Here is a 54829-nt window from a genome sequence, read left to right as displayed (position 1 = left end):
TTCGCAATTATAATTTGTATATCCCGGCGCTGCCTTTGAAGAGAAACTTTTATCTCCCCATCATCTTTACTATACTTAATCGCGTTCATTAATAAATTATCAAACACACGAACCATCTTTTCCGAATCAACCGCTGCATAGGCACGTTCCTCAGGAAACTTCTTAACAAACGTAAGTCCATGCTCTTCTGCTTGCGGTACTAACTCTTCTATTAATTGCTCCAATAACTCATTTATACAAACCTCTTGTTTTTCTAATATAACTTGCTCATTTGTTAACTTCGTATACTCAAATAAATCTTCTATTAAATTCTTTAACTGCTCCGACTTCGCAAAAGCAATTCTCGTATACTCATCATGTTGTTCTTTATTTTCATATTTAGAATCTCGAAGTAATCGCAAGTAACCCATTATAGAAGTCAGTGGTGTACGTAAATCGTGTGACACATTCGTAATAAGCTCATTCTTTTGCTTCTCTAATTTACGTTCCTTTTCTATATTATTCATAAGCTCTTCCGCCATATTATTAATATTCTCAGTTAAAGACGCAATCTCATCTTCACCTTTTTTCTCAATACGATACGCTAAATTTCCTTTTTCTATTTCCTTTACACCTTGCGCCATCGCTTCAATTTGCTTCATCTTTCTCTTTGTTATATAGAAGAAAGAGAAAATAAATACAAGTACACCTATGAAAAATGGAAACGGTCCTTCTTGCGTATCATATATTACTTCACCTTCCGGAATGCCACTAACAAACATGTATAAATTCTTATCTTCTATTGTAATAGGTGCAAAAGCTATAAATTCTTTTCTTGTACTTTCAAATTCTTTTCTACCATTCATATAATTAATCGCAAACGATGATGCATTACGAATTGTATTATGCAAATCAATTTGTTCTTCTTGCGCCTGCTTCGTCTTATATAAAACTTTTCCACTCTCGTCAGTAACCAACACTTTTAAAGCTCTAGAGTTTTGTTCTAAATTTTGATTCTCTATTTCAATCATACTTGATATAGCTTCTAATTTATTTTCATGAACTGAACTATTTGCCACACTTTGGGCTTGTTGATTAATTTGCTCCATACCAGACCGATAATCGATTGTCGCCTGCCGATTCGCATTCTCAAAAAAAGGTGCTGCTGCTTTTGCTGACAAAATCCCTAACAACGCACAAGCAGTAAACGCAGTAATAAGTTGAATGCGTACACTCCGCTTCACCCTCTTCACTAGCTTTTCAATTAATTCTCTAGTTTTCCTAATATAAGTAAATGGATTAAATATCTTTTTCAATCTTATATCCCACTCCCCATACAGTTTTTATATATCTAGGCTTCCTTGGATTCTCCTCAATCTTCTCACGCACTTTCCGAATATGAACCATTACCGTGTTATCCGACTGGAAAGATCTTTCATTCCAAACCTTTTCATAAATTTGTTCCGCACTAAAGACCATACCCGGGTTACGAGCTAGTAATTCTAAAATTGAAAATTCCCTCGGTGTCAATTTCACTTCTTCTCCATCCACAATAACTTTATGGGTTGAAATGTTTATTTTCATCTCTCCAATTTCTAACTCGTCCTCATTTTGAATAGCAAAACCATTCATCTTCATATAACGACGTAACTGAGATTTAATTCTTGCGATTAACTCTAACGGATTAAATGGTTTCGTTACGTAATCATCTGCACCTGTAGTTAATCCTAAAATCTTGTCCATATCTTGCGTTTTCGCCGAAAGCATAATAATCGGCATTTCTTTCGATTCTCTTACTTTCATACACATATGAATACCATCTACTTTCGGCATCATAATATCCAATACGACTAGATGCACTTCATTTTCTTCTAATAGGCGTAATCCTTCTTCACCATCTCCTGCTTGCAATACTTTATATCCTTCATTCTTTAAATAGATTGTAATTAAATTTCGAATTTCTTTTTCATCATCTACGACAAGTATTGTTTCGTGTGCCACAATATCTCCCCCATCACTTTTTTAATCCCTAACTTCTATTATAGGAAAACTTCTGAAGAAAAACGCTCGGAAATCCTTAAGATTTTCTGAAGACGCAAAAAAGGTCTAGACTCCCCTTAAGTCTAGACCTTTCAAAAAACCCCTTTTATTTACGAACGTAGATGAAATATAGTACGAATAACACTCCCATAACATACATAATTGGATGAATCTCTTTACGACGACCACTTACTACCATTGTAATTGGATAGAAGATAAACCCGATTGCAATCCCTGTCGCAATACTATACGTAAGTGGCATTGAAATGATTGTAAAGAATGCTGGTACTGCAATCTCGAACTTCTTCCAATCAATTTCGCCTAAAGATGAAACCATTAAGATTCCTACAATAATTAAAGCTGGTGCCGTTACAGCTGGTGTTACAACGCTTAATAATGGCGAGAAGAATAGTGCCAGTAAGAAGAACCCTGCTGTTACAACTGCTGTAAATCCAGAACGTCCACCCGCTGCTACCCCAGCAGAAGATTCAATGTAAGACGTTGTTGTTGATGTACCTAAGATTGCACCGATTACAGTTGCAATCGCATCTGCAAATAATGCTTTTCCTGCACGTGGTAATTTATTGTTCTTCATTAATCCAGCTTGATTCGCAACCGCTACAAGTGTACCTGCTGTATCAAAGAAATCGATGAAGAAGAACGTTATAATAACAATCACCATTTGAACAGTGAAAATATCTCCGAAGTGAGTTAACGCCACACCGAACGTTGGTTCTAGACTCGGTATTGCTCCCACTACCGCTTTCGGAGTATCAATTAATCCTGTCGCTACTCCTAAGATTGCTGTAAGAATCATACCGTAGAAAACTGCACCATTTATTTTCTTAATCATGAAGATGATTGTCGTAACAACCCCGAAGATTGCTAGTAACGTTGTGCCCTTTGTTAAATCCCCCAACCCAACAAGAACAGCATCATTTTTCACGATAATTCCGGCATTTTGGAATCCAAGGAAGGCAATGAACAATCCGATACCTGCCGCTACTGCAAACTTTAACTCTGTTGGAATTGCATTAATGATTTTTTCACGAATACCTGAAGCTGTAAGAATAATAAAGATAATACCTGACATTAATGTTCCAGCAATTGCTGTTTGCCACGGAATACCCATCGTTAACACTGCCGTATAAGCAAAGAACGCGTTAATTCCCATACCCGGCGCCAAAGCAATCGGATACTTCGCGAAGATCCCCATAATTAACGAACCAATCGCTGCTGCTAATGCTGTAGCAACGAATACTGCACCTGGATCCATTCCTGTACCTGCTGGTAACCCTTTAACATTTCCAAGTGACAGCGTAGCAGGATTGACAAATAATACATAAGCCATAGATAAAAATGTCGTTAAACCTGCTATGAACTCTGTTTTATAATTTGTACCGAGTTCATCAAACTGAAAATAGCGTTTCATCTTACGTTTCCCCCGTTATATGATTACTCGCCGTAATCTCCCTAGCCCTCTTTTATCTATTAAAAATAAAAAAGGCTTCCATTGCATATACATGGAAGCGTTCTATGAATAAAGACAAGTTTCCCCTCATCTTTATCTAAACGCCTCGTAGTCAAGCCATTTACGGTAGCTAGGTAGAAACTTTCGGGCCATATCCCCGATATTATACGACGGCATAATATTCACTTTTCGTTTGAATTACATACTCATATTAACTCGAGGAGGTGGTTTTGTCAATTTAAAAACGAACATTTTTATAAACTTTTATAATTTCGTTCGTATTAAGGGTGAAAATAAAAAAGATCCATCTATGCATGAGCAATAGATGGATCTTTTTTTATAATATTATTCCCACTCAATAGTTGCTGGTGGCTTGCTTGTTATATCATACACGATACGGTTAACGTGTTTTACTTCGTTTACGATACGTACAGAGATTTTCTCTAATACGTCCCAAGGGATACGTGCCCAGTCAGCTGTCATACCATCGATAGAAGTTACTGCGCGGATACCTACTGTGTAATCGTAAGTACGCTCGTCACCCATAACACCTACACTACGCATACCAGGAAGCGCAGTGAAGTATTGCCAAACTTCGCGGTCTAAGCCTGCTTTAATAATTTCTTCACGTAAAATCGCATCAGATTCACGAACGATTTCTAATTTCTCTTCTGTGATTTCACCTAATACACGAATACCAAGACCAGGGCCTGGGAATGGTTGACGCCATACGATTTCATCAGGAATTCCTAATTCTGATCCTAATACACGTACTTCATCTTTAAATAACGTGTTTAAAGGCTCGATTAATTTGAACTGCATGTCTTCTGGAAGACCACCAACGTTATGGTGAGATTTAATTGTTTGTGCAGTTGCTGTACCACTCTCAACGATATCTGTATAAAGTGTACCTTGTGCTAGGAAGTCCATACCTTGTAATTTAGAAGCTTCATCATCAAATACGTAAATGAATTCATTACCGATTATTTTACGTTTTTGCTCTGGATCTTCTACACCTTTTAACTTGTTCATGAAGCGTTCTTGTGCATCCACTTTAATAACGTTCATGTGGAAGCCTTCGCTGAATGTTTTCATAACGCCTTCTGCTTCACCTTTACGAAGTAAACCGTGGTCAACGAAAATACATGTTAATTGGTCGCCGATTGCTTTATGAATTAATACTGCTACAACAGAAGAGTCTACACCGCCGCTAAGTGCGCATAGTACTTTTTTGTCTCCAACAGTTTCACGGATTTTCTCTAATTCTACTTCGATAAAGTTCTCCATGTTCCATCCTTCAGAACAACCACATGCGCCGAATACGAAGTTTTTAATTAAATCGTTACCGTGCTCAGAGTGACGTACTTCTGGGTGGAATTGTACACCGTATAAGTTTTGCTCTTCATTGCTCATACCAGCAATCGGACAAGACTCACTTGTCGCATCTACTACGAATCCTTCAGGTAAACCAGTTACTAAGTCGCCATGGCTCATCCATACAACTTGCTCTTCTGGAAGGTTCGTATATAATTTTGATTCGTTCTCTACTTTAAGAACAGCTTTTCCGTACTCACGGTGGTTTGCACGTTCTACTTTCCCACCGAAGTGTTGCGTCATAAGCTGCATACCGTAACAAATACCGAAGATCGGTAATCCTAGTTCAAAGATTTTTTCATCACAATGTAATGCGCCTTCACCGTATACACTATTTGGTCCACCAGAGAAGATAATCCCTTTTGGATTCATTGCTTTAATTTCTTCTGCAGTAATTGTATGTGGATGAAGTTCACTGTATACACCGAACTCACGAATTCGACGTGCTATTAACTGATTGTACTGACTCCCAAAATCTAAAACGATAATTGTATCATGCTGCTTCTTCAAAATAATCACCCCAACGTTAGTTCTCGTATATAAATATTTTTACCAATTAGGCAAAAAGCATTACTAATATAATAAAAAAAGCCAGTCCTCCGCCTCTAGTCTCATAACAAAGAAAAGGCAGGGGTCTGGCTTTATAAAGAAAGATAGTCTTCCGCTCTTTATAAATATAAGACGCACTGCCTTCATAGTCAGGTTGTTTACGGTAACCCGGTAGAGACTCTCAAACCATATCATCGAGGATATATGAAGGATTGTTTTATATTATCTTCCTAGATTCTAACAATGAAGTATCGATATGGTCAAGAGAGAAAGCGACAAAATTCTACAGAAATTAATTTCCTTTTCTAAAAAACATAAAAAAACATCCATTTCTATATAGAAATGGATGTTTTTCGAGCAAACGGAATTACATCATTCCGCCCATACCGCCCATGCCCATGCCGCCCATGTCAGGCATTGCTGGTGCATTTGGTTCTGGCTTGTCAGCTACTACAGCTTCAGTCGTTAAGAACATAGCTGCAACAGATGCTGCGTTTTGAAGTGCAGAGCGAGTTACTTTAGCTGGATCTACGATACCAGTTTCAAGCATGTTAACCCACTCGCCAGTAGCTGCGTTGAAACCAACTCCTACTTTTTCGCCTTTTAGACGCTCTACAACTACAGATCCTTCTAGACCAGCGTTGATTGCGATTTGACGAACTGGCTCTTCTAGTGCGCGAAGTACGATGTTGATACCTGTTGCTTCGTCGCCTTCAGCTACGATAGAAGCTACTTTCGTGTATACGTTCATAAGTGAAGTACCACCACCTGCAACGATACCTTCTTCTACTGCTGCACGAGTTGAGTTAAGTGCATCTTCAATACGAAGTTTGCGCTCTTTTAACTCAGTTTCAGTTGCTGCACCTACTTTAATTACTGCTACGCCACCTGCAAGTTTTGCAAGACGCTCTTGTAATTTTTCACGATCGAATTCAGAAGTAGTTTCTTCTAATTGCGCGCGGATTTGGCCAATGCGAGCTTCGATTTGTTGTGAATTTCCGATACCTTCAACTACAGTTGTGTTTTCTTTCGTTACAACAACTTTACCAGCGCGTCCTAAAGATTCAATTGTAGCAGATTTTAAGTCACGACCTAATTCTTCAGTGATTACTTCGCCACCAGTTAAGATTGCGATATCTTCTAGCATTGCTTTACGACGGTCACCAAATCCAGGAGCTTTAACAGCTACTACATTGAATGTACCACGAAGTTTGTTCACTACTAATGTAGCTAAAGCTTCGCCTTCTACGTCTTCAGCGATGATAAGAAGTGGTTTACCTTGTTGTACCACTTGCTCTAATACTGGTAAGATTTCTTGGATGTTAGAAATCTTCTTATCAGTAATTAAGATGTATGGGTTATCAAGAACTGCTTCCATTTTGTCAGAATCAGTAATCATGTAAGGAGATGCATATCCACGATCAAATTGCATACCTTCTACTACGTCTAATTCTGTTGTAAATCCTTTAGATTCTTCTAAAGTAATAACGCCGTCGTTACCAACGCGCTCCATTGCTTCAGCGATTAATTGACCAACTTCTTCGTCAGCCGCAGAAATAGCAGCTACTTGTGCGATAGAAGATTTACCTTCGATTGGTTTAGAAATCTCTTTTAATTCTGCGATTGCAGCAGTAACAGCTTTTTCGATACCTTTACGAAGACCCATTGGGTTCGCACCAGCTGTTACGTTTTTAAGACCTTCACGAATCATAGCTTGTGCTAATACAGTTGCAGTTGTCGTTCCGTCACCAGCTACATCATTTGTTTTGCTAGCAACTTCTGCTACTAATTTTGCACCCATGTTTTCGAATGCATCTTCTAATTCGATTTCTTTTGCAATTGTTACACCGTCATTTGTAATAAGTGGTGAACCGAATTTTTTCTCAAGTACAACGTTACGACCTTTTGGTCCAAGCGTTACTTTTACTGCGTTTGCAAGAGTGTCGACACCGCGAAGCATCGAACGACGTGCTTCTTCACTAAATTTAATATCTTTTGCCATAATAATTGACCCCCTTGAATTTTTTAAGATTTATATAATTAACCGATAACTGCTAAAATGTCACTTTCACGTAAAATCAAGTAGTCAGTACCTTCATATTTCACTTCAGTACCTGCATATTTTGAGAAGATGATAAGATCACCTGCAGCTACCTCTAAAGCAACACGCTCACCATTTTCAAGCACTCGACCAGTACCTACTGCAATAACTTTACCCTCTTGTGGTTTTTCTTTTGCAGTGTCTGGTAATACAATACCACTTGCTGTTTTTTCTTCTGCTTGAACAAGCTCAATTACAACGCGATCACCTAATGGCTTTAGCATGAACAATAACCTCCTCATTTTGTTATGTAAATTTTATTTATTAGCACTCAAGTCACTCGAGTGCTAACACACTTATAATAATAAATAATCTCAATTTCTTTTGCAAGTAAAAAAATCATAATTTTTTCGCAAATTAAGCTATACACTTTTCTATATAGAGTCCCTCTTCTTCTACCTTTACCATATGAATCGTTGTTTCCACTACTCGTATGTTACAATATGAAAGGACACCCTAAGTTGTTTTCGCTATACACACAACTTTCTCCTGTCTTCTATTATAATTTCAAATAAGGATTTACGAAAAAAACATAATTTAAGTGAAGTTTATATCGTAGGTAGCATACTTACATGTTATCCTACCTTATCTCATACACTAGAGTTAGAAAGGATGGTTAAACCATTTGAAAAAACAATATTGGTGGGTTATCGTTACATACATTTTAATGCAGTTATCATCCATTGCTGGATTACCACTTCTGCTGAAAACTGGACTTTATGATAACAGGGGATTTACTAGAGAAGAGAAATTTCAACTCATAACTGGCCACTGGGCAATCATTAGCTTCTTTATTGCATTATGTATCGTACTTTGGTTACTTAGAACAGATATTCGTGACAGACGTTTAGATACAATGCGCTCTACTGTTCCAGCTACGATTGGTTGGATTTTTATCGGGTTCTTCCTAGCATTTTTCTCACAAAGTATTGCCGGTATGATAGAAATGCGTGTATTAGGAATTAAACCTGGATCAGAAAATACAGCAAGACTTATGGATATCGCAAGAACGACACCTTGGTTCCTTATCGTCATCTCTATAATAGGACCTATTTTGGAAGAAATCGTATTTAGAAAAATTTTATTTGGTACACTTTATAAGAAGTTTAACTTCTTTATCGCTGCTATCATTAGTTCTCTTGTATTCGCAGCAATTCATTTTGATTTCACTCACTTATTGGTATACACTTCTATGGGACTCGTATTCGCCTTTTTATATGTAAAAACGAAGCGTATTATCGTCCCTATCGCAGCTCATGTTGCAATGAATACATTAGTTGCAGTTGCTCAAGTTTTAATGAGCAATGAACAAATTCAAGAAATGATTAAAGAAGCTGAAAAAATGCAAGGCTTTATCGGAGGATTTTTAGTATGAGGAACTCACCATTGTTCATGGCTGCATTGTACTTCCTTCTAGGATGTATCTTTACACGCTTCGCCATTACGAACGTAACAGATACAATCTGGAATATGTGGACGATACTATTTGCAGTTATGGCAACAATTGATTTTAATTTGGCACTTCGCCTTATATTAGTTAAATTCACAAAGAAAAAACAATAATAAAACGCAGAGGTCGCTTCCTCTGCGTTTTATTGTGGATAATTCTTTAAAAAGTAAACGAGTGTTTGTAACTCTACCGCTAAATCAATATGGTGAATTCTTATATTATCTGACACATTTAAGCGCGCTGGTGTGAAATTTAAAATACCATGCACGTTCGTTTCTGCCAATCTATCTGCTACAGATTGTGCTACTGTAGCGGGTACTGTTAATATTGCCACTTGTATATCAGTTGATAAACGTTCTTCTAATTCATCTAAATGATATACAGGAATGCCCCCGATTTCTGTCCCGACTTTCTCTTCACTAACATCAAACGCCATTTCAATTTTTGTATTATTGTTTTTCGTGAAATTATAATGTAAGAAAGCGGTCCCTAAATTACCTACTCCAATAAGTGCTACACGTGTTATATCATCTTGGTCGAGTGTTTCACGGAAAAATGATAATAAATAATTTACGTTATATCCATAACCTTTTTTCCCTAACGCTCCAAAATACGAAAAATCTCTTCGAATCGTTGCGGAATCAACTTTTACCGCTTCGCTCAATTCGGCTGATGAAACACGTTGCTTACCAGAAAGAGATAAGTTTTGGATAAATCGATAGTATAGAGGCAATCGTTTGGCAGTGGCCTGTGGAATTTTTTGCTGCTCCATATAACCTCTCCTCTCTTCCTATCTTTATTCATATACTTGAATCAAATACAGAAGTTTAGCACTCATGAATTTCCCTGTATAATAAAGAGAAGAAGTATTCTCTCTTTATTTTAAACTATACACTATTTTTAGTATGATTGAGAAATATAAACATGGCAAAGTTAAGAAATTATTTGAGGTGAAAACATTGATTTTATTACAAGTAAACGCGCTTACGAAATTATACGGTGCAGAAACGATTCTTGCAAACATAAAATTAGAAGTTCAAACGAAAGATCGTATCGCATTAGTCGGACGAAATGGGGCCGGAAAATCTACATTATTAAAAATAATAGCTGGTGAGCTATCTCATGATGGTGGCGAAATTATAAAACCAAAAGATGTCTCAATCGGATATTTAGCTCAAAATACCGGGTTAGAAACGTCTTTAACAATTTGGGATGAAATGTTAACCGTCTTTACACACTTGCAGCAAATGGAGACAAAACTTCGAAGGCTAGAGCAAGAGATGGGAAAAGAAGAAAACTTTTCAAACGAGGCTACATATGAAAGATTATTAGCTGATTATGACCAATTGCAATTAGATTATAAAGATCAAGGTGGATATCAATATGAAGCAGATATTCGCTCGATTTTAAGTGGTCTTGGCTTCCCAGTTGAAACGCACCAGACGACGATTTCTACATTAAGTGGTGGACAAAAAACACGATTAGCTCTCGGTAAATTATTATTAACGAAACCAGACCTACTTATTTTGGACGAGCCTACAAACCATTTAGACATCGAAACATTAACATGGCTTGAACAATATTTACAAGGCTATCCTGGCGCAATACTAATCGTTTCCCATGACCGTTATTTCTTAGATAAACTCGTTACACAAGTATATGAAATTTCGAATAAAGAAAGCAGACGATTTGTTGGTAACTACAGTAAATATTTAGACTTAAAATCAGCATTATACGAGCAAGACATGAAACGTTATGAAAAACAACAAGATGAAATCGCTAAGCTTGAGGATTTCGTTCAAAAAAATATAGCTCGCGCATCTACGACAAAACGTGCGCAAAGCCGTCGTAAACAATTAGATAGAATGGAATTATTGACTAGACCATTAGGTGATTCTAAGTCAGCATCCTTCCACTTCGATATCGAAAAACAAAGTGGAAATGATGTTTTACAAGTAAAGGATGCAACTATCGGCTATGATGATGATCCGATTATTGAACATGTAACTATGCGCTTAACTCGTGGGGATAGCGTTGCTTTAGTTGGTCCAAACGGAATTGGGAAATCCACATTATTAAAATCACTTGTGAATAAGTTACCACTATTAAATGGTCATGTTTCTTTCGGATCCAATGTATCTGTTGGTTATTATGATCAAGAACAAGCAAATTTAACATCTTCTAAGCGAGTTTTAAATGAGTTATGGGATGAATATCCATTGCAGCCCGAAAAAGAAATTCGCACGATATTAGGTAACTTCTTATTCACAGGGGATGATGTACTAAAACCAGTATCTTCTCTTAGTGGTGGACAAAAAGCTCGATTAGCTCTTGCAAAACTTATGATGCAAAAATCGAATTTATTAATTCTCGATGAACCTACGAACCATCTTGATTTAAATAGTAAAGAAATTTTGGAGAATGCTTTAATTGATTATCCAGGCACCCTTCTATTTGTTTCACATGACCGCTACTTTATTAATCGTGTAACGACGACCGTTGTTGAGTTGTCAACAGAAGGTGCACAAGAGTATTTAGGCGATTACGATTACTATGTGGAGAAGAAAAATGAAATGATTGAACGCGCAGCATTTGAACAACAAGAGCAGCAAGAAAACCAAGCACCTGTTCAAAAAACTGTAGCTCAAGAAAAATTAAATTATCTCGAAGAAAAAGAGCGTAAACAATTAGAACGTCAACGCACTCGAAAAATTGAGGAACTAGAACAAAATATTGTAGAATTTGAAGAAGAAATTGCTACGTTAGAAGATCAACTTTGCTTACCAGAAATATACGCAGATTATGAAAAGGCTAGTGAAATTACAACGAAAAAGCAAACACTACAAGAGCAACTTGATGCTTGTATGGCAGAATGGGAAGAATTACATTTATAAGAGTATGAATAAGAAGGATGTCTCATAAGTCGGGATTTTTGACTATGCGACATCCTTTTTATCTTCTAGCTGGGGTATAAACGATTCGACAAGACGTACCGATTTACCGACAAAGTTTGACAACGTTGGCTCGCCCCTATAATAAGGGCACATTTCAAAATGTTTTTTAGAGATATCTTCTTGCGATTTATTTCCCAAAAAAAAGAATACATTCAAAGGTCAGACTTCGCCTACTTTATCCACAGGTTTATACACATATCCACCTTTATAAAATAAACTCCAAAATAACTTATCCACATTATCCACAATACCTAAAAAAGTTATCAACATTTTATATACACAATAAAACCCATATTATCAACAGATAATATGGGTTTTATCCACAAGCTGTGGTTAATTTTGTGCATAACTATGCTTCAATATCTAATCCTGGATTTGCATTTAAAGCTAATGTAGCACGTTTTCCTTGTTCATATGCAATTGTACCTGCGGCTGCAATCATCGCTGCATTATCGGTACATAAAGATAGTGGAGGAATAATTAGCTCAATATTTTCTTTTGTCGCAAATTCCGCTTCCAAACGTGCGCGAAGTCCTTTATTCGCAGCTACTCCACCAGCAAGAAGAAGTTGCTTTACGTTATATGCTTCTGCTGCACGAGATGCTTTCGTTACAAGCACATCTATTACACTTTCTTGGAAACTTGCCGCTAAATCTTCCGGTGCAATTTCTATCCCGCGTTGTTTTGCGTTATGCACAGTGTTGATAACTGCTGATTTCAATCCACTAAAGCTGAAATCATACGAATCAGGTTCTAGCCATGCACGAGGCAAATCGATTGTCGGTTTCCCTTCATGTGCAAGGCGATCAATATGAGGACCACCTGGATATGGCATGGATAACGTTCGAGCTACTTTATCATATGCCTCTCCAGCTGCATCATCTCTTGTTTCACCAATCACTTCGAATGAACCATGTTCTTTCATATAAACAAGCTCCGTATGTCCACCAGATACAACAAGTGATAGTAGTGGGAATTGAACTTCTTTCACTAAACGGTTCGCATAAATGTGCCCAGCGATATGATGAACACCCACTAAAGGAATATCATGTGCAAAAGCCACTGCTTTCGCTGCATTTACCCCTATTAAAAGCGCTCCTACTAAACCAGGTCCTTCTGTTACAGCAATTGCATCAATATCATCAAATGTGATATTTGCTTCTTTTAAAGCTTCTTCTAACACAACTGTAATTTCTTCTACATGATGACGAGATGCAATCTCTGGTACAACTCCGCCAAAACGTTTATGACTTTCAATTTGTGATGCAACGACATTCGCAATAATTTCCGTTCCATTTTTAACAACTGCTACTGCTGTTTCATCACAACTTGTTTCAATACCAAGTATAATCGTATTTTTTTCCATTATATATTCACCCACATTACGAGACCATCTTCCTGATTGTCTGCATAGTATCGTTTACGAATTCCACCATTTTGAAATCCGTATTTTCTGTATAACTGTTTTGCTACTTCATTTGATACACGTACTTCAAGTGTCATCGTTTTTACTCCTAAATCTTTCGCTTCGGAAATAACTTCTTTCAATAAAGCATCCCCTAGCTTTTGACCTCTGTATTCTGGCAAAATAGCTACATTTGTTATATGTGATTCATCAATAATTATCCACAATCCACAATACCCAATTACACGACCATCTTTTTCTAGCACAACATAATGTGCATGTTCATTCGTCGTTAACTCACGGTGAAAGGCATCTGCAGTCCAAGGAGTTGAAAAAGACGCTTCTTCAATAGCTACAATTTGAGCGATATCACCGAGTTCCATCTTTCTAAATACCATATCCATCTTCTGCAAGCTCCTACTTGTTTTGACTTTCTAACCACTTTGTTTCGGCTTCAGCTAAACGAAGATAACTAGGAACAAATGAATGTACGTCTTGTTCCTCTTTTTGTAATCCTAAGAACGCCAACTCACTTGGTCTTGGGTTATTTTTAGTAAAAGGAGCAAATACAGCTTGATTGCCTAAATGTTCTATTATTGTTTCTTTGTGCAATTTAACATCGTTACCAATAAATAAAACCGGCTTTCCTTTATCTTTTAACATTTGCAACCAGTCTACAATAAGGATGATTCGGTCTTCTTCTATAGAAGTTAAATGCTCTCCTTCATATGTATATAACCCAGTATAAATTTGTCCGCGTCTTCCATCAAATAAAGGACAGATTAATCCATCAAAATTAGCACCGTTTGCAGCCACTACTTCTAAACTTGATACACCTACAATTGGTATTTGAAGTGACCAAGCTAATGTTTTTGCAGCTGTCACACCTATACGAACACCTGTATATGATCCAGGTCCAGCAGCTACAACGATTTTAGTTAATTCTTTCGGTTTTACACCACATTCTTTTAACAATTTCTCTACAGCTGGCATAAGACGTACAGAATGGTTTTTTGTTAAGTTTGTAATGATTTCCCCAATTACGTTTCCTTCCTCAATAAGGGATACACCCATTACGTAATTTGAAGTATCAATTGCTAGTACTTTCATCTTGTAATAGCTCCTCACATAATCTAATATATCGATCTCCAATTGGCTCGAGTACAATTTTCCTTGTATCATCTCCAGCATGGAATAAACTAATTTGTAACTTCTCATTTGGTAAAAATGCTTCTATTAAATGAGCCCATTCTACTACGGTAATTCCTTCACCGTAGAAATACTCATCAAAACCTAAGTCCTCTTCACTTTCCGCTAAGCGATACACGTCCATATGATATAGCGGCAATCTCCCTTTATATTCTTTAATAATATTAAAGGTAGGACTATTTACAACTCTTTTCACTCCAAGACCTTTTGCTAGCCCTTTTGTAAAAGTTGTCTTACCAGCCCCTAGATCTCCTTCTAAAATAATTACATCTTGTGCACCGACAAGTCCACCTAGTTTTTCTGATAATCTTTGTGTTTCCTCAGAAGAGTTTGTTGTTATTTCATATTTACTCACAGACTTCACCTACTTTACTCACAATGTTCTCTGCTCTTTATTATACAGGTTTTGAATATATAAAAAAGTCCTTAGGAGTTTTCCTAAGGATAGTTTGACTGTCTTTATTAGTTTTTTGTTAAAACAAATAAAAAAATACGAAACAACATGTTTCGTTCTTTTCTTTATATAAAATGGCGGTCCCGACCGGGGTCGAACCGGCGATCTCCTGCGTGACAGGCAGGCATGTTAACCACTACACCACGGGACCATTTGGTTGCGGGGACAGGATTTGAACCTGCGACCTTCGGGTTATGAGCCCGACGAGCTACCGTACTGCTCCACCCCGCGATGATATAAATAGCCTGGCAACGTCCTACTCTCACAGGGACAAGGTCCCAACTACCATCGGCGCTAGAGAGCTTAACTTCCGTGTTCGGTATGGGAACGGGTGTGACCTCTCTGCCATCATTACCAGACTGTATTCATTTAAGACAAGAATCATCATAACTTATTTAACTTTTAAAGTCAACAAGTTTTTTATATTCTTTCAAAACTAGATAACATTGCTTCATATTATATGGTTAAGTCCTCGATCTATTAGTATTCGTCAGCTCCACATGTCACCATGCTTCCACCTCGAACCTATCAACCTGATCATCTTTCAGGGATCTTACTAGCTTACGCTATGGGAAATCTCATCTTGAGGGGGGCTTCATGCTTAGATGCTTTCAGCACTTATCCCTTCCGCACATAGCTACCCAGCTATGCCCTTGGCAGAACAACTGGTACACCAGCGGTGCGTCCATCCCGGTCCTCTCGTACTAAGGACAGCTCCTCTCAAATTTCCTACGCCCACGACGGATAGGGACCGAACTGTCTCACGACGTTCTGAACCCAGCTCGCGTACCGCTTTAATGGGCGAACAGCCCAACCCTTGGGACCGACTACAGCCCCAGGATGCGATGAGCCGACATCGAGGTGCCAAACCTCCCCGTCGATGTGGACTCTTGGGGGAGATAAGCCTGTTATCCCCGGGGTAGCTTTTATCCGTTGAGCGATGGCCCTTCCATGCGGAACCACCGGATCACTAAGCCCGACTTTCGTCCCTGCTCGACTTGTAGGTCTCGCAGTCAAGCTCCCTTATGCCTTTGCACTCTACGAATGATTTCCAACCATTCTGAGGGAACCTTTGGGCGCCTCCGTTACACTTTAGGAGGCGACCGCCCCAGTCAAACTGCCCACCTGACACTGTCTCCCGGGTCGATAAGACCCGTAGGTTAGAATTTCAATACATTCAGGGCGGTATCCCACCAGCGCCTCCACCGAAGCTAGCGCTCCGGTTTCAATGGCTCCCGCCTATCCTGTACAAAATGTACCAAAATTCAATATCAGGCTACAGTAAAGCTCCACGGGGTCTTTCCGTCCTGTCGCGGGTAACCTGCATCTTCACAGGTACTATAATTTCACCGAGTCTCTGGTTGAGACAGTGCCCAAATCGTTACACCTTTCGTGCGGGTCGGAACTTACCCGACAAGGAATTTCGCTACCTTAGGACCGTTATAGTTACGGCCGCCGTTTACTGGGGCTTCAGTTCAGAGCTTCGCTTACGCTAACCCCTCTCCTTAACCTTCCAGCACCGGGCAGGTGTCAGCCCCTATACTTCGCCTTACGGCTTCGCAGAGACCTGTGTTTTTGCTAAACAGTCGCTTGGGCCTATTCACTGCGGCTTTCCGTTAAGAAAGCACCCCTTCTCCCGAAGTTACGGGGTCATTTTGCCGAGTTCCTTAACCAGAGTTCTCTCGCACACCTTAGGATTCTCTCCTCGCCTACCTGTGTCGGTTTGCGGTACAGGCACCTTTTATCTCGCTAGAAGCTTTTCTTGGCAGCGGGGAATCAAAGACTTCGCTCCATAAGGAGCTTCCCCATCACAGCTCAGCCTTCACGATAAGCGGATTTGCCTACTTATCAGCCTAACTGCTTGGACGTGCACAACCAATCGCACGCTTCTTCTATCCTTCTGCGTCCCTCCATTGCTCAAACGATAAAGAGGTGGTACAGGAATATCAACCTGTTGTCCATCGCCTACGCCTGTCGGCCTCGGCTTAGGTCCTGACTAACCCTGAGCGGACGAGCCTTCCTCAGGAAACCTTAGGCATTCGGTGGACGGGATTCTCACCCGTCTTTCGCTACTCATACCGGCATTCTCACTTCTAAGCGCTCCACCAGTCCTTCCGGTCTGACTTCACTGCACTTAGAACGCTCCCCTACCACTGATACCATTGGTATCAATTCGCAGCTTCGGTGGTGTATTTAGCCCCGGTACATTTTCGGCGCAGAGTCACTCGACTAGTGAGCTATTACGCACTCTTTAAATGGTGGCTGCTTCTAAGCCAACATCCTAGTTGTCTAAGCAACTCCACATCCTTTTCCACTTAATACACACTTTGGGACCTTAGCTGGCGATCTGGGCTGTTTCCCTCTTGACTACGGATCTTATCACTCGCAGTCTGACTCCTAAGGATAAGTCATTGGCATTCGGAGTTTGACTGAATTCGGTAATCCGATGAGGACCCCTAGTTCAATCAGTGCTCTACCTCCAAGACTCTTACACTTAAGGCTAGCCCTAAAGCTATTTCGGGGAGAACCAGCTATCTCCAGGTTCGATTGGAATTTCTCCGCTACCCACACCTCATCCCCGCACTTTTCAACGTGCGTGGGTTCGGGCCTCCATTCAGTGTTACCTGAACTTCACCCTGGACATGGGTAGATCACCTGGTTTCGGGTCTACGACCACGTACTAAACGCCCTATTCAGACTCGCTTTCGCTGCGGCTCCGCCTCTTCAGCTTAACCTCGCACGGGATCGTAACTCGCCGGTTCATTCTACAAAAGGCACGCCATCACCCATTAACGGGCTCTGACTATTTGTAGGCACACGGTTTCAGGATCTCTTTCACTCCCCTTCCGGGGTGCTTTTCACCTTTCCCTCACGGTACTGGTTCACTATCGATCACTAGGGAGTATTTAGCCTTGGGAGATGGTCCTCCCAGATTCCGACGGAATTTCACGTGTTCCGCCGTACTCAGGATACATTCAAGAGAGAACGAAGTTTCGACTACGGGGTTGTTACCCTCTACGACGGACCTTTCCAGGTCGCTTCGTCTACCTCGTTCCTTTGTAACTCCGTATAGAATGTCCTACAACCCCAAGAGGCAAGCCTCTTGGTTTGGGCTATGTTCCGTTTCGCTCGCCGCTACTCAGGAAATCGCATTTGCTTTCTCTTCCTCCAGGTACTTAGATGTTTCAGTTCCCTGGGTCTGTCTTCCTTACCCTATGTATTCAGGTAAGGATACCATACCATTACGTATGGTGGGTTTCCCCATTCGGAAATCTTCGGATCAAAGCTTACTTACAGCTCCCCGAAGCATATCGGCGTTAGTCCCGTCCTTCATCGACTCCTAGTGTCAAGGCATCCACCGTGCGCCCTTTCTAACTTAACCAAACTAAAATTAAAAAAATATGAGCTACACTGTTATCTAGTTTTCAAAGAACATACATTTATATATGAGAGATAGTTCTCTCAAAACTGAACAAAACGAAACACGGAAACTTATATTGATGAACAGCGTTCATCAATTCTCCATAGAAAGGAGGTGATCCAGCCGCACCTTCCGATACGGCTACCTTGTTACGACTTCACCCCAATCATCTGTCCCACCTTAGGCGGCTGGCTCCATAAAGGTTACCCCACCGACTTCGGGTGTTACAAACTCTCGTGGTGTGACGGGCGGTGTGTACAAGGCCCGGGAACGTATTCACCGCGGCATGCTGATCCGCGATTACTAGCGATTCCAGCTTCATGTAGGCGAGTTGCAGCCTACAATCCGAACTGAGAACGGTTTTATGAGATTAGCTCCACCTCGCGGTCTTGCAGCTCTTTGTACCGTCCATTGTAGCACGTGTGTAGCCCAGGTCATAAGGGGCATGATGATTTGACGTCATCCCCACCTTCCTCCGGTTTGTCACCGGCAGTCACCTTAGAGTGCCCAACTTAATGATGGCAACTAAGATCAAGGGTTGCGCTCGTTGCGGGACTTAACCCAACATCTCACGACACGAGCTGACGACAACCATGCACCACCTGTCACTCTGCTCCCGAAGGAGAAGCCCTATCTCTAGGGTTTTCAGAGGATGTCAAGACCTGGTAAGGTTCTTCGCGTTGCTTCGAATTAAACCACATGCTCCACCGCTTGTGCGGGCCCCCGTCAATTCCTTTGAGTTTCAGCCTTGCGGCCGTACTCCCCAGGCGGAGTGCTTAATGCGTTAACTTCAGCACTAAAGGGCGGAAACCCTCTAACACTTAGCACTCATCGTTTACGGCGTGGACTACCAGGGTATCTAATCCTGTTTGCTCCCCACGCTTTCGCGCCTCAGTGTCAGTTACAGACCAGAAAGTCGCCTTCGCCACTGGTGTTCCTCCATATCTCTACGCATTTCACCGCTACACATGGAATTCCACTTTCCTCTTCTGCACTCAAGTCTCCCAGTTTCCAATGACCCTCCACGGTTGAGCCGTGGGCTTTCACATCAGACTTAAGAAACCACCTGCGCGCGCTTTACGCCCAATAATTCCGGATAACGCTTGCCACCTACGTATTACCGCGGCTGCTGGCACGTAGTTAGCCGTGGCTTTCTGGTTAGGTACCGTCAAGGTGCCAGCTTATTCAACTAGCACTTGTTCTTCCCTAACAACAGAGTTTTACGACCCGAAAGCCTTCATCACTCACGCGGCGTTGCTCCGTCAGACTTTCGTCCATTGCGGAAGATTCCCTACTGCTGCCTCCCGTAGGAGTCTGGGCCGTGTCTCAGTCCCAGTGTGGCCGATCACCCTCTCAGGTCGGCTACGCATCGTTGCCTTGGTGAGCCGTTACCTCACCAACTAGCTAATGCGACGCGGGTCCATCCATAAGTGACAGCCGAAGCCGCCTTTCAATTTCGAACCATGCAGTTCAAAATATTATCCGGTATTAGCCCCGGTTTCCCGGAGTTATCCCAGTCTTATGGGCAGGTTACCCACGTGTTACTCACCCGTCCGCCGCTAACTTCTTGAGAGCAAGCTCTCAATCCATTCGCTCGACTTGCATGTATTAGGCACGCCGCCAGCGTTCATCCTGAGCCAGGATCAAACTCTCCAATAAAGTTAGTTTGTCTAGCATCTAAAAATAAAAATTGACGTTTCACGTTGTTTGTTTCGTTCAGTTTTCAAAGAACTAAAAGCGGGTGAAGAGAATCGAACTCTCGACCAGAGCTTGGAAGGCTCTTGTTTTACCACTAAACTACACCCGCGTGGTCGGGAAGACAGGATTTGAACCTGCGACCCCCTGGTCCCAAACCAGGTGCTCTACCAAGCTGAGCCACTTCCCGTTATGGCGCGCCCGAGAGGAGTCGAACCCCTAACCTCTTGATCCGTAGTCAAACGCTCTATCCAATTGAGCTACGGGCGCTTATTCATGATGTTTTTTCGTCGTTGTATTTTGGCGACTCAATTATCTTATCATACTACATTTTCAAATGCAAGTACTTTTTAAAAAAGATTTTTTGATGCGGCCGAGAGGACTTGAACCTCCACGGGGTTTCCCCCACTAGGCCCTCAACCTAGCGCGTCTGCCGTTCCGCCACGACCGCGCGGAAAAAACAAAAGTGAGCCATGAAGGATTCGAACCTTCGACCCTCTGATTAAAAGTCAGATGCTCTACCAACTGAGCTAATGGCTCGTAAATGGCTGGGCTAGCTGGATTCGAACCAGCGCATGACGGAGTCAAAGTCCGTTGCCTTACCGCTTGGCTATAGCCCATCGAAATATTTATCTTCTTTTCAAAGACAAACGTTATTGTAACATAATGTCCAACAAAAAACAACTGCCAAATAGCAGAAGTTAAAATGGCGGTCCCGACCGGGGTCGAACCGGCGATCTCCTGCGTGACAGGCAGGCATGTTAACCACTACACCACGGGACCATTTGGTTGCGGGGACAGGATTTGAACCTGCGACCTTCGGGTTATGAGCCCGACGAGCTACCGTGCTGCTCCACCCCGCGATGATACTATTTATATAATTTATATGGTGGAGGATGACGGGATCGAACCGCCGACCCCCTGCTTGTAAGGCAGGTGCTCTCCCAGCTGAGCTAATCCTCCGAAGTGGTGACCCGTACGGGATTCGAACCCGTGTTACCGCCGTGAAAGGGCGGTGTCTTAACCACTTGACCAACGGGCCAGTATGTATGGCAGAGAAGAAGGGATTCGAACCCTCGCACCGCGTTAGCGATCTACTCCCTTAGCAGGGGAGCCCCTTGAGCCACTTGGGTACTTCTCTGTATGGCTCCGCAGGTAGGACTCGAACCTACGACCGATCGGTTAACAGCCGATAGCTCTACCACTGAGCTACTGCGGAATAATAAAGACAATTTGTATCTTATAAAATTTCTTATCGTAAGTCAAGATGTTTTTTCACAACATCTTGTACAAACGTGACATGTTTATAATATACTGGATTGCGTTTTCACTGTCAAGATATTTTCTTTATCAGGTTCAGTTTCCCTTTACACTTTCCGCAGACATATCTTTTTGTATTTATTTGACGTCTTCTTACATATTGAAGCGAACAGCCCATACATTCATACGTATAAACCTTTTTTTCCTTCTCTTCATTAATTATTCGTTTACAGAAGCGTGGCGCATCAACTTCTTTTAACAATTCACGAAAATCTCTATCCCGGTGCTTATAGCCCCTTCCTGTAATATGTAAGTGATAATGACAAAGCTCATGTTTAATGATTCCGACTAACTCTTCTTTCCCATACATTTCGTAATATCGATAATTCAGTTCAATATTGTGTGTATTCAATAGATAACGTCCACCAGTTGTTCGCAACCTACTGTTGAACATAGCTCTATGTAAAAATGGCATTCCGAAGTATTGTAGTGATACTTCTTCCACCAGACGCTGTATTTCTTGCTCATCCACTCTCATTCCTCCTAAACTAAAAAATATTTTTACACTTTTCTCCTCCCTTATACATATATTAAATAGTACATATACCCATCCTCATTCAAGAAGCGTGGTTTCTAAAAATATAGCATGAATAGAAATCCACTCACCAACCTCTCATCAATAGTACCTTAGATTTTTGAGAGTAGGATTAAACAAGGAGGGATTCCTATGCCTACGTGGCTAAAAAAACAAATGCAACGCGCATATTTTGAAAAAAACCGGTATCAAATTAAATTACTAAATGAATGCTGGTTTTATTATAGCAAAATACATCAAAGCTCATAATCCATTACACGTTTTATCCCATAAAAAAAGAGCAGTTTCATCTGCTCTCTTCTCTTACTATTCAATCGGCAACATGGATAGTGCAACGCGACCTTTTTTCGTATCAATATCATCTACCCATACCTTGACGATTTGTCCGACAGATACAATATCTAACGGATGCTTCACATACTGTTTGCTTAGTTTAGAAATATGTACTAAACCATCTTGTTTTACACCTACATCAACAAAAGCACCAAAATCAACAACGTTACGAACTGTTCCTTCCAGTTCCATACCACGTTTTAAATCTTCTAATTTCAAAATCCCTTTTTTCAGAAGCGGTTTAGGCAACTCATCCCTCATGTCTCGCTCTGGACTAATGAGCGCATCTATAATATCAACTAATGTCGGCTCCCCAACTCCCGTTTCTTGCGATAACTTAGAAATCTCCACTTCTTCTAAGCTCTTTTGTAATTGCAATTGTCCTACGTCATCTTTTGATAACCCTAGACTCTTCAATAACAATTCAACATTTTTATATTGTTCTGGATGAATACCCGTTCGATCTAACGGATTTGCCCCTTCTAATATACGTAAGAAACCTATGCATTGTTCATATGTCTTCGCACCTAAACGCGGTATTTTCTTTAAGTCTGTTCGTTTTGTAAATTTCCCTTCTTCTTCACGCTTTGCCACAATATTTTTCGCAACAGTTTTCGATAAACCCGAAACATATTGCAATAACGCAACTGAAGCTGTATTTACATTCACACCGACTTGGTTAACTGCCGTCTCTACTACAAATGTTAATGATTCATTCAATCTCTTTTGAGATACATCATGTTGGTATTGTCCAACCCCAACTGATTTAGGATCAATCTTCACAAGTTCAGCAAGTGGATCTTGCAGACGTCTCCCAATAGAAACAGCACTTCTTTCTTCAACCTGTAAATTCGGAAATTCCTCACGAGCTAAATCGGAGGCCGAATACACGCTCGCACCAGCTTCGTTCACAATAATATAGAAGACTTCTTGTTTCACATTTTGCAATACATCAACTATAAATTCTTCCGACTCTCTAGAAGCTGTACCATTCCCAATCGCAATCATTTCAACTTGATATTTATCTATAATGGAAAGAACTTTCGTTTTTGCATCTTCATATTTACGAACAGGTGGATGCGGATAAATAACATCAATATATAGAACCTTCCCCGTATCATCTACAACAGCTAATTTACAACCCGTTCTATATGCAGGATCTAAAGCTAACACAACCTTTCCTTTCATTGGAGGTTGTAATAACAAATTACGTAAGTTCTCAGAGAAAATATGTATCGCTTGTTCCTCAGCTGTTTCTGTTAATTCTTTTCGAATCTCTCTTTCAATGGAGGATTGAATTAATCGTTTATAACCATCCTCAATTGCTAACTTTACATAATGTGCACTTTTAGAATCGTTATCACGAATTACTCTCTTATATAAGAAAGTTACTATCTCATCTACTGGTGGAACAACAGAAACTCTCAATATATCTTCTTTCTCACCGCGATTCATCGCTAATACACGATGCGGTACTACTTTCTGCAACGGTTCTTCATAACTGTAATACATTTCATATATATTCTTTTCATCTTTCTCTTCATCTTTTACGGACGAAGACATAACACCTTTTCTAAAAGTAACATTACGAATCCAACTACGATAAGCTGCTTCATCTGAAACGATTTCTGCAATAATGTCTTGGGCACCTTGTAATGCTTCTTCTGCAGATTGCACTTCTTTCTCTGCGTTAATAAACTCCACTGCCTTCTGATTTGGATCTTCTTTCTTATATAACAATAACCATTCAGCTAACGGCTCTAGTCCTTTTTCTTTTGCAATCGTTGCTTTCGTTCTTCTTTTCTCTTTATATGGACGATATAAATCTTCTATTTCTTGCAACTTTACAGCTTTAACAATTTGCTGACGTAACTCTCCTGTCAGTTTCCCCTTCTCATCAATAAGACGAAGAACCTCTTCTTTCCTATCTTCAAGCTGCATCATATATTGCCATCTCTCTAAAATTGTACGAATTTGCACTTCATCTAAAGAGCCTGTCCATTCTTTTCGGTAACGAGCAATAAATGGAACTGTGTTACCTTCTTCTGTTAATTGAATAACATGACGAACTTGCTTTTCGGTAAAGCCTAATTCCTTCACTAACATTTTCATTAACGCTTGTCGATTATCTACCATCTCCATATACAACCGTAACCTCCTCTATAATAAAAAAAAGTTGCCCTGTAAAGAGAGCAACTTAAACTGCCGATTTAAAAATCTATTAGTCCTAAACTAATTTGTAGCGCTTCATCTACACGAATCATCATCACTTCATCTAAGTGAGTGATTTTGTCCGTTAAGCGCTGCTTATCGATTGTTCGAATCTGCTCAAGTAAAATAACAGAATCTCTCTCAAAACCGTACTTTTTCGCATCAATTTCCACATGAGTGGGTAATTTAGCTTTTTGAATCTGTGCAGTAATAGCCGCTACAATCACCGTTGGACTAAAACGATTTCCGATGTCATTTTGAATGACAAGAACCGGACGAACGCCTCCTTGCTCAGAACCAACAACTGGGGAAAGGTCTGCAAAATACACGTCGCCGCGTTTTACAATCAAAATATTACCCCCCGCTAACTAAGCGTTCTACTGTATGAGCTGCTTCATACTCTGCTAAGAAAGCTTCCGATGCAATACCAAGATTAATTTTTCCCATTTCAATGTACCCACGTCGCATTGATTCATGTTGGTAGCGTTTCTTCGTCTTATGTTGACGCAATAACAGTTGTGTTGCCTGGCAAATTAGTTCATGGCGATTCTTATTCTCTTGTTTTCCAATTCCGTCCAATTCCGTTACCATTTGCTTTGGCAACCGAACCACGATTTCAGTAGTTACACTTGATTCGGACACAAAAATACACCTCCACCGTCAACTACACACCCAAATATATATATGACACCTATTGTAATAATACCATTGTATGGAGCCTGTTGCAAAGACTTCCTTATTCCTTGCTTATGTTTTCCAATTCACAAACAAAACATTCATATTCTTTTATTTTTATCTTATTACAAACAAGAAACGAAAGAGTTCCCCTGCAAAATTCACGTTAAATTATGTTAAAAGTAATGATAAGTAAAAAGCTTCTCATCAAAATGAGCTTATTCTTAACCAATGAACAGTCCTCTCAAATGACAAGAAGCAAATCATACTACATTCTATATATTGTTCAAATAATTGATTACTTCTACAACCTTGCCGTGCCGTATAAATATTCTCGGCACACGGAAGCTTATCGTTGCAATAATTTCATAATTAATAGTCCCGGAATATTCAGCAACCTCAGTAGCACTAATATACTCATCACCTTGTTTTCCAATGAGTGTAACTTTCGTACCAAGCGGCACTTCACAAGGAAGGTGTATCATGAATTGATCCATTGTTACTCGACCTACAATCGGTACCCTTTTACCATTTATAAGCACTTCGAACCCTTGTAATCTTCTAAGCCATCCATCTGCATATCCAATCGCAACAGTTGCAATCCATTCTTCCGTTTTCGTTCGGTAAGTGACGTTATAACTAATCCCATCCCCTTTAATCACCTGTTTAATATGAGCAACTTTCGTATGCAGCGATAGCGCCGGTTCTAATTTAAACGGTAAAAAAGGGCGTATTTCTACAGACGGGGATAACCCATACATCGCAATGCCAATTCGTACTGCATTAAATGTAATCCCTTGAAAACGTAGCGTTGCAGCACTATTAGCTGTATGGACAAACTTAGGATCCACTCCGAACTCTTTCAACCAACTTAACTGCTGCAAAAATGTGTTATATTGCTTATCAAAGTAAGAAGTCTCCACCTCATCCGCTGTTGCAAAATGTGTATAAACTCCTTCTAATTCTAAAAACGGCGCACCTTCTAAACTCTTTAAAAACCCTTTTAATTCTTTTCGTTCGCGTATTCCAATTCTCCCCATACCACTATCGAAATTAATGTGGTATTTCATTGTAGATGAACCATCCCAAAGTTTGATCGCTTCATCTACCCATTCTTTTTGAAAAACAGTTAACGCTACATCATTTTCAGCAGCTACATTGACATCACGAGGCGGGGAAGGACCTAACACTAAAATCGGTACAGTAATACCAGCCCTTCGAAGCACTAGAGCTTCATCTAAAAAGGCAACCGCTAACCTTGTCGCCCCTGCTTCTAATGCCGTTTTAGCTACCGGTACATAATCGTGTCCATATGCATTCGCTTTGACTACAGCAAAAATCTCTACATCACTTGGAATGAAATCTTTAATGTGTGTAATATTGTTATAGATCGCATCTAAATCCACTTCCACCCAAGTGTCACGGTAAAATGGTGCTTCTTCCATAAATACACTTCCTTATACACGATATGCGAAGCTTATTCTTTTATATGCTTCTTTTATGAAATCCACCCTTCAAACTAAGAAAAGACGTGGTGCACATATATCACCACGTCTAAGAAGTTTACTTCACTTGCTTCTCTGTAACTGAACGAGCAACCATTAATAGCTCCTTCGGCTCTAAACCTTTAGACACGAGCATATATTCTACTCCGTTATGCGACCACGTTAAAGAATCTTTCGTCAATGCCCCAATTGTAAAGCCAAGATCAACCAATTCTCCGCTCACACTTATCGCTGACGAAGCCTCTGCAACTTTTGCCTTTTCTTGTATCAAAGTAAAGGATTTCTTACTTCCAGTGTATGTGAGTATCGCACGCTTGCCACTGTCTGTCTTCAACTCTTTTTCATCTTTCAAAACCATACCTTGCGGCGTATCACGCGGATACAAAATAGCAAATGGTTTGTCTTCTTTCGCTGTTGTTTGAACATCTACTTGCGCTCTAGACATATTTTGTTTCGTATCAAATGCACCTTTATCAAATTTCGCATCAAATTTCACTTTTGAGAAATCTACTTTCACAAGAACATTTTGATCATTATCCATTAACTTCACCGAAACTGGTGTTAAATCACTTTTCTTCAATGTAATCTCTTGTTTCGGCAACATGTTTTGATGTTGATAGTTTGTTTTTGTTTTAAAAATATAATACTTATCTGTTTTTTCAAAAGTAAGGTTTTTCTTATCCTGTAAAATATCTCTCACAAGGGATTCATACAAGTAAGCCTGGCTACTATTTTGCGGCCAATCACTTTGGAAACGGAAACTCTTATTAAGTGCTGGCGTTAATACAAATACCCCTTCTTCATTTCTTAAAATAATTTGGCTTTGATCTTTTTTCGCATTCTGCAAATTCACACGATAAAAAGAAGGTTCCTTATGCCATATTTCTACCTTGTACTCCTGAGGCTCATTTCCTGTTTTAATAGATAATTTCGCTTCAGCTTGATAACTTTTCATCCCTTTTACTTTCGCCTCTAAATCTCTCACAACATCATCTTGTTTCTTTTCCATACAACCCGCCAACACAAAAACGGTTAATAAACCGACAAGAACTAAAAACAGACGCCTTTTCATCACTTCAGCCCCTTTGCCCCTATAAATGAATGGAAGATGTACCTTCCTTATCGCTACATCAAATATATGAGACAAAGATATAAAATATGCAGACTAGCGTGACGAGCTTTCTAAAACAACTTGAGCAACAGCAAATTCCTTACTATGACTAATTGATAAATGAACAATATGCTCTGTACTTGTAACGAGAATCGGCTTACCTCTATCATCATTCCTTACTTCAATATCTAAAAAACTTACTTCTTTTCCAATACCAGTTCCTACCGCTTTTGAATACGCCTCTTTCGCTGCAAATCTTCCAGCTACAAACTCTGTAAGGCGACTTCCCTTCAGCTCCTTAGCAACATTACGTTCACTTTCAGTTAAAATACGCTCCATAAATTTAAGTTTTCCATCTAGCATTTTTTCAATTCGATTCAATTCAATAATATCGATTCCAATTCCTACAATCATTTCAAAATCCCCTTCTTCTATTTAGCTTTCTTTTTTCATATTGTAAGAATAACAGAGAATCTTTCTGATGCAAAAGGAGTGATACTCACAACATGCTAATACCTTCTGCCCGCATTTCCTTACAACCAATCGTCATCGCTTTACTTCTCATACAATTAGTCATGATTATGTCAAGCGACTTCCTTCTCTTTCCTATGGCATCCTACAATGAATATATCGCTAAAGGAGAATGGTGGCGTCTCATAACTTCCTTACTTGTACATGTAGACTTACAACATTTCCTTTCTAATAGTATTTGTTTATTTGTGCTTGGCTCTTCTATTGAAAAACAACTAGGACACTTTTCTTTCATTATTATTTTTTTCCTTTCTGGTATTCTTGGAAATATTTCTTCTTATCTCATTATGCCTCTTGAATATATTCATGCCGGGGCATCTGGTGGTATTTTCGGATTGCTAGGTGCACAATTATTTCTATTGTATAGTCGATATCGTTCTTCCAATCCAAGAGACATCGCTATTTTTTCAATCATGATATGTATATTACTACTATTCACTTTCTTCAATCCCTCTGCTAACCCTATAAGCCATTTAACAGGATTGATCATTGGCAGTATTTGCACCCCTTTATTAACAAAAAAATTCGATGGTGCAGAGCTTATTTAATATAAAAGCTCGCACCATCGACAATTTCTACATCTGTTTGTTTACTTAAATCTCTCATTAATTGAAATAAAGACTCATCCTTCTTCTTCGCTTCAATCATACAATCAATTTGTGAAACACTTCCCTTTATCTTTTTTAAAAAAGATAAAAAAGTATCTACATTAATAAAGTCCGCATGTGCCCTCGGGTCTTTTCCCTCTCTAGGACTAGAAATGTGCATTTTCACCGGTAACAAAGACGATTCCCACGTATGTACAACACGCGCCCAATCTTCATGCCAATCTTCTCGATCATTATTCATCATATGGTGATGCAAATCAAACACGACTGGAATATCTAATTTTTCACCTAAATACAATGTTTCTTCTAAAGAAAAAGTCGTATCATCATTTTCTAATATGATCATCTCTTGGATACTTCTTGGAACACTTGACCAATTTTCTATAAATCGTTCTAATGCGAGTTCCTTATCGTTATAACCTCCACCCACATGTAATACGCATCGTTGCTTATGTGCAATTCCCATACCTTTTAATAATTTTTTATGCATCTGCAATGTCTTTACAGATTGTTTAAAAATATTCTTCTCAGGTGAATTCAGCACAACAAAATGATCTGGATGAAAATCAATACGCATATTCATTCGAATAGCGTAATCACCTAGCACTTTTAAATTTTCTTTTAAGGGGCGAATATAGTTCCACTCTAACAACTCCTCATGATTCGCCAAAGGAACAAGTTTGGAACTAAGCCGAAAGAAAGATATATCATGCCCTTTATTATGCTTTAATAACCGTAAACAATTTTCTAAATTCGAATTAGCAATTCTTTCGAGTTTACGAATTGCAGCCTCCCGATCATCAATTCGTTGAAACTGCGCATATGTCATCGTTTGAGATGGAGATGCATTCTTTAAATGTACACTCATCGCAACATACCCAAGTCTTACAAGCATGTAGCACCTCTTTTCTACACAAGTTATTATGTAGTATGTACAATTACAGAAATAAAAAAAGAGAATGCCAGCAAAGGGCATTCTCTTTTTTATTAAGCTTGTGGACGGCTATGATGTTTTCTTTCGCCACGTCCATTTGAAGATCCAGGGCGACCTTGACCTTCACCTTTACGACCACGGCTACCACCATCACGATTGCGATCACGGTTACGGCCATCGCCACCACGGCTACCACCATCACGATTGCGATCACGGTTACGACCATCGCCACCGCCGCGTCCGTCACGACTACGATTACGGTTACCATCACGGTATCCGCCTCCGTTACCGCCACGTTTTTTAGAACCGCCACCTCTTGAAACAACTGGTGGTTCTGATGTTAAAGCGATTGGAGTTGTATCTGGCTCTTTTGTCATCATTTTTAAAGCAGCAGCTACTACTGTTACAGAATCATTCTCTTCTAACATTTCTTCTGCAATACGCTTGTAGTATGATAAATTATCATTTTCAATTGTGCTTTGAAGTTTTTCAGCGATTAAACGTTGTTGACCTTCTAATGCCTCGTCAAGTGTCGGTGCTTCCATACGATCAACTTTACGTTTTGTAGTGCGCTCGATATTTTTTAATTGTCCTGATTCACGTGGTGTTACAAATAACATTGCAATACCTTTTTTACCTGCACGGCCAGTACGACCGATACGGTGAACGTATGATTCTGGATCTTGTGGGATATCGAAGTTATATACATGTGTTACGCCTGAAATATCAAGACCACGTGCAGCAACGTCTGTTGCAACAAGAACTTCAATAGCACCTTCTTTAAATTTACGTAATACAGACATACGCTTCGCTTGTGTTAAGTCACCGTGAATACCTTCTGCTGCATAACCACGTAAGTTTAATGCTTCTGATAATTCATCAACACGACGCTTTGTACGACCGAATACGATTGCAAGCTCTGGAGATTGAATATCTAATAAGCGTGTTAACACGTCAAACTTTTTCTTTTCTTGCACTTCTAAATAGAACTGCTGAATGTTTGGCATTGTTACTTCTTTTGCTTTTACTTTAATGTGTTGAGGCTCAGTCATGAAACGCTCAGCAATACGACGGATTGGATCTGGCATTGTCGCTGAGAATAATAATGTTTGATGTGTATCTGGCACATCTGTTAAAATCGCTTCAATATCTTCAATGAAGCCCATGTTTAACATTTCATCCGCTTCGTCAAGAACAACTGTCTCTACGTTTTGTAAGCGAAGTGTTTTACGGTTAATATGATCTAAAATACGACCCGGCGTACCAACAATAATGTGTGGGTGTTTTTTTAGAGCACGAATTTGGCGGTTAATATCTTGACCACCATAGATTGGTAAAATACGAACGCGTTTATGTTTACCAATTTTGTACAGCTCTTCTCCAACTTGAATTGCTAATTCACGCGTTGGCGCGATAACAATACCTTGAACTGCTTCTTTATTTGTATCCACTTTATCTAATAGTGGTAATCCGAATGCTGCTGTTTTCCCTGTACCTGTTTGCGCTTGCCCAATAATATCCTTACCTTGCAATGCATGTGGAATTGTTTCAGCTTGAATCGGCGTAGCCTCTTCAAAGCCCATACTTTCAACAGATTGTAGTAAAGACTCACTTAATCCTAATTCTCGAAATGTTGTCAATGTTACTTCTCCTTTTCTATCCTATACTTATCATTTAAAAAAAGGCGTTTTCCGAATTTGCGGAAAAGCCCTTTTCCTGAATGCTCACGTATATAAACGGGCGTATATTCTTCGCGAAAATACTTCTAAACGTTATTACACTTTATCAATTATAAGTTTTGTATGTGCAAAAAGCAAACCCAACTGTTACCTTATTTTCATATTCAGAGTTTTTTTCTTCACTTTTATTTTTTTATATTTACTGTAAGCGCTTATTATAAGTTTCTTCTATTTTCGCATCTATCATCCCTATTTATATACACCAATTATTTCAACATCGTAATTACTTCTTCCAATTTCATGCCGCGAGATGCTTTTATTAATACAACATCTTTAACATCAACTACTGCTTGTAACTCTTTTACTAGCTCTTCTTTATTATCATACGCTTTTACACGCTCAATAGGGAAATTAATTTTTGCTCCTTCAGCAATTTGAGCCCCTAATTTACCATATGTGAACACATATGCAATTTTTGCTGGATCGATTAATTTACCGACTTCATAATGAAACTGTACTTCTTGATTTCCAAGCTCTAACATATCACCGAGTACAACGATCTTCTTAGCAAATCCATCTAAACCGTTCATTAAGTGGAATGCTGCTTCCATAGCTGTCGGACTTGCATTATAAGCATCATTGATAATTGTTAATCCACTATTTGTTTTTACAATTTCCATACGCATGCCTGTCATTTGAAGTGTTACTAAACCTTCTTTCATCTCTTCCCACGTTACACCAAAATATTTCGCAATTGCCATTGAAGCAAGCGTATTGTACACATTGTGTTTTCCTAATACTGGTAAGTAAAATGAAATATTTTCTTCTCTATTCATTTTAAAATGTGTCCCAGTTGCCTGTAATGTTACAGTCGTTGGATAGTAATCATTTGCTCTAGCATCGCCAAAAGTAACTGTTTCAGCTATTAAATTCATTTCAGGAACACGATTTGTTAATAATGGCTCATCTCCGTTATATACGAACACTCCACCTTCTTGTAATCCTGTCACAATTTCTAATTTCGCTTCAGCAATTGCCTCACGAGAGCCTAAGTCCATTAAATGTGCCTCACCAATGTTCGTAATGATAGCTGCATTTGGACGAGCTAACTTAGATAAGAATTCAATTTCCCCTTGGCTTGACATACCCATTTCTAATACAGCTACTTCTGTATTTTCTTCTAAGTTTAAAATAGTAAGAGGTAACCCGATATGGTTATTAAAGTTTCCTTCTGTTTTTTGAACTTTGAATTTAGTTGCAAGAAGACTTGTTACAATATCTTTTGTAGATGTTTTACCATTACTCCCTGTCACACCAATAACTTTCACATCCAATTGATCGCGATAGTTTTTCGCTAACATTTGTAATGCCGATAGCGTGTCTTCTACAAAAATAACGGGAAGATTCTTAGGTGGATTTGCTACATCTTTCATCCATAATGTCGCCACAGCTCCATTTTCAACGGCTTTATCTACAAAAGCATGTCCATCGAAACGTTCACCTTGAATCGGAACATATAGGTTTCCTTTTTCGATTTTTCTCGTATCAATAGACACTCCTTGTATAGTAATTCCCTCATATTGCTCTGCTAATCCCGTACCATTTACCATCTGTTCTACTTGTTTTAACGTTCGATTTATCATGAGAACACTCCTTACATAGAGGAAGCACTATTCCTGCGAATAGTGCTTCCTCCTTTTTTGTTAGATTGTATATTTAATTTTTTGTTTTTCTTCGTGACGCTCAATCGCTAAACGAATTAGCTCTTCAATTAATTCCGGATACGGTAATCCAGTATGTTGCCATAGTAGAGGGAACATACTAAACGGCGTAAACCCTGGCATCGTATTCACTTCGTTAATATATACTTCTCCATCTTTCGTTAAGAAGAAATCAGCTCTTGTTAAGCCAGCACTATCTAACGATTGGAATGCAATAATTGCATCTCGCTTAATGACATTAGACTCTTCTTCTGTCATTTCAGCCGGAATAATTAATGCTGTATCGCCATCGATATATTTCGACTTATAATCATAGAAGTCCTTTTTCGGTACGATTTCACCTACAACTGAACATTTCGGTTCATCATTACCTAATACACCAACTTCTACTTCACGTCCAACGATATTTTCTTCTACAATAATTTTGCGGTCAAATTGGAATGCCTCTTCAAATGCATTCTCAAGCTCTTCACGATTTTTACACTTATTAATACCAACACTTGAACCAAGGTTTGCTGGTTTTACGAAGCAAGGATATCCTAAAACTTCTTCTACTTTTTCATATGCTGTTTCACAATCTTTTTCCCATGCACTACGAATAAACGATGCATACTTCGCTTGTTTCAATCCAGCTTCTGCGAAGATGTTTTTCATAACAACTTTATCCATACCAGCAGCTGATGCTAGAACACCATTTCCTACATAAGGAATGTTCATTAATTCTAATAATCCTTGAACCGTTCCATCTTCACCATTTGGTCCATGTAATAATGGGAAAATAACATCAATAGCATTTTCTTCAGAAGCTGCAGATGGAATGATTTCTGTACTTAATGATAGCGGAGAAATCGCATTTTCTGCGCCGCTCATTTTTAGAACTTCAACATCTGTTACTTCACCTTCAATACGCTCACCGCGCACCCATTGACCTTGTTCTGTAATATAAATTGGATGAATCTCGAATTTATCTTGATTTAATGCTTTAATAGCAGCAAGAGCCGTTTGTAGCGAAACTTGATGCTCAGCTGATTTTCCACCATATAATAAACCTAATTTAATTTTTGTCACTGAAATCACCCTAACCAATTGTTTTCATTTTTCTATTTTAGCACTTTTTATAAAAATAGGTAGTTCCTATTTGAAATAAAATGTAACTTCCACAAATAATTAAATGACACCACTTATTGGTTTTCTATACTTTTTCTACTTAACTTTCTTCATAAATATACAAAATTAAATTCTAAAATACAGTGAAACTTTCATTAACGAGGGGCCATCCCCACTAATTATCAGCCCGCACCAATCGGGCAGTTATCTCCCGCCGAATTTTGAGGTGGAAGTCTTACTGCCCACAAATAGTGGGATAAAATTGTAATCCAATCTAGTTATGTACCTAAAATATGTAGAAATCCCCTTTTTGTGTATGTCATCTACTCATTAAGAAGATTGTTTGGTCAGTTTGCCTTTTTGCCTTTGCTCAACGAGACGATCTAAAGAAACATATACAATACCTGCAACTACACATCCTACAGCTAAAATTGTAAATAGAAAGTGGCCAAGTAATCGATCCAATAAAAAACCACCAAGAAGTGGACCGAATGCGCCTCCTGTAATCCACTGCAAACTTGCAGCTCCCATATAAGTCCCTCTCAAGTGCTCAGGAGCCAAATTCGCTACAAACGTCATCTGTACAGGCGACATAATCATCTCACCTAACGTATATATGGTATAAACGAACAGCAACGTTATTAAAATAATCGTAGCATTTGCATCAAATTCTCCAAACCACTTCGGTAACCATCCTATAAAGAACAAACCAATCCCGAACAAACATGCACCATATAACATCGTCTTTCCGACAGGTTTATCTGTGGCCCATTTTGAAATTTGAAATTGGAACAACACAACTAATAGTCCATTTAAAGCCATTAAATATGGATATGGATTGTTAGTTCCAAAAATGCCTTTCATTTCATTATCAAAGTGCAGCGGCAACATACCTTCTGTTTGAGAAAATCCCATCGAAATAATGATACCTGCTAACAAATAAATCATTAGTGCCTTATCTCTCATTACAATTTTCCAAACCGCCCCTGATTCCTTTTCTTTATTCTCTTCTTTATTCGTGCCCTTTGGCATTGTCTCTTGAATAAGAATGAATACAAGTAATGCATAAAATAACATCGTAGACGAGGCAATAATAAACACAAGGTTCTTCGACAACATAACTACTGAAGCACCCATTATCGGGCCAATTGCAGCACCTATATTGTACCCCATCCGCAATAAACCGTATGCCTCGGTTCTTTTTTCAGGTGCTGTTACATCCGCAACCATCGCTGATGCAGCGGGATGGAATAATGAATTACTGAGTCCTAAAAAAATAGATAAAATAGCATAAGGAATAAATCCTTCTATAAATAAAAAACCTAGCATGAACAAAGCATTACTCACCATTGAAAAGATCATTATTGGCTTTCTTCCATATATATCAGCAATCCTCCCACCAAGAAGAGAACCGAAACTTGCTGCAATCGGAGAAAGTGCCATAATAACCCCTACTTCCAATAACGAATCCACCTTATCTTTTAAATATAGTGCAAAAAAAGGCATCAACATCATCATTGCAATTCCATTTAACGTTTCGCCAATAAACCGAATCCATATGTTTCGGTCCATCTCCCTTAACTCACGCCACGTATTTTTCATACATTCCCCCCTCAGTTCCCCAACAATTATATTATATACACAATCAGAAAAATGTAAATTTTCAGAATAAAAAATCCATCCTAACAGAATTAGAATGGATTTTTCAACTTATAAATTTGCTGCATCTTCTTCGTCTTTACTATTATTTAAAGCACTATGTTTTCGGCTATATAAGAAGTAAACCGCAATACCGATAACCATCCATACCCCAAAACTAATCCAAGCAGTTCCGGATAACTGAAGCATTAAATATAAACAAAAAATCACCGTTAATGCTGGTAAAAATGGTACAAGCGGTGCCTTAAATGCTCTTGGTAAATCAGGATGAGTTCTTCTCATTACAATAACAGCAACAGCTACAAGTGCAAAGGCTGATAAAGTCCCCATATTTACAAGATGCGCTAACACATTTAAATCTATTAATCCTGAAATAAGTGCTGCAATAATTCCTGTTGTCCATGTATTTAAAAATGGTGTTTTAAATTTTGGATGGACTTTAGCAAGGCGCTTCGGCAATAATCCATCTCTACTCATTGCATACGAAACACGTACTTGCCCATACATCATAACTAACATTACTGTTGTGATTCCTGTAATTGCTCCTACTGAAATTACTCCCGCTAAACTATCTTGTCCAATAAATTGAAGTGCAAAAGCAACTGGATCTGATATATTTAACTGTCCGTATGGAACAATTCCTGTCAAAATAAGTGAAACAACAATATAAAGAACCGTACAAATTAATAAAGATGCAATAATGCCAATTGGTAAATCACGTTGTGGACGTTTCACTTCTTCTGCTGCCGTTGAAACTGCATCGAATCCTATGAATGCGAAGAACACTGTCGCAGCTCCAGCCATTACACCATCTAAGCCAAACGGCATAAAAGGTGTCCAATTTTCAGGTTTTACATAATTAAAACCAGCAAAGATAAAGATGAGAACAACCGCTAATTTAATAAACACCATAATGTTATTTATTCGTGCACTTTCACGAACACCTCTAGATAAAAGAACTGTCATCACTAAAATAATTAGAACCGCAGGCAAATCAATTATTCCACCCTTTCCTGTACCAGGGGCCGAGGAGAGAATGGTAGGAATATGGATCCCAAATCCCTTTAATAAAGATTGAAAATAAGCGGACCAACCGTTTGCTACAGCAGATGTAGCGAGTAAATACTCAAGCATTAAGTCCCATCCAATTAAAAATGCGAATACCTCTCCCATCGTCGCATATGTGTACGTATACACACTGCCTGAGACAGGAACTGAAGAAGCGAATTCAGCATAACAAAATGCAGCAAAGGCACAGGCTAACGCGGCTATCGCAAATGATAATATAATAGCTGGTCCAGAATGTTTTGCTGCTACCACGCCCGTTAGAACAAAAATACCTGTTCCAACAATTGCCCCGATTCCAAGCATAGTTAAATCCAATGCACCCAATGTTCTTGCTAACGTCTTTTGCTTACTCTCTTGCATTAGCTTTGCAATAGGCTTCTTTTGAAAAATTTGCTTCATAGCATGCTCCTCCAAGTTTTAAATTTTCTGAAAATTTTTAATTCGCTTTTTTATTTTACTCATTGTACTTTCCCCAGTCAATACTTTTGTCGAAATAAGTAGAAATCTTTCGGAACATACAATATCCTTATCGTTGTTTCTATATATCCTTCCGTATTTTTTTTTGGTATTATTATACATGTCGATTCCACAAAAGAGGCATGCTCACTTATTGAGCATGCCTCTTTTTACCTATTTCATAGTATGTGAACCTTCTTCAATCCAGCTATACATATATTTTTCATCTTCTGTTTCATGTGCTTGCTTTACAATACGAAGCGGACGGAACGTGTCTATCATAACAGCTAGTTCAAGTGTTTCTTTCTTCCCTATACTTCCCTCTGTTTTACCAGGATGCGGCCCATGAGGAATTCCGCTCGGATGAAGTGTAATAGAACCTTCTTCCACACCTTTCCGGCTCATAAAGTTTCCTTCTACATAGTACAGTACTTCATCACTATTCACGTTACTATGATAATATGGTGCCGGAATAGATTCTGGATGATAGTCGTATAAACGTGGTACGAAAGAACAAATAACGAAATTGTGACCTTCGAACGTTTGATGTACTGGAGGTGGCTGATGAATACGACCTGTGATTGGTTCAAAGTCCTCTACATTAAAGACCCACGGATATAAATAGCCATCCCAACCAACAACATCTAACGGATGGTGCCCTAAAACATGTTTATGCATATACCCTCGCGACTTTGTCATTACGACAAACTCACCTTTTTCATCATACGTCTCTAATTTTTCAGGACCACGAATATCTCTCTCACAAAACGGACTATGCTCTAACAATTGTCCATATTCATTCCGATAGCGACGCGGCGTTGTGATTTGACTATTTGCCTCTACAACAAGAAATTTAGTCTCTCCTTCATCTGGAATAACACGATAAATCGTTCCAATTGGGATTGTTACATAATCACCTTTTCGATAGTGAATCGTTCCAAACATCGTTTCAATTTTCCCTGTTCCGTAATGAACAAATAACATTTCATCACCATCACCATTACGGTAGAAATAGTCCATTTTTTCTGTTGGAGCCACTATTCCAATTAATAAATCCTCATTCCCAAGCATAAAATTTCTTCCGCTTACTGCATCGCCAGTTTTTTTATTTTCTTTTGTGCGAAAATGACGATGAGCAAGAGCTACATCTTCTTCATACTGCAACTGACAAGAATGAGATAATGCCGCATGACCTACTTCCGTTGGCATATAATGATGGTACAAAATAGATTGCGTACCAGAAAAACCTTTTGTTCCCATTACCTGTTCGCGATAAAGCGACCCATCTTTTTTACGGAATTGTACATGTCGTTTATGAGGTAGCTCCCCCATGTGACGATAAAACATGCCCATCACCTGCTTCCATTTCTTTTTTGACCGTATTACGTAACGTACCTAAACCAGTAATCGTAAGTTCTACAACATCCCCATCTTGCAGCCACTCTTCCGTACCCAATTCTAAAACACAACCTGTTCCTACTGTCCCAGAACCAATCACATCGCCTGGATATAACGTAACGTCTTCCGAAGCACGTTCAATCATTTCAGCAAATGTATAGTAAATATCTTGGAAGTTCCCCTTTGATAATAGCTTTCCATTTACATGAGCAGTCATCTCTAACTCATAACGGTCACCGTTACGATAAACATCCAATTCCTCTTTCGTAACAAGGTGCGCTCCTAATGAAGTTGCAAAATCTTTTCCTTTTGCTGGACCAAGTCCTACCTTCATTTCTGTTGCTTGTAAGTCCCTTGCACTCCAGTCGTTCATAATACAATAACCAAAAATGTATTCCTCTGCTTGCTCACGAGAAATATTTCTTCCTTCTTTCCCAATTACGCAAGCGATCTCTAACTCATAATCAAGCTTTTTAGATTTCTTCGGACCAATTACAAAATCATCCGGACCAATTACAGCACGATGGTTCGTAAAATAAAAAACCGGGATATCGTACCATTCAGGTACAACCTCTAGCCCTCTCCGGCCGCGGGCCGTTTTTACATGCTGTTCAAACGCGTAAAAATCCCGAATACTACTCGGATTAGGAATTGCCGCCGCTAATTGCACTTCCTCTAAGGAATATATACCCTTTTCTGGATTCTCTATATTACGCAATACTTCTACATACTCATCCGCTTTCTCTAAAAAGGCGAACATAGAAGAAGGTAATTTTCCATCACTAGCAAGATTCATATCAATTACTTTGTCACCTTCAAGCCATCCAGCTCGCATTTCTTTCGAAGGAAGACGAAATGTAACAAATTTCATCATGATTCCTCCCTATAAAAATGAAATTTCCACCAGCAAAGAGACTTTTGCTGGTGGATACAAATCTTATAAGTTTCCGCGACGTTCCTGTTCTCTTTCAATTGATTCAAATAATGCTTTAAAGTTCCCTTCTCCAAATCCGCGAGAACCTTTACGTTGAATAATTTCAATAAATAAAGTTGGACGATCTACAATTGGTTTCGTAAAGATTTGTAGTAAGTATCCTTCCTCATCGCGATCTACTAAAATCTTTAATTCTTTTAACCTATCAATTTCTTCATCAATTTTCCCAACTCGCGCACTTAACTCATCATAATAAGTATCAGGTGTATCTAAAAACTCCACGCCATTTTCACGAAGCGCTTCCACTGTTTTAACGATATCGCTTGTTAATAAAGCAAGATGTTGTACACCTGCTCCATTATAGAATTCTAGATATTCTTGAATTTGCGATTTTCTCTTTCCATCTGCTGGCTCGTTAATAGGGAACTTAATACGACTTCCATTTGTCATAACTTTCGACATTAATGCTGAATACTCTGTACTAATATCGTCATCATCAAAATGAATCATTTGTTTAAAGCCCATAACATTCTCATAATAGCTAACCCATTCTTCCATTTTCTCAACATTACCAACTACGTGGTCTACAGCAATTAAACCTGACTCTTCAAACGGAATATTAAACTCCACCTGTTGGAATCCTGGCATAAATGTTCCTTTATAATTTTTACGCTCTACAAGCGTGTGAATTGTATCACCATACGTACCAATAACTGCTTTTTTCAATGTACCGTTCTCGTCTGTTAATTCCACAGGTGGAGCAATCGCGACGGCACCACGTTTCACAGCTTCCGAGTATGCTTTGTCAACATCGTCAACAAGTAAAGCAACATCTTTTACACCATCACCATGTGTCTTTACAAATTCTGCGATACGATTATCGCTACTTAAAGCTCCAGACACAACAAAACGCATATTTTTTTGCACAAGAACATAAGATACCTTTTCACGGTTACCAGTTTCTAATCCAGAGTAAGCCACAATTTTGAAACCGAATGCTCTCGCAAGGTAATAACTTGATTGCTTTGCATTTCCTACGTAAAATTCCAAATGATCTACATCACGTACCGGAAAAAAGTCCTCCATTTGTGCAGCTAGCGTATCCATAGATTTTTGTTTCATAAAATTCTCATCCCCCTGTAAATAGATTAAATGGTCCATACTTAAAACCAACCAAAAACGCTTCCAACATCAATTAATAGAAATTAGTTAGCAAGCTAACAAATTCTGACCTTTAAAATTTTCTATCTTTTCTGTCAAATTCCTCTTTTTTTCTTACATATAAAATTCGACTTTTTTCTCTTTACATGACGGAGGGAATATTAATACTTGAAGATATATATAAGAGGAAAACAAAAAAGACCCCAACATATTAACTACTTACTAATATGCTAGAGTCTTTATTTTTTTTGAATGATTGTATTTATATGTCTCATACTAATACATTTGCAAGGAATAAAATAAATGATGTTAATACTACCGCTCCACCTAATGATCCTAATAAATCTGTTTTTGTTACTTGTAACACTTGTTCACTGTTCATATTCCTCATTCTCCTTTCATTTTGTATGATTTAAAACTTCTATTATACTAATACACTTGATAGAAATACGATTAATGCTGTTAATACTACTGCTCCACTTGCTGATCCTACGAAGTCACCTTTTGTTACTTGTAATACTTGCTCTTTCATTTTGCATTCTCCTCTCTTTTTCTTTTATTACAAAACTTCTATTATACTAATACGCTTGATAGAAATACGATTAATGCTGTTAATACTACTGCTCCACTTGCTGATCCTACGAAGTCACCTTTTGTTACTTGTAATACTTGCTCTTTCATTTTGCATTCTCCTCTCTTTTTCTTTTATTACAAAACTTCTATTATACTAATACGCTTGATAGAAATACGATTAATGCTGTTAATACTACTGCTCCACTTGCTGATCCTACGAAGTCACCTTTTGTTACTTGTAATACTTGCTCTTTCATTTTGCATTCTCCTCTCTTTTTCTTTTATTACAAAACTTCTATTATACTAATACGCTTGATAGAAATACGATTAATGCTGTTAATACTACTGCTCCACTTGCTGATCCTACGAAGTCACCTTTTGTTACTTGTAATACTTGCTCTTTCATTTTGCATTCTCCTCTCTTTTTCTTTTATTACAAAACTTCTATTATACTAATATGCTTGATAGAAATACGATTAATGCTGTTAATACTACTGCTCCACTTGCTGATCCTACGAAGTCACCTTTTGTTACTTGTAATACTTGCTCTTTCATTTTATGTATCCTCCTTTTTAATAAGTTATCTATATGTAATTTCTAAGAAATGTTTATTTCATAGTTTTTATGTTAGCGTTACATTAAAGTTATTAACGTAATGTTTGTAACATTAATGTAACATAACTATTGCTACGTTGCAATATAATTACGTAAATTTTATTACACTTTTTTTACGTTTTTTTATAAACACCCTTAAAAACCCCGTTTTAATGCACTTTCTACTAAACTGACATTTGTAATGTTATTGTAACATTACAGCCATATAACGAAACACCCTCATACATACCTCTATTTTTGTTACAAATTAAAGTGCATATTCAAAGTAATAAGATGGCGCCTATCAAATTTTTACTGACGGTTCACGCGAGATAAAATACGATCTTTCCAAGATAAGTTTATATGTTTCCTCTATATAACTATGTATAATAAAAGCAAAGAGGTGGTCATTTTGAAATTAATCGCATTAGATATGGATGGTACGCTACTATCATCTAATCTTGAAATCTCCAAAGAGAACTTACAAGCTATCCAAACTGCAAAAGAGGCTGGTCATATAGTCATGATTTGTTCTGGTCGTGCAAAAGAGGATGCTTTAAAATTATTGGAAGAATATAAACTATCTCTTCCAGTTGGAGCGAGCAATGGGGCAATTGTTTATGTGGATGGAAAAGTAATTAACTCGCGTTGTTTACAAAACGATAAAGTATACAAGCTTGCAAAATTACTAGAATCTGAAGGTTTTCCTTATAAGCTATATACGAATAAAGGAGTTTATTCTCCATATACATGGCAAGATCAAGTCATGCAAGCGTTCGAAGAAAACAAGCATGCACTAGATGTTACACTTGAAGAACTTGAAAGAATTACAGAAAAACAAAAGAAATCAAACTTAATTACTGATTTCCAAAAAATAGAAGATGTTGTAAATAATCCAGAATTAGAAATATCTAAATTCTTCATTTTGACATTTAATGCAGCGCATCGTGCACAGCTATTAAGCATGTTACAAGAAGACACTGATATTTCAGTTACGGCATCAGCTCCTACTAATGTAGAAATTATGGATAAGCATGGTCATAAAGGGAACGGTCTACAAGAAATGGCTGCTTATTTCAATATACCAATTGAAGATACTATTGCGATTGGGGACAACTTTAATGATGTGCCAATGTTACAAGTAGCTGGCTTATCAGTTGCAATGGGAAATGCTGAAGAAGATGTAAAAAAATTATGTGATGTCGTAACATTAACAAATAATGAGCATGGTGTTGCTCACGCAATCGAGAAATTTGTATTGCAACAAACTTCATCTAGTAAATAAAAAAAGGACTCTTTCAATTTGAAAGGGTCCTTTTCTTTTATACATGATGACAAGCAACAAAATGCTCTTCACCAACATTACGGAATTCTGGTACCGTTTGTTTACAAATATCTGTTGTAAACGGGCAACGTGTATGAAAGCGACAACCCGAAGGTGGATTTGCTGGACTTGGAATATCACCCTCTAGTATAATCCGCTCTCGCTTCACTGTTGGATCTGGTATTGGCACAGCTGATAACAATGCTTTTGTATACGGATGCAGTGGGTTCGCAAATAACTCATCACGCGGCGCTGTTTCCACAATCGTTCCTAAATACATAATTCCAATTTTCGTACATAAGTGCTCTACTACGCTTAAATCATGTGAAATGAACAAATAAGATAGTCCCTTTTTCTCCTGTAACTCACTAAATAAATTAATGATCTGTGCTTGAATAGATACATCTAGTGCTGCCACAGGTTCGTCAGCTACTATAAATTCCGGATTTAATACCATAGCTCTTGCGATAACGATACGCTGACGTTGTCCACCAGAAAACTCATGAGGATACCGGTCAATATGATATGGGGCTAAGCCACATAACTCTAATACTTCTGTCACTTTTTCACGAACATTTTCTTTCGTCGCTAGTCCGTGAGCCAACATCGGCTCGCCAAGTGCTTCTCCAATCCTCATTCTCGGATTCAATGAGCTAAATGGATCTTGAAACACAAGCTGCATATTAGGACGATGTTTTCTCAATTCCTCTTTTGATAGAGAATGAACATCGTGTCCTTTAAACTTCACTTCTCCCTCCGTTTTTTGAACGAGACGTAAAATTGTTTTTCCTATCGTCGTTTTTCCGCTTCCTGATTCACCAACGAGACCGAAAACTTCACCTTTATTAATAGTAAAACTTACTCCATCAACTGCTTTCACATGTCCAATCGTTCTACTAAATATGCCGCCTTTAATTGGGAAATATGTTTTTAAGTTTTTTACTTCTAATAATGGTTCACTCATTGTCCCGCACGCTCCTCATATAACCAGCAAGCTACTTTATGATTCTCATCATGTACATTCAGATTTGGCGCTTCTTCTTTACATATTTCCATACAATGCTCACAACGACCGCTGAAGTAGCAAAATTCATCCAAACCGACTAAATTAGGAACTTGCCCTGGAATAGAATATAGTTTATCTATTCGTTTCCCCATCACTGGTTTTGATTTCAGCAAGCCTTTCGTATACGGGTGTTTCGGATTTTGGAATATTTCTAGTACTGGTGCTTCTTCAATTACTTTCCCACCATACATAACGACAACGTAATCAGCCATTTCTGCTACAACGCCTAAATCATGTGTAATTAATAAAATGGATGTTTTAAACTCTTCTTTTACTTGTCTTAATAAGTCTAATATTTGAGCTTGAATCGTAACATCAAGAGCCGTTGTCGGTTCATCCGCAATTAATAACTTCGGATTACAACTAAGTGCAACAGCAATCATAATACGTTGTAACATACCACCACTCAGTTCGTGCGGATATGAATGGACGATTTCATCCGCACGAGCTATGCCGACTTTACGAATTAACTCAATTGCCTTCTTATACGCTTCATTCTTACTAAGTAATTCATGCTCCCTTAACGTCTCTACGATTTGTTCCCCTACAGTGAAGACTGGATTCAGCGATGTCATCGGTTCTTGGAAAATCATCGCAATATCATTACCTCGTAAACTACGAAGCTCTTTCTCTTTCATTCCTAAAAGACTTTTTCCTTCATATAAAATATCTCCACCTACTACACTGCCTGATTCAGCAATAAGTCCCATAATAGATAAAGCTGTTACACTTTTCCCACAACCTGATTCGCCTACAACACAAACAGTTTCACCTTCTCGAACTGTAAAGCTAACATGATTCACAGCTTTTACTGTCCCTTCTTCTGTCTGAAAGTGTGTTTGTAAGTCTTTCAGCTCTACTACCGCTTTACTCATACCTTCTCACCTACCGTCTCATCTTTGGATCTAACGCATCACGAAGTGCATCACCAAGTAAATTAATGGATACAACTGTTATAAAAATTGCAAAACCAGGCGGAATCCATAACCACGGACGCTTTTGGAAATCAATTAACGAGTTAGCTGCACTAATCATATTCCCCCATGATGGTGTAGGTGGAACGACGCCGAGACCTAAGTAACTTAGTGCGGATTCACTTAAAATTGAACCTGCAACACCCAAAGTTGCTACAACAATAAGCAACGGAAAGACGTTAGGAATTAAATGATGAATAATTTTCCGAGAATCCTTTAATCCTAATACATCTGCCGCTTGCATAAAAGCTTGCTCCCGCAATGTTAAAATTTGTCCTCTCACAAGCCGGGCAAGTCCTGGCCATCCTACTAAACTTAAAATAATCATTACAACATATAAACGGTATTCCGATGGTAATTTCCATTCTGATAAAATTGCTCCCATTATAATAAGTAGCGGTAATCCCGGAATGGACATTAACACATCCGCAACACGCATAATTAGATGATCCACAACCCCTCGATAAAAACCAGCAATTGCTCCTAATAGAGCACCTAGTATAACGGATAGTAGCATCGACGCTAAACCAATTGTTAATGAAATACGTCCTGCTTGCATAAGTCTAGTTAAAATATCTCGTCCCAACTGGTCTGTTCCAAGCCAATGTGACAAGCTGGGTGGTTTATTAATTTGTGTTACTTGTACTTTCCCATCAGCATACGGTGAAAAGATCGGACCGATAAAACTAAATAAAAACATAAATATTAAAACGTATAGGCCATACAATGCCATCTTATTTTTCTTAATTTTTTTATACGCTTGGCGCCATGGTGATGATTCGTTACCCTTTTTCCGTTCTTTCTTTTTCTTTATTAGTGGTGTAATAGTCTCCATATCTTTCCCCCCTTACTTCAATCGAATTCTTGGATCAACAAACGCATATACAATATCTGCTAAGAAATTAGCCATAATTGTTAAACACGAAAGAAACATCGTAAAAGCCATTAGTACCGTATAATCACGGAAGTTTAATGCTTCTAATTGAATACTCCCAATCCCTGGCCAGTTAAAAATCTGTTCAATAATAATAGCCCCTGAAAATAAACCTGGTAATTCAAAAGCGAGTAATGTAATTGCTGGTAAAATTGCATTTTTCAATGCATGTTTATAAATAACGGTTCTTTCTTTTAAGCCTTTTGCACGAGCAGTACGAATGTAATCTTGCCTAACAACATCCAACATGCTGGTTCTAAAATATCGTGTTAATGATCCTACACCAAGAAGCGTTAAAATAAATACAGGTAGAATCATATGACGTAATACTTCTAATATGTATGCTATCCCTGTTGAGTTACTCCCAATATCAATCATGCCACCAATAGGTAGTAATTTTAAATCAACTGCTAATAATTTAATTAAAAATAGTCCTATAAAGAATGATGGAAATGACATTGCTGCAAAGACACCGATTGTTACCAATCTATCAAACCAAGAGTGCTGCTTTGTTGCAGAAATAACCCCAATAATAAGAGCGATAATCCAAGTGAAAAATAAAGCGGCAACAGCAACGATAAATGTATTCCAAATAAATTTATTAAGTAATGAAGTTACAGGTTCTTGATACTGTAAAGAAAATCCAAAATCACCATGCAAAGCATTCCCTAACCAATGAAAATACCTTTCAATAATTGGTTTATTTAAGCCGTATAATTCCCTTAATTCTTGGGCTCTCTCTGGTGTTAACTTTGGATTTGAATCAATATAATCTCCCGGCAAAAGTGCAAATAAGAAAAAAATAATAATAGATGTACCAAACAATGTAGGGATCATTTGAAGGAACCTACGAATGATATATGTTTTCACCTTTTGTCTCCCCAATCCTATTTACTTAAAAATAGAAGAACATTTTTTCAAAACAGCTACCATTCCATTGCTGTGTGAAAAAACGTCTTCTATTATTTAGGTCAACCCTTATTGTTCAATAGATAACACTGGTAAATTGGAACTAATGCTATCGTACTTTTCTGGATCAATTCCTTTTATACGTGCATTATGAGCATAAAGTAGTTTACGATAGTTTAATAAAATAACTGGTGGATCATCACTTAACTCTTTATACAGCTCTTTATAAATCGCTTTACGTTTTTCAATATCTGTCGTTCCTATACCTTTTACAATCAAATCATCTACTTTCGGATTATTATAACCCGTATCACTTTTTGGATTAGTTGATAAGTACTCACTTACAACTTCACTTGGATCACTAATTCCTGGTGTTGAAACTGCTGCTAAATCGTAGTCACCTTTTCCTACTTTTGAAAGCATCGTATTAAAGTCCATCAATTCTGGATTTAATTCAACACCAATTTCTTTGTAACTTTCTTTTGCAATCGGAATAAAGATATCATTTGTTTTACCTGTATTTGATGCGTAGTATGTTAATTTTAATTTTTGACCATCTTTTTCACGAACCCCGTCAGAACCTACTTTCCAACCAGCCTCATCCAATAATTTTTTAGCCTTTTCTACGTCGTGTGGATATTTATTAATACCTTCTTCTGTATATGCCCATGAAACTGGCGCAATTGGTACGTTAGCAACAGAGCCATATCCTTGTAAAGCTGTATCCACATACTTCTTACGGTCTAATCCATAAGTAAGTGCTTGGCGTACCTTTTTATCTTTCAAATACGATTTCTTATTATTTACATAGATATAAGCAATATCACTTGATGATTCAAGATTAATATTTGCAAACTCTAATCCTTTTAATTGGTCTATATTCTCAGGATTTGCTCTAAATCCACTATAGTCCAGTTCACCTGTTTGGAATAATTGGAATCCAGTATCACCTGATGTGATTTTATAAATAAAGTTTTTGATTTTTGGTTTACCTGCATAATAATTTTCGTTAGCAACAAAGCGTACTTCTTGACCTGGAACATATTTTTCAAATTTATATGGACCCGCTGCAATTGGTTGCCCATATAATGCTTTTAAATAGTCTAAACTTGTATTTTGTTTATAATCTTTTCCATAATAAGCTTTTGATAGCACTGGGCCACCTAAATTCGTTAGCGCCTGTGAATTAACTTTTTCAGTTGTAATTTTAATTGTCTGTGGATCAACAACTTGAATTCCTTCAATAGAAGTTGCTTTTCCTTCTTTATATTCTTTCCCGCCTTTAACAGCATACTGAGCAATATCCAATCCACCTTCATACGCTTTATCATGAAGTAGTGTTAATGTAAATGCTACGTCATCCGCTGTTAAAGACGAACCATCACTAAATTTTAAATTTTTACGTAAATGGAATGTATATGTTAACTGGTCAGCAGAAATATCCCATTTTTCTGCAAGGTCCGGAATAGGTTTACTTTGTTTGTCTGTTGTTACCAGTGACGCAAAAATAACAGACGTTACATTTCCATCCCAACCATTATCTTGAAAATACGGAAGGAAAACTCCCCCTGGCTTAGAAATGGCTGTAATAAAAGTATCTTTTCGCTGATTTGCTTTCTCTGGACTTTTCTTTTTATCTGTAGCTGGAATTGATTCAATCTTAGCGTCTTTTAAATCCTGCTTTTTTACCGGTTCTGTAGAAGCCGTATCTTCCTGTCCCCCACAAGCAGATAACACAAGCGAACTACTCAGTAATACCGAAAATACACCAGCCCATTTTTTTGTCTTTTTCTTCATTGTCCCCACCCTAACTGTTTAATAGTTATACCCTTCGAACTTATTAGCTTATGTATGCCTCCCACAGCATATTTATAGCCAATCGGAAAAGTCGGTTTTAATCGTAAAAAATAGATGTTTTTGAGGGGTAACAATCCTATTCCGACCTTTCCGGTAGACTTTATGGTTATTAGCTTATATCGTCCGTTATATTTTGTCAATTCTTTCTAAATAAATATTTTGAGAATTTTTTAAAAATTATTATTCTATCTTTAATTTAGGTAAACTTAATAAAATACCGTTATAGTTATCTTCTTGTAATCCTTGAATTCGTGCATGATGTGCAGACACCACTTTGCTATTATTCAAGAAGATTACAGGCGGGTCTTCACTTAACTCTTGATATAACTTTTTATAAATTTCTTTTCGTTTTTCAATATCCAACGTTTCTAATGCTTGCTTAGCTAATTCATCTACTTTCGGATTATAATATCCATCATAATTTCGTTTACTTGTTGAAACAAACTCTTCAATCGTTCCGCTCGGATCATCAATCATTGGCGTAGATACCATTGCTAAATCATAATCACCTTTTATCACTTTTGAAATCATCGTATTAAAGTCCATATATTCTGGGTTAAACTCTACACCCAACTTTTTATAATCTTCTTTCATCACAGGAATCATTACATCATTTATTTTACTTGCTGATGAGGCAAAATAACTTACTTTCAATTTTTGTCCATCTTTTTCACGAATTCCATCCGAACCTGCTTTCCATCCAGCCTCATCCAGTAATTTCTTCGCCTTCTCTAAATTATACTCATATTTATTAATGCCCTCTTCTGTATACGCCCATGAAGCTGGCGTAATCGGTACATTAACGAGTGACGCATATCCTTGGAAATACGTATCAATAACCTTTTGACGCTCTAATCCGTAAATAAATGCTTGGCGGACACGTTTATCTTTAAAATATGGCTTCTTATAATTCATTTTAATGTAGCCATAAGAGCTTCCTGTATACACATTAATATTAGCAAAACCTAAATCTTTTAATTGCTCAATGGTCTCCACGTTTGTCGTAAAACCATCATAATCTACTTCTCCTGCTTGAAATTGTTGTAACTTCGTATCACCCTTTGTAATTTTATAAATAAAGTGCTCAATCTTCGGTTTTCCTTCAAAATAATTTTCATTTGCTACAAATCGAACCTCTTGACCAGGAATATATTTATCTAACTTATAAGCTCCTGCTCCCACCGGCTTCCCATACAACTCTTTTAAATACTCCAAGTGTCCTTGTTTATACTCTTTCCCGTAATACGCTTTAGATATAACTTCTCCACCGATTAATGATAGCGTTTGAGCATTTACCTTTTCAGTCGTAATCGTAATTGTTTTCGGATCAATGACTTGAATCCCCTCAATAGAATTCGCTTTTCCTTCTTTATATGCTTGCCCATCTTTTATTGCTGTTTGGCTTATATCAGTCGCACCACTATAAGTTGGATCATGTAATAACGTTAATGTAAATGCTACACCCTCCGCAGTTAACGGTGTACCATCACTAAACTTCAAATCATCTTTCAAATGGAATGTATATGTAAGCTGATCCTCCGAAATATCCCACTTCTTCGCCAAAATGGGAATTGGTTTCCCTTCCTTATCCAGTCCAACGAGAGGCGCAAAGATAGCTTGCGTTATATTACCATCCCATCCATTCTCCATAAAGTGCGGAAGGAATATCCCTCCAGGGCTCGGCATTCCAACTACAAAAATATCTTTTCTTTCATTTACTTTTGTAGGACTTTTTGATTTGTCGCTCGCCTTAATAAATTCATCTTTTACTTTTAGTACGTTCCCGGCTTCATTTGTACTTGCTTCCTCTTGACCACATCCGGCTAGTAATACTGACACACTAAGAAATGTAGCAAGTGCTCCTTTAAAAGCATTTTTCATTGCCCTCTCACCTTTACCTTCCTAATTTTTATCGATGCAGGAACATAGGCCTCCTCCCTGTAACTATCTTTATTTTTCCTATAAAAATAGTATGAATTAATTTCAAGATTATTCCTTTCCTTTAAACATGTCAATCGTTCTCTTTTATTTCGTATTAAAAAATTAAAAATTCAATTCTATTCGTTCAGTATGAAACATAGAATACTAATAACCAATTACCAAAAAGGGGGCGAAAACATGGACAACCTATTCCAATACGTCCTGCACTACGTATTATTAACAATTATGATAGTCGGGGCTCTATTACTATTCCCATTCTTCCCAAAGTTCGTCCTCTTTTTAGCTTTTTTTATTATGCTCGGGATCGCCATTATCATTTCAACAAGGGAAGATACGACACAAAAAGAAAGCAGAGTTCAGCGCGTAAAGCTGTAACTCTGCTTTTTTATTTTCAATCCTGATCCGCCGTTTCACATACTTATGTCTCGGGAAATAAGTAACCGATCCAAAAAACCCCTAATATCATTTATGTTTTACAATCTATGTAAATTACGGAACAAAGATGTATCAAATTTACTGTTTCACGTGAAACACAATTTTTATTTTTCTCTTAAAGTAAAATATCAGTATAAAAAAAGCGAATCCTTTCAGCAAAGCTGAAAGGATTCGCTTTCTACTTTTTACTCCACAATATTCTCTAACTCATTATATAACTCCGCTCGTAACAACTCTTTCTTCGTTTTTTCTTCATACAATTGTTCAAGCATTTCAACATCAACTACATGTTCCATCTTACACTCAAGCATATATATATCCTCTTCTACATGCATTAACTCCGTTTCAATATCCTCAACATTCCTAACTTCTTTCTTTTTTACAGGAGCTGTTTCCATACTTTTTCTTCCTTGGCGTTGCTGCTTTATTACTTGTTTCTCGAGCTTTTCTTCCCACTTTTGACGAGCCCATGCGTAGTTCCCTGCAAACTCAAATAATTTATGCTCATCAATCCAATACGTCTTTTCAAATAACTTATTTAAAAAATAACGATCATGTGAAACAGCTAAAATCGTTCCATTATATTGCTCAAGAGCTTCCTCTAAAACTTCCCTTGATTCAATGTCGAGATGGTTTGTCGGCTCATCTAAAATTAAAAAATTGATATCTTGATACATAAGTTGCGCAAGTCTTAACCTCATTTTTTCTCCACCGCTCAGTTGCGTTACTTTCTTAAACACCGCTGGACCATAAAATAAAAACTTAGCTAATATATGTCTCGCTTCTCCCTCTGTTACAGCTACATATTCCCTGAAAGCCTCTAATACACTACTCTTCATATTTCCGTACGCATGTTGTGATAAATAACCGATTTTCACACTACTACCAATCCGGATTTCTCCAACGTCTGGCTCTATTTCTTCTAATAATAACTTTAGTAGCGTTGTCTTTCCTGTACCATTACGACCAACGATCGCCGCACGCTCTTGAAAACGAACATGTAAATTCGCTTCGTTAAATAAAGGGTGGTCAGCAAACCCTTTACTCACTTCTTTCATTACAACAACATCTTTCCCACTTCTCTCTTGCCCTTCAAACTGAAGTCCCATTTGTTTTCGTTCTAAAATAGGTTTCTTTAGTTTCTCTATACGTTCCAGTGCACGTTCCATACTTCTCGCTCTCTTATGCAATCCTTCATTCGGAGGATTCGCCTGATTTGCCCATTCACGTAGTCGCTTAATTGCTTCTTTCATTTTCTTTATTTTCTTTTGCTGTTCTTGATAAGCCTGAAACTCCTGAAGCAACCGTTCTTCCTTTTCCTCAACAAACTGAGAATAGTTCGTATGATACACGTGAATCTCTCCATCTTCTAAATCAAAAATCTTCGTTACAACTTCATCAAGAAAATAGCGATCATGTGAAATGACCATAACCGTTCCATTGTATTCTTTTAAAAATTGCTCTAGCCATTCTACGGCGAATAAATCTAAATGATTAGTTGGTTCATCTAATAAAAGTAAATCTGGTTTCTGCAATAGCATGTACGCAAGGCTTACTTTTGTTTGTTCCCCACCACTTAACTCCAGAAATGATCGAGGAAATAGTTCTATCACCTGTAGACCATTTGCTACCTTCATCATATTCGCTTCTATTTCATAACCACCGAGAAACGCAAATTTTTCTTGGATTACTCCGTATCTCTCCATTAATTTTTGTAAAGCAAACGTTTCCTGTTCTTCCGCCATATTTTTTTCTAAAGTACGCATTTCTCTTTCTAATTCCTTTTCAGCTTTAAAAGCCGAACTCAATACATCATATACAGTCATACCCTCATCAAATTTCGGAATTTGTGCCACATGACCAATACGTGTACCTTTCTTCATATGAATGGCTCCTGCATCTAAACTTTCCATTCCAGTTAGAAGCTGAAAGATTGTTGTCTTCCCACTACCGTTACGACCAACTAATCCAACACGTTCACCATTCTTTATTTCAAGCGATATATTTTCAAATATGATGTTTCCACCAAAAGATTTCGTTACATTATTTACACTACAAATTGTCATTTTCCGTACTCCTTTCAATATAAAAAACCATGGGAAAGAAACATTCCCCATGGTTTTCGACATAGAAAAAGGAAGCCAAATAGCTCCCTTTTCACACGTTTATTAAAAATGGGTGAAGAGATTTCTATCGTTCAATAGCTACTATGCAGTTGTTAAAAAAGGACAGACGTATCCCGTTAACAACTACATCATGAAAAATCGCACGACAAAAATAGATATAATCTAAAAATTTGGCACGTGCAGCTAAAGAACGTTTCATCTCATTCACCTCTTTCGTACGGAATTTAATACTTACTTCTTTATTATACTTTCCCATTTCATGTTTGAATAGTCATTTTTCTGAAAATAATGAAGATAGACTAAACATTTCAATAAGTGACATCAAATCTTACAAAACTGTTATGTTCACGTAATGGAAAGCGATAGTACGAAAAGATGCCTCCCTATACAATAAAGATGTAAACAAGAGAGACAACAAAAGGAGGAAACAATCATGATGAAAGAAATTGTGAAAGCAATCTTTGAAGTATTAGTGAACGGACAAGCAGTTGTAAAAGAACTAAACGAACTATAAAAAGGAGTGAAGGAATATGATGAACATGGTAAAAATGATTTTACACGCTCTAGTTGATGCAAAAGCAGTTAGCCAAGAATTAAACCAACAATAAAAAAGGGGTAAATGAATATGAAGAAAGCCATTATTGTAATCGCAAGTTCAGCAATTGCCTTATACACAATAAAAAATAGAAAAAAGAAGCACAATAAAAATGATCTATATTATCCATACACATTATTAAAGAAAAAATAAAAGACAAGGTACCCTATCTTAATGAGGATATCTTGTCTTTTATTTTTCCCATTCCTTTTAAAGGATTTCCTTCTCCTTTTCCCGAATGTATTAAGCGGGATTTTTACACATATTTTAAAGGGGCATATATACAAATGGATACACAACAACTATACTTTTTAAACGATATCGGCAAACAAAAACCAGAAAGCATCCGGAATAGAAGCGCGGCATGTCCTTTTTGTGACAGAGAAAATTTAACGGATATTTTAGCAACTGAAGGATCAATTATTTGGCTAAAAAACAAATTTCCTACATTAA

At 38.0% G+C, this 54829-nt stretch carries 50 protein-coding genes, 14 tRNA genes, 3 rRNA genes and 2 riboswitches (2 of these 69 running past the window's edge); of the genes, 9 read left to right on the top strand and 58 right to left on the bottom strand.

Annotated features, from left to right (window positions below):
• From NHG49_RS01535 to groES, 6 genes are all read right to left on the bottom strand, one after another.
• On the bottom strand, positions 1-1295 hold the 5' portion of the coding sequence (locus NHG49_RS01535; RefSeq protein WP_258125460.1) for a sensor histidine kinase. The gene continues 211 nt to the left of window position 1, outside the view; only the first 1295 of its 1506 coding nucleotides appear in the window; its start codon is at positions 1293-1295; its stop codon lies off the left edge, out of view.
• Complete coding sequence (locus NHG49_RS01530) at positions 1279-1980, bottom strand: response regulator transcription factor (RefSeq protein ID WP_064475196.1); 702 nt, start codon at positions 1978-1980, stop codon at positions 1279-1281. Before NHG49_RS01530 ends, NHG49_RS01535 begins: the two co-directional genes overlap by 17 nt.
• A 145-nt stretch (positions 1981-2125) precedes the next feature.
• Positions 2126-3451 (bottom strand): NCS2 family permease, encoded by a 1326-nt coding sequence (locus NHG49_RS01525; RefSeq protein ID WP_000833102.1) that lies wholly within the window; start codon positions 3449-3451, stop codon positions 2126-2128.
• A 128-nt stretch (positions 3452-3579) separates the two neighbouring features.
• Positions 3580-3681: riboswitch (purine riboswitch) on the bottom strand.
• 154 nt (positions 3682-3835) lie between these two features.
• Complete coding sequence (gene guaA / locus NHG49_RS01520; RefSeq protein WP_132136588.1) at positions 3836-5374, bottom strand: glutamine-hydrolyzing GMP synthase; 1539 nt, start codon at positions 5372-5374, stop codon at positions 3836-3838.
• Positions 5375-5539: 165 nt separating this feature from the next.
• Positions 5540-5641, bottom strand: a riboswitch (purine riboswitch).
• A 139-nt stretch (positions 5642-5780) separates the two neighbouring features.
• Positions 5781-7415: a chaperonin GroEL gene (groL, locus tag NHG49_RS01515; protein ID WP_001029984.1), complete on the bottom strand. Its 1635-nt coding sequence runs from the start codon at positions 7413-7415 to the stop codon at positions 5781-5783.
• 38 nt (positions 7416-7453) lie between these two features.
• Positions 7454-7738, bottom strand: coding sequence for a co-chaperone GroES (gene groES / locus NHG49_RS01510; protein ID WP_000917306.1), 285 nt, complete (start codon positions 7736-7738; stop codon positions 7454-7456).
• Positions 7739-8139: 401 nt separating this feature from the next.
• On the opposite strand from groES, the gene NHG49_RS01505 reads away from it, so the two are divergent.
• Positions 8140-8889 carry a CPBP family intramembrane glutamic endopeptidase gene (locus tag NHG49_RS01505; RefSeq protein WP_000745348.1) on the top strand — a complete coding sequence of 250 codons (750 nt, stop codon included), beginning with the start codon at positions 8140-8142 and terminating at the stop codon, positions 8887-8889.
• Complete coding sequence (locus NHG49_RS01500; RefSeq protein ID WP_001246201.1) at positions 8886-9077, top strand: YdiK family protein; 192 nt, start codon at positions 8886-8888, stop codon at positions 9075-9077. The genes NHG49_RS01505 and NHG49_RS01500 overlap by 4 nt, the downstream gene beginning before the upstream one ends.
• Before the next feature lie 29 nt (positions 9078-9106).
• Here NHG49_RS01500 and NHG49_RS01495 read toward each other — a convergent pair whose 3' ends face one another.
• Positions 9107-9736: a redox-sensing transcriptional repressor Rex gene (locus NHG49_RS01495; RefSeq protein ID WP_000437704.1), complete on the bottom strand. Its 630-nt coding sequence runs from the start codon at positions 9734-9736 to the stop codon at positions 9107-9109.
• A 187-nt stretch (positions 9737-9923) separates the two neighbouring features.
• Here NHG49_RS01495 and NHG49_RS01490 point away from each other — a divergent pair, with 187 nt between their 5' ends.
• Positions 9924-11858: an ABC-F family ATP-binding cassette domain-containing protein gene (locus NHG49_RS01490; RefSeq protein WP_218779097.1), complete on the top strand. Its 1935-nt coding sequence runs from the start codon at positions 9924-9926 to the stop codon at positions 11856-11858.
• A gap of 409 nt (positions 11859-12267) precedes the next feature.
• On the opposite strand, the gene tsaD is transcribed toward NHG49_RS01490, so the two are convergent.
• The 22 genes from tsaD to NHG49_RS01380 all read right to left on the bottom strand — a co-directional run bounded on the left by tsaD (position 12268) and on the right by NHG49_RS01380 (position 21900).
• Positions 12268-13284 carry a tRNA (adenosine(37)-N6)-threonylcarbamoyltransferase complex transferase subunit TsaD gene (gene tsaD / locus NHG49_RS01485; protein ID WP_098103486.1) on the bottom strand — a complete coding sequence of 339 codons (1017 nt, stop codon included), beginning with the start codon at positions 13282-13284 and terminating at the stop codon, positions 12268-12270.
• Positions 13284-13727 carry a ribosomal protein S18-alanine N-acetyltransferase gene (gene rimI, locus NHG49_RS01480; RefSeq protein ID WP_064475180.1) on the bottom strand — a complete coding sequence of 148 codons (444 nt, stop codon included), beginning with the start codon at positions 13725-13727 and terminating at the stop codon, positions 13284-13286. Before rimI ends, tsaD begins: the two co-directional genes overlap by 1 nt.
• 13 nt (positions 13728-13740) lie before the next feature.
• A complete protein-coding gene (tsaB, locus tag NHG49_RS01475; protein ID WP_064475179.1) occupies positions 13741-14433 on the bottom strand; it encodes a tRNA (adenosine(37)-N6)-threonylcarbamoyltransferase complex dimerization subunit type 1 TsaB in 693 nt (230 codons plus the stop codon).
• On the bottom strand, positions 14414-14887 hold the full coding sequence (gene tsaE / locus NHG49_RS01470) for a tRNA (adenosine(37)-N6)-threonylcarbamoyltransferase complex ATPase subunit type 1 TsaE (protein ID WP_000049636.1): 474 nt from the start codon (positions 14885-14887) through the stop codon (positions 14414-14416). Before tsaE ends, tsaB begins: the two co-directional genes overlap by 20 nt.
• Before the next feature lie 174 nt (positions 14888-15061).
• Positions 15062-15137, bottom strand: a tRNA-Asp gene (locus NHG49_RS01465).
• A gap of 3 nt (positions 15138-15140) precedes the next feature.
• Positions 15141-15217, bottom strand: a tRNA-Met gene (locus NHG49_RS01460).
• A gap of 12 nt (positions 15218-15229) precedes the next feature.
• Positions 15230-15345, bottom strand: a 5S ribosomal RNA gene (rrf, locus tag NHG49_RS01455).
• A gap of 101 nt (positions 15346-15446) precedes the next feature.
• Positions 15447-18368, bottom strand: a 23S ribosomal RNA gene (locus NHG49_RS01450).
• A 146-nt stretch (positions 18369-18514) separates the two neighbouring features.
• Positions 18515-20066 (bottom strand): 16S ribosomal RNA (locus NHG49_RS01445).
• The 16S, 23S and 5S rRNA genes sit together here with 14 tRNA genes alongside, the layout of an rRNA operon.
• Positions 20067-20143: 77 nt before the next feature.
• Positions 20144-20214: transfer RNA gene (locus tag NHG49_RS01440), tRNA-Gly, on the bottom strand.
• Position 20215: 1 nt separating this feature from the next.
• Positions 20216-20292, bottom strand: a tRNA-Pro gene (locus tag NHG49_RS01435).
• A 3-nt stretch (positions 20293-20295) separates the two neighbouring features.
• A tRNA-Arg gene (locus NHG49_RS01430) sits at positions 20296-20372 on the bottom strand.
• A 98-nt stretch (positions 20373-20470) separates the two neighbouring features.
• Positions 20471-20553: transfer RNA gene (locus tag NHG49_RS01425), tRNA-Leu, on the bottom strand.
• A 16-nt stretch (positions 20554-20569) separates the two neighbouring features.
• Positions 20570-20642: transfer RNA gene (locus tag NHG49_RS01420), tRNA-Lys, on the bottom strand.
• A 5-nt stretch (positions 20643-20647) separates the two neighbouring features.
• Positions 20648-20722, bottom strand: a tRNA-Gln gene (locus tag NHG49_RS01415).
• An 87-nt stretch (positions 20723-20809) separates the two neighbouring features.
• A tRNA-Asp gene (locus tag NHG49_RS01410) sits at positions 20810-20885 on the bottom strand.
• A gap of 3 nt (positions 20886-20888) precedes the next feature.
• Positions 20889-20965: transfer RNA gene (locus tag NHG49_RS01405), tRNA-Met, on the bottom strand.
• A 24-nt stretch (positions 20966-20989) separates the two neighbouring features.
• Positions 20990-21065: transfer RNA gene (locus tag NHG49_RS01400), tRNA-Val, on the bottom strand.
• A 4-nt stretch (positions 21066-21069) separates the two neighbouring features.
• Positions 21070-21144, bottom strand: a tRNA-Glu gene (locus tag NHG49_RS01395).
• Between the two features lie 8 nt (positions 21145-21152).
• Positions 21153-21243, bottom strand: a tRNA-Ser gene (locus NHG49_RS01390).
• Positions 21244-21246: 3 nt separating this feature from the next.
• Positions 21247-21321: transfer RNA gene (locus NHG49_RS01385), tRNA-Asn, on the bottom strand.
• Positions 21322-21435: 114 nt separating this feature from the next.
• The gene (locus NHG49_RS01380) at positions 21436-21900 is read right to left on the bottom strand and encodes a SprT family protein (protein WP_141669113.1); all 465 of its coding nucleotides are present in this window, start codon (positions 21898-21900) and stop codon (positions 21436-21438) included.
• 189 nt (positions 21901-22089) lie between these two features.
• Between NHG49_RS01380 and cmpA the strand changes: the two genes are divergently transcribed.
• On the top strand, positions 22090-22206 hold the full coding sequence (gene cmpA, locus NHG49_RS01375) for a cortex morphogenetic protein CmpA (protein ID WP_001143642.1): 117 nt from the start codon (positions 22090-22092) through the stop codon (positions 22204-22206).
• 57 nt (positions 22207-22263) lie between these two features.
• On the opposite strand, the gene NHG49_RS01370 is transcribed toward cmpA, so the two are convergent.
• The 6 genes from NHG49_RS01370 to acpS all read right to left on the bottom strand — a co-directional run bounded on the left by NHG49_RS01370 (position 22264) and on the right by acpS (position 28206).
• Positions 22264-24432, bottom strand: coding sequence for a Tex family protein (locus tag NHG49_RS01370; RefSeq protein ID WP_064475232.1), 2169 nt, complete (start codon positions 24430-24432; stop codon positions 22264-22266).
• 68 nt (positions 24433-24500) lie between these two features.
• Positions 24501-24851: a type II toxin-antitoxin system endoribonuclease NdoA gene (gene ndoA, locus NHG49_RS01365; RefSeq protein WP_000635963.1), complete on the bottom strand. Its 351-nt coding sequence runs from the start codon at positions 24849-24851 to the stop codon at positions 24501-24503.
• Positions 24852-24855: 4 nt separating this feature from the next.
• Positions 24856-25143 carry an antitoxin EndoAI gene (locus NHG49_RS01360; protein WP_000004570.1) on the bottom strand — a complete coding sequence of 96 codons (288 nt, stop codon included), beginning with the start codon at positions 25141-25143 and terminating at the stop codon, positions 24856-24858.
• Between the two features lie 308 nt (positions 25144-25451).
• Positions 25452-26621, bottom strand: a complete 1170-nt coding sequence (alr, locus tag NHG49_RS01355; protein ID WP_000390587.1) for an alanine racemase — start codon at positions 26619-26621, stop codon at positions 25452-25454.
• Positions 26622-26739: 118 nt separating this feature from the next.
• Positions 26740-27690, bottom strand: a complete 951-nt coding sequence (locus NHG49_RS01350) for a LolA family protein (protein ID WP_002096914.1) — start codon at positions 27688-27690, stop codon at positions 26740-26742.
• Between the two features lie 156 nt (positions 27691-27846).
• Entirely contained in the window at positions 27847-28206 is a 360-nt protein-coding gene (gene acpS / locus NHG49_RS01345; protein WP_000635044.1) for a holo-ACP synthase, read from the bottom strand.
• A gap of 92 nt (positions 28207-28298) precedes the next feature.
• On the opposite strand from acpS, the gene NHG49_RS01340 reads away from it, so the two are divergent.
• Positions 28299-28871, top strand: coding sequence for a rhomboid family intramembrane serine protease (locus NHG49_RS01340; RefSeq protein ID WP_258125458.1), 573 nt, complete (start codon positions 28299-28301; stop codon positions 28869-28871).
• Here the strand turns inward: NHG49_RS01340 and uvsE are convergent.
• The 15 genes from uvsE to NHG49_RS01265 all read right to left on the bottom strand — a co-directional run bounded on the left by uvsE (position 28864) and on the right by NHG49_RS01265 (position 42176).
• Positions 28864-29826, bottom strand: a complete 963-nt coding sequence (gene uvsE, locus NHG49_RS01335; RefSeq protein WP_088048235.1) for a UV DNA damage repair endonuclease UvsE — start codon at positions 29824-29826, stop codon at positions 28864-28866. The two genes, NHG49_RS01340 and uvsE, sit on opposite strands and share 8 nt — an antisense overlap.
• Before the next feature lie 92 nt (positions 29827-29918).
• Positions 29919-31505 carry a degradosome RNA helicase CshA gene (gene cshA / locus NHG49_RS01330; RefSeq protein ID WP_000206596.1) on the bottom strand — a complete coding sequence of 529 codons (1587 nt, stop codon included), beginning with the start codon at positions 31503-31505 and terminating at the stop codon, positions 29919-29921.
• A gap of 305 nt (positions 31506-31810) precedes the next feature.
• A complete protein-coding gene (gene murF / locus NHG49_RS01325; protein ID WP_064475235.1) occupies positions 31811-33187 on the bottom strand; it encodes a UDP-N-acetylmuramoyl-tripeptide--D-alanyl-D-alanine ligase in 1377 nt (458 codons plus the stop codon).
• A 60-nt stretch (positions 33188-33247) separates the two neighbouring features.
• Positions 33248-34333 (bottom strand): D-alanine--D-alanine ligase, encoded by a 1086-nt coding sequence (locus tag NHG49_RS01320; RefSeq protein WP_000161438.1) that lies wholly within the window; start codon positions 34331-34333, stop codon positions 33248-33250.
• Between the two features lie 369 nt (positions 34334-34702).
• Positions 34703-35974, bottom strand: a complete 1272-nt coding sequence (locus NHG49_RS01315; protein ID WP_098103610.1) for an MDR family MFS transporter — start codon at positions 35972-35974, stop codon at positions 34703-34705.
• 108 nt (positions 35975-36082) lie between these two features.
• Positions 36083-37498, bottom strand: coding sequence for a branched-chain amino acid transporter BcaP (bcaP, locus tag NHG49_RS01310; RefSeq protein WP_000809356.1), 1416 nt, complete (start codon positions 37496-37498; stop codon positions 36083-36085).
• Positions 37499-37729: 231 nt separating this feature from the next.
• Positions 37730-38902 (bottom strand): homogentisate 1,2-dioxygenase, encoded by a 1173-nt coding sequence (locus tag NHG49_RS01305; protein WP_064475237.1) that lies wholly within the window; start codon positions 38900-38902, stop codon positions 37730-37732.
• On the bottom strand, positions 38868-39824 hold the full coding sequence (locus NHG49_RS01300) for a fumarylacetoacetate hydrolase family protein (RefSeq protein ID WP_076542525.1): 957 nt from the start codon (positions 39822-39824) through the stop codon (positions 38868-38870). The genes NHG49_RS01305 and NHG49_RS01300 overlap by 35 nt, the downstream gene beginning before the upstream one ends.
• 66 nt (positions 39825-39890) lie before the next feature.
• Complete coding sequence (gene hppD, locus NHG49_RS01295) at positions 39891-41009, bottom strand: 4-hydroxyphenylpyruvate dioxygenase (protein WP_000810916.1); 1119 nt, start codon at positions 41007-41009, stop codon at positions 39891-39893.
• Between the two features lie 310 nt (positions 41010-41319).
• A complete protein-coding gene (locus NHG49_RS01290; RefSeq protein WP_001083700.1) occupies positions 41320-41430 on the bottom strand; it encodes a DUF3948 family protein in 111 nt (36 codons plus the stop codon).
• A 42-nt stretch (positions 41431-41472) separates the two neighbouring features.
• On the bottom strand, positions 41473-41580 hold the full coding sequence (locus NHG49_RS01285; protein WP_000664237.1) for a DUF3948 family protein: 108 nt from the start codon (positions 41578-41580) through the stop codon (positions 41473-41475).
• Positions 41581-41621: 41 nt separating this feature from the next.
• Entirely contained in the window at positions 41622-41729 is a 108-nt protein-coding gene (locus NHG49_RS01280) for a DUF3948 family protein (RefSeq protein WP_000664237.1), read from the bottom strand.
• Between the two features lie 41 nt (positions 41730-41770).
• The gene (locus tag NHG49_RS01275; RefSeq protein ID WP_000664237.1) at positions 41771-41878 is read right to left on the bottom strand and encodes a DUF3948 family protein; all 108 of its coding nucleotides are present in this window, start codon (positions 41876-41878) and stop codon (positions 41771-41773) included.
• 41 nt (positions 41879-41919) lie between these two features.
• Complete coding sequence (locus tag NHG49_RS01270; protein WP_000664237.1) at positions 41920-42027, bottom strand: DUF3948 family protein; 108 nt, start codon at positions 42025-42027, stop codon at positions 41920-41922.
• A 41-nt stretch (positions 42028-42068) separates the two neighbouring features.
• The gene (locus tag NHG49_RS01265) at positions 42069-42176 is read right to left on the bottom strand and encodes a DUF3948 family protein (protein ID WP_098683442.1); all 108 of its coding nucleotides are present in this window, start codon (positions 42174-42176) and stop codon (positions 42069-42071) included.
• 451 nt (positions 42177-42627) lie between these two features.
• On the opposite strand from NHG49_RS01265, the gene NHG49_RS01260 reads away from it, so the two are divergent.
• On the top strand, positions 42628-43500 hold the full coding sequence (locus tag NHG49_RS01260; RefSeq protein ID WP_142314995.1) for a Cof-type HAD-IIB family hydrolase: 873 nt from the start codon (positions 42628-42630) through the stop codon (positions 43498-43500).
• Positions 43501-43537: 37 nt separating this feature from the next.
• Here the strand turns inward: NHG49_RS01260 and NHG49_RS01255 are convergent, their stop codons facing one another.
• The 6 genes from NHG49_RS01255 to NHG49_RS01230 all read right to left on the bottom strand — a co-directional run bounded on the left by NHG49_RS01255 (position 43538) and on the right by NHG49_RS01230 (position 51160).
• Complete coding sequence (locus NHG49_RS01255; RefSeq protein WP_064474379.1) at positions 43538-44503, bottom strand: ABC transporter ATP-binding protein; 966 nt, start codon at positions 44501-44503, stop codon at positions 43538-43540.
• Complete coding sequence (locus NHG49_RS01250; RefSeq protein ID WP_000030797.1) at positions 44500-45480, bottom strand: ABC transporter ATP-binding protein; 981 nt, start codon at positions 45478-45480, stop codon at positions 44500-44502. Before NHG49_RS01250 ends, NHG49_RS01255 begins: the two co-directional genes overlap by 4 nt.
• Before the next feature lie 10 nt (positions 45481-45490).
• Positions 45491-46414, bottom strand: coding sequence for an oligopeptide ABC transporter permease (gene opp4C / locus NHG49_RS01245; RefSeq protein WP_064474380.1), 924 nt, complete (start codon positions 46412-46414; stop codon positions 45491-45493).
• Between the two features lie 12 nt (positions 46415-46426).
• Positions 46427-47383, bottom strand: a complete 957-nt coding sequence (locus tag NHG49_RS01240; protein WP_064474381.1) for an ABC transporter permease — start codon at positions 47381-47383, stop codon at positions 46427-46429.
• Positions 47384-47491: 108 nt separating this feature from the next.
• Positions 47492-49219 carry an ABC transporter substrate-binding protein gene (locus NHG49_RS01235; protein ID WP_064474382.1) on the bottom strand — a complete coding sequence of 576 codons (1728 nt, stop codon included), beginning with the start codon at positions 49217-49219 and terminating at the stop codon, positions 47492-47494.
• A 240-nt stretch (positions 49220-49459) separates the two neighbouring features.
• Entirely contained in the window at positions 49460-51160 is a 1701-nt protein-coding gene (locus NHG49_RS01230) for an ABC transporter substrate-binding protein (protein WP_258125455.1), read from the bottom strand.
• Between the two features lie 237 nt (positions 51161-51397).
• Here NHG49_RS01230 and NHG49_RS01225 point away from each other — a divergent pair, with 237 nt between their 5' ends.
• Positions 51398-51595, top strand: coding sequence for a hypothetical protein (locus NHG49_RS01225; RefSeq protein WP_000369259.1), 198 nt, complete (start codon positions 51398-51400; stop codon positions 51593-51595).
• A gap of 245 nt (positions 51596-51840) precedes the next feature.
• Here NHG49_RS01225 and abc-f read toward each other — a convergent pair whose 3' ends face one another.
• Positions 51841-53721 (bottom strand): ribosomal protection-like ABC-F family protein, encoded by a 1881-nt coding sequence (gene abc-f / locus NHG49_RS01220; protein ID WP_149173327.1) that lies wholly within the window; start codon positions 53719-53721, stop codon positions 51841-51843.
• Positions 53722-53845: 124 nt separating this feature from the next.
• Positions 53846-53980 carry an RAxF-45 family protein gene (locus NHG49_RS01215; protein ID WP_046956655.1) on the bottom strand — a complete coding sequence of 45 codons (135 nt, stop codon included), beginning with the start codon at positions 53978-53980 and terminating at the stop codon, positions 53846-53848.
• A gap of 420 nt (positions 53981-54400) precedes the next feature.
• On the opposite strand from NHG49_RS01215, the gene NHG49_RS01210 reads away from it, so the two are divergent.
• Positions 54401-54529 carry a hypothetical protein gene (locus NHG49_RS01210; protein ID WP_064474385.1) on the top strand — a complete coding sequence of 43 codons (129 nt, stop codon included), beginning with the start codon at positions 54401-54403 and terminating at the stop codon, positions 54527-54529.
• Positions 54530-54663: 134 nt separating this feature from the next.
• A protein-coding gene (locus tag NHG49_RS01205; protein ID WP_064474386.1) for a DUF4931 domain-containing protein crosses the window boundary here: on the top strand, positions 54664-54829 show its beginning. Its footprint extends 629 nt past the window's final position; 166 of the gene's 795 nt are visible here — the first part of the coding sequence; it begins with the start codon at positions 54664-54666; the stop codon falls past the right edge of the window.

It is taken from the genome of Bacillus sp. IBL03825, assembly GCF_024712505.1.
GTDB lineage: Bacteria > Bacillota > Bacilli > Bacillales > Bacillaceae_G > Bacillus_A > Bacillus_A wiedmannii.
The sequence above is the reverse complement of the archived record's forward strand: the minus strand, read 5'-3'. Positions and strand labels throughout refer to the sequence as shown.

Coding starts and splice junctions, on each gene's coding strand:
- NHG49_RS01300 (WP_076542525.1), bottom strand. CDS start 39,824: ATGAAATTTGTTACATTTCGTCTTCCTTCGAAAGAAATGCGAGCTGGA.
- alr (WP_000390587.1), bottom strand. CDS start 26,621: ATGGAAGAAGCACCATTTTACCGTGACACTTGGGTGGAAGTGGATTTA.
- NHG49_RS01265 (WP_098683442.1), bottom strand. CDS start 42,176: ATGAAAGAGCAAGTATTACAAGTAACAAAAGGTGACTTCGTAGGATCA.
- NHG49_RS01495 (WP_000437704.1), bottom strand. CDS start 9,736: ATGGAGCAGCAAAAAATTCCACAGGCCACTGCCAAACGATTGCCTCTA.
- NHG49_RS01255 (WP_064474379.1), bottom strand. CDS start 44,503: ATGAGTGAACCATTATTAGAAGTAAAAAACTTAAAAACATATTTCCCA.
- groL (WP_001029984.1), bottom strand. CDS start 7,415: ATGGCAAAAGATATTAAATTTAGTGAAGAAGCACGTCGTTCGATGCTT.
- rimI (WP_064475180.1), bottom strand. CDS start 13,727: ATGGATATGGTATTTAGAAAGATGGAACTCGGTGATATCGCTCAAATT.
- NHG49_RS01350 (WP_002096914.1), bottom strand. CDS start 27,690: ATGGAAAAGAAACAAGATGATGTTGTGAGAGATTTAGAGGCGAAAGTA.
- NHG49_RS01235 (WP_064474382.1), bottom strand. CDS start 49,219: ATGAAGAAAAAGACAAAAAAATGGGCTGGTGTATTTTCGGTATTACTG.
- NHG49_RS01315 (WP_098103610.1), bottom strand. CDS start 35,974: ATGAAAAATACGTGGCGTGAGTTAAGGGAGATGGACCGAAACATATGG.
- NHG49_RS01230 (WP_258125455.1), bottom strand. CDS start 51,160: ATGAAAAATGCTTTTAAAGGAGCACTTGCTACATTTCTTAGTGTGTCA.
- NHG49_RS01275 (WP_000664237.1), bottom strand. CDS start 41,878: ATGAAAGAGCAAGTATTACAAGTAACAAAAGGTGACTTCGTAGGATCA.
- NHG49_RS01290 (WP_001083700.1), bottom strand. CDS start 41,430: ATGAACAGTGAACAAGTGTTACAAGTAACAAAAACAGATTTATTAGGA.
- bcaP (WP_000809356.1), bottom strand. CDS start 37,498: ATGAAGCAAATTTTTCAAAAGAAGCCTATTGCAAAGCTAATGCAAGAG.
- NHG49_RS01250 (WP_000030797.1), bottom strand. CDS start 45,480: ATGAGTAAAGCGGTAGTAGAGCTGAAAGACTTACAAACACACTTTCAG.
- NHG49_RS01210 (WP_064474385.1), top strand. CDS start 54,401: ATGAATATGAAGAAAGCCATTATTGTAATCGCAAGTTCAGCAATTGCC.
- NHG49_RS01370 (WP_064475232.1), bottom strand. CDS start 24,432: ATGGAGATGGTAGATAATCGACAAGCGTTAATGAAAATGTTAGTGAAG.
- groES (WP_000917306.1), bottom strand. CDS start 7,738: ATGCTAAAGCCATTAGGTGATCGCGTTGTAATTGAGCTTGTTCAAGCA.
- NHG49_RS01340 (WP_258125458.1), top strand. CDS start 28,299: ATGCTAATACCTTCTGCCCGCATTTCCTTACAACCAATCGTCATCGCT.
- uvsE (WP_088048235.1), bottom strand. CDS start 29,826: ATGCTTGTAAGACTTGGGTATGTTGCGATGAGTGTACATTTAAAGAAT.
- NHG49_RS01215 (WP_046956655.1), bottom strand. CDS start 53,980: ATGAAACGTTCTTTAGCTGCACGTGCCAAATTTTTAGATTATATCTAT.
- murF (WP_064475235.1), bottom strand. CDS start 33,187: ATGATAAATCGAACGTTAAAACAAGTAGAACAGATGGTAAATGGTACG.
- NHG49_RS01380 (WP_141669113.1), bottom strand. CDS start 21,900: ATGAGAGTGGATGAGCAAGAAATACAGCGTCTGGTGGAAGAAGTATCA.
- NHG49_RS01225 (WP_000369259.1), top strand. CDS start 51,398: ATGGACAACCTATTCCAATACGTCCTGCACTACGTATTATTAACAATT.
- tsaB (WP_064475179.1), bottom strand. CDS start 14,433: ATGAAAGTACTAGCAATTGATACTTCAAATTACGTAATGGGTGTATCC.
- abc-f (WP_149173327.1), bottom strand. CDS start 53,721: ATGACAATTTGTAGTGTAAATAATGTAACGAAATCTTTTGGTGGAAAC.
- NHG49_RS01525 (WP_000833102.1), bottom strand. CDS start 3,451: ATGAAACGCTATTTTCAGTTTGATGAACTCGGTACAAATTATAAAACA.
- NHG49_RS01305 (WP_064475237.1), bottom strand. CDS start 38,902: ATGTTTTATCGTCACATGGGGGAGCTACCTCATAAACGACATGTACAA.
- NHG49_RS01280 (WP_000664237.1), bottom strand. CDS start 41,729: ATGAAAGAGCAAGTATTACAAGTAACAAAAGGTGACTTCGTAGGATCA.
- acpS (WP_000635044.1), bottom strand. CDS start 28,206: ATGATTGTAGGAATTGGAATCGATATTATTGAATTGAATCGAATTGAA.
- tsaD (WP_098103486.1), bottom strand. CDS start 13,284: ATGGAAAAAAATACGATTATACTTGGTATTGAAACAAGTTGTGATGAA.
- NHG49_RS01285 (WP_000664237.1), bottom strand. CDS start 41,580: ATGAAAGAGCAAGTATTACAAGTAACAAAAGGTGACTTCGTAGGATCA.
- opp4C (WP_064474380.1), bottom strand. CDS start 46,414: ATGGAGACTATTACACCACTAATAAAGAAAAAGAAAGAACGGAAAAAG.
- cmpA (WP_001143642.1), top strand. CDS start 22,090: ATGCCTACGTGGCTAAAAAAACAAATGCAACGCGCATATTTTGAAAAA.
- NHG49_RS01270 (WP_000664237.1), bottom strand. CDS start 42,027: ATGAAAGAGCAAGTATTACAAGTAACAAAAGGTGACTTCGTAGGATCA.
- hppD (WP_000810916.1), bottom strand. CDS start 41,009: ATGAAACAAAAATCTATGGATACGCTAGCTGCACAAATGGAGGACTTT.
- NHG49_RS01500 (WP_001246201.1), top strand. CDS start 8,886: ATGAGGAACTCACCATTGTTCATGGCTGCATTGTACTTCCTTCTAGGA.